Raw genomic sequence first — 57671 nt, 5'->3', positions numbered from 1 at the left:
CAACCTCCATCTTCTGCCCTCCGACGTTCTGCTGGATAACCGCGATATGTGGCTTGAACAGTGGAATGAAAAAGTCGGCCAGTAAGACTGGCTGAAACCGGCAGACCTTGTCCCATCCGGGTTTGCCTGTGCACGGCGGCGTTTGCGCCGCCGTGCTGTTCCAGAGCGTTTCCAGGAAAAGTGGATACCGGTTCTCCGTCCGGAAACGCTTAAAAAAGATAGAGCGCTTTCGCGATTCGGAGAAACGCGGAAGCGCGCTAGAAGAGAAAGTTACCTCATGTTTCAAAGCCGCGTTGAGGCCATGGCGCTTGTCCTGCCAGCCGCCCTTTTCGCCGGAGTGGTGTTTCTGGTTCCGGTCGTGGTGCTTTTGGCGCAGGGCGTGCATATCGACGGCCAGTGGACGCTTTCGGCCTATGCCGATTTCTTCTCGAAATCGCTGAACCGCACCGTCTTCTTCCGCACGCTGAGACTGGCCGCGCTGGTGACCGTCATTGCCGCCATCATCGGCTATGCCGCGGCCTATGCCACGGTCAGCCTGCCGGAGAGAAGCAAGGGCCGGATGATCGGGCTGATCGTGCTGCCGCTGATGATTTCGCCGGTGGCGCGCACCTATGCCTGGATCGTGCTTCTGGGGCGCACAGGCATCATCAACAAGGCGCTGGTCAGCATCGGGCTTTCGGACGAGCCGATCCGCTTTCTCTTTACCGAAACAGCCGTCACCATCGGCCTGCTGCAGCTTTTCCTGCCGCTGATGATCATTGCGCTGATTTCCGCGCTGGAAAACATGCCGCGCGATGCTGTACCCGCCGCTCGGGTTCTGGGCGCCAACTGGTTTCAGGTGTTCTGGAAGGTGATCCTGCCGCTCACCCGCGAAGGTCTGGTGATCGGCGGAACGCTGGTCTTCACCGGTTCCATGACCGCCTATATCACGCCGGCCATTCTCGGTGGCTCCAAGGTGCTGATGCTGGAAACGCTGCTTTATCAGCGCGTGACCGTCGCCAATGATCTGGTTTCGGCCAGTGTGATTGCGTTCATCCTGATGGCCATGGCCTTTTCCGCCAACTTCCTGCTCAAGAAAATCGCATCCGCACGAGGTGGCAAATGAGATCGAAATTCTTCATTTTCCTGCCGCTGGCCCTGACGCTCATTTTTCTGATCGGCCCGTTCATCGTCATCGTCATGGCGGGTCTTTCATCCGGCAACAATCTGGCCTTTCCGCCGCCGGGCCTTTCACTCAAATGGGTGATCAAGGTCTTCTCGGTCGAGAGCTTCCGCGACAGCTTCGCCATGTCGATGTTTCTGGCGATCTTCGGCACGCTGGCGGCGCTGATCCTCGGCATTCCGGCGTCCTATGCCATGTCGCGCTACAAGGTGCCGGGTGCGGAAACCGTGCGGCTGATCGTCTCCTCGCCGATCATCGTTCCCGGCATTATCGTGGGTCTGGCACTGTTGCGCTATTTCGTTGTTCCGCTGTCGCTGTCGATCACGCTGGCGCTGTTCGTCGCCCATACCGCGCTGATCCTGCCCTATGCGGTGCGTGTCGTTTCGGCGAGCCTCAACAATCTGCGTTCCGATATCGAAGAGGCCGCGATCCTGCTGGGCGCGAGCCGGGCAGGGGCGTTTTTCCGCGTCGTGCTGCCCAATATTCGCGGCGGCGTGCTCTCGGCCTTCATTCTCGGCTTCGTGACGAGTTTCAATCAGGTGCCGGTGTCGCTGTTCCTGTCGGGGCCGGGCGTTCGTACGCTGCCCATCGACATGATCGGCTATATGGAAACCACCTACGATCCATCCGTCGCCGCACTCGCCGCGCTTCTTGCTTTCCTCTCGATCGGCATTGTGTTTGTCGCCGAGCGTTTTCTGGGCTTTACCCGCTATGTCTGACCAAACTCTGCTTTCTCTCAACAACCTGACGCTGTCCTATGGCAAGAACACGGTCGTTGACCGTTTGAACCTTGAGATCGAAAAGGGCGAACTGATCGCGCTTCTCGGGCCTTCGGGTTGCGGCAAGACGACGACCATGCGCGCCATTGCCGGGCTGATGACGCCGTCCGGCGGCGAGATCGTTCTGGATGGCCGCGACGTCACCCGCGTTCCGCCGAACAAACGCGAGGTCGGGCTGATGTTTCAGTCCTATGCGCTTTTCCCCCATCTTTCGGTGTTTGAAAACGTTGCTTTCGGGCTGAAACTGAAGGGTATGCGCGGTTCGGATCTTTCCGCTCGCGTCGGTGAAGGTCTGAGCGCCGTCGGCCTTGGCGATTACGCCGACCGTCGGCCCGCCGATCTTTCCGGCGGTCAGCAGCAGCGCGTGGCCCTTGCCCGCTCGCTGGTGATGGATCCGAAAGTGCTGCTTCTCGATGAGCCGCTTTCCAACCTCGATGCGCGTCTCAGACTTGAAATGCGCACCGAGCTTCAGCGGGTGCAAAAGGCCAACGACCTGACCATGGTGTTCGTGACCCACGACCAGTCGGAGGCGCTGTCGCTGGCCGATCGGATCGTGGTGATGAAAGATGGCGCCATCGAACAGCTCGGAACGCCGGAGGATATCTATAACCGTCCCGAATCCGCCTTCGTTGCCGATTTCGTTGGCTTCGAAAACATTTTCACGGTTGAAACGGGCAAGCTCAAAGGCAAGGGCGAGGCCTTCACGCTTCCCGAGGCGCTTCCTGCGGGTGCAAAAGGTCTGGCATGGCGGCCGCGTTTCGTGCGCCTTGGCGAAGGGGCATTTTCGGGTACGGTGATCGGCGCTGCCTTTGTGGGCCAGATGCGTGAATATGTGCTGGAAACACCGCTTGGTCAGATCAAGGTGGATGTCGATGCCAGCGCACCGGCGCACAGTCTTGGCCAGCAACTCGCCTTCGATCTTCGGGTCGAAGACGCCGTTATCCTGAAGCGATAGGCGGCGATCATGGGCGTCTGGATCGACACGGATATGGGGTTTGACGACATCGCCGCCATCCTCACCGTTCAGGCAAGCGGTGAGAAGATCGATGGCCTGTCGCTGACCTTCGGCAACACGACACTGGCGAAGGTCTGCAGCAATGCCGCGGCCGCGGCAAAGGTTTTCGACTGGATCTTCCCGATCCATGCCGGGGCTGACCGCGCCGTTATGGGGGCGGTGGAAACCGCAGCCTCGATCCTCAGCGATGCCGGCATGCCGACGGCGGGTCTCAGTCTGCCGGAAGCGACCCTTCCGCCATCCGGTCCGACCTTCGTTGCCCTTTGCAACTGGCTTTCGAAGGATGACGGGCCGAAGCGCATTCTGGCACTTGGGCCTTTGACCAATCTTGCTACGCTTTGTCTGGCGCGGCCCGACCTTGCAGGCCGGATCAGCGAGATTTTATGGATGGGCGGTGGCGTGACCAGCGGCAACCACACCGCTTCCGCCGAGTTCAACGCGCTGGCTGACCCGGAAGCGGCTTCAATCGTGCTTTCGCGTGGCGTTCCCTTTGTCATGGCCGACCTCGATTTTTGCCGCAAGGTCACGATCAATGCCGACGATGTGGCCGCACTTCGGGCTCAGAAGGGGCAGAATGCGCCGCTTCTGGCCGACCTGACAGACGGTTTTCTAAATATTGCCGCTAGGCGCGGTCGCAACGAAATGGCGTTTTTTGATCCTGCGGCGGCAGTGGCTTTTTGTCACTCGTCGCTTGTTTCCTTGCAGCCGGTGCATCTGGCCTTTGAAACGGCCGGACACATCACACGCGGCCGCAGTGTTGTTGAAACCCGCGCCCACAAGCTGGCCCCGGAGGCGGGATTCAACGCCTCGATCATCACCGAGGTTGATGCCAATGCCGCGCATGACACGATCATGGGCGCATTGCTGGCGGAGGCACGGCGATGAAAAGCATTGACGATCCCGCCATGCGCGCAGCAGCGGTTGAGGCCGCCCGTGGTGGGCGGCCATTCGACCTTCTGATTTCCGGCGGTACGCTGGTGGATGTGGCAACCGGCGAGTTGCGAAGGGCCGATATCGGCATCATCGGACCACTGATCGCAGCCGTTTTGCCGCAGGGTGCCCGCAGCGATGCTGCGCAGCGGATCGACGCCAGCGGCATGTTCGTTTCACCGGGCCTCATCGACATGCACATGCATGTCGAAAGCTCGATGGTGACGCCTGCGACCTATGCCAGAGCCGTTCTGCCGCGCGGCGTGACGACCATTGTCTGGGATCCGCATGAACTGGCCAATGTCGCCGGTGTTCCTGCTGTCGATTGGGCGATTGATGCTGCCCGTGAGTTGCCGCTGGAGGCGATCATTCTGGCGCCATCCTGCGTGCCCTCAGCGCCGGGGCTGGAACGCGCTGGCGCGAATTTCGGACCGGAATCAATTGCTGCACTTCTTGAAAGACCGGAAATCGGCGGCATTGCCGAAGTGATGAATATGGAGGGGGTCATTTCCGGCAGTCCGCGCATGAGCGGCATCGTCAATGCCGGACTTGCAGCTAAAAAACCTGTTTTCGGCCACGCCCGCGGATTATCCGGCGACAGGCTTTCCGCCTTCATGAGTGCCGGGGTTTCATCCGATCATGAGCTGACCTCGGGCGATGATCTTCTGGAAAAACTGCGGGCCGGGCTGACAATCGAGCTGCGCGGTTCGCACCCATATCTGTTCGATGGCTTTATCGCGGCGCTGAAAACCCTTCCGGTCTGGCCGCAGACGCTGACGCTGTGCACCGACGACGTCTTCCCGGACGATCTTCTGGAACAGGGCGGGCTGGATGCCCTGATCCGCGCGTTGGTCGCAGGTGGCCTGTCACCGGTTCAGGTTTTGCAGGCGGCCACGCTGAACGCGGCGCGGCGTCTGAACCGAACCGATCTCGGGCTCATCGCCGCAGGACGGCGCGCCAATATCGCGATTTTCGAGGATCTTGAGACATTTTCAACGCGTCATGTCATCGTGGATGGCAAGGTCATCGCCTCTGACGGGCGCCTCAATGCTGCCGTTTCCGATCATCCTTCGGACATGCTCAAGGGCTCCATGAAGGTCGAGCCGCTTTCACCGGATGATTTCCGGGTGAAGGCCGAGGGGTCGCGCGTCGAGGTCGCCACCATCGACCAGCCGCGGTTTACCCGCTGGGGCAAGGCCGAAGCGGATGTGCAGAACGGATTTGTATGTCCGCCAGACGGTGCAACGCTGATCAGCGTCGTCCACCGTCACGGTCAAGCCGCAGAGAAGCCGAAAACCGGGTTTCTGCGTGGATGGGGAGAATGGCGGGGCGCATTCGCAACCACGGTTTCGCACGACAGCCATAACCTCACAGTGTTCGGCCAGAACCCGGAAGATATGGCGGTGGCGGCCAATGCGCTGATCGAGAGCGGTGGCGGCATGGTCGTTGTCGAAAACGGCAAGGTGAAAGCATTGCTTGCCCTGCCGCTGCTGGGCCTGATCTCCGATGCATCGCTTGAAGATGTTGCCCGCGATTTCGAGGCCGTGCGCAAGGCTGCCGGAACAATCGTTGACTGGGAGCCGCCCTATCTCAGCTTCAAGGCGCTGGTGGGCGCAACGCTTGCCTGCAATGCCGGACCGCATCAGACCGATATGGGCATCGCCGATGTTGAAACCGGCACTGTGCTGGAAAGCCCGGTCTTGCGGCAGCTCGTCTAAGCGGTTTTGACGGGCAGCTCGGTCTCTGTCAGCCGCACCCAGTAGGCCGCGCCGTAGCCGATGGCGTCATCGTTGAAGTCATAGGCCGTGTTGTGGTGCAGTGCGCCGTCCACGGCCGGGCCGTTGCCAAGCCAGACATAGCAGCCCGGCACTTCATGACCGAAAAAGGCAAAATCGTCGCCGGCCGTTGAGGGCGGAAAGGCCGTGCGCACTTTCTCACCGAAGACGGTTTCGGCCGCCTGCAGCGCCGTTTGCGTCGGCTCCGTCGCATTGACGACCGGCGGAATGCGGCGAATGAACCGATAATCCGCCTCAATGCCGAAAGAGGCCGCCATGCCGTGGGCCAGCCGTCCGATTTCCTCTTCCAACTGATCGCGTGTTTCGGGCGAATAGGCGCGCGCCGTGCCGCCAATCTTCACAATATCGGGAATCACGTTCAGCGCATTCGGATCACCGGCTTCGACCGAACAGGCCGAGACGACCGCAGGCTGAAGCGGATCGACCACCCGTCCGACAATCGTCTGCAGCGCCGCGATGAAATGGCCGGAAGCCGTCACCGGATCACGCCCGAGATGCGGCTTTGCGCCGTGGGTGCCGGTGCCCCTGAACGTAACGCGCCAGCTGTCGGAGGAGGCAAGTTGCGGGCCTTCCACCACGGCCATCTCATCGACCGCAAGACCCGGCATATTGTGCAACCCATAAACAGCATCGCAGGGAAACAGCTTGAAAAGCCCGTCCTCGACCATCTTCTTCGCACCGCCGCGGCCTTCTTCGGCGGGCTGAAAAATGAAATGAACCGTGCCGGAAAAGTCTTTCGTCCGTGCCAGATAGCGGGCCGCCGCCAGCAGCATCACCGTATGTCCGTCATGGCCGCAGGCATGCATCTTGCCTTCGACGGTGCTTTTATAGGGCCGGTCCGCCGTTTCCGGCATGGCGAGCGCGTCCATGTCCGCCCTCAGCCCGATCGCCCGGTTGCCGTCGCCAGCCTTCAGCGTGCCGACGACTCCCGTGCCGCCCAGCCCGCGATGAACTGCAATCCCGTCTTCGGCGAGCAACTTCGCCACAATCTCACTGGTCCGTGTCTCTTCGAATCCAAGCTCGGGATGAGCGTGCAGGTCCTGCCGCAGCGACCGCCAGAAGACGTGATCACTCATGATCTCGGAAAGCACCGATGTCGCGCGTTTGTCCTGTACAGTCATCCTCTTAAAAGCCTTTCGGAACGTTGCTTCAGATTGCGGAACATATGTACGGTCTAAAACGCTTTTTACGCGGTATCAATCCGCATTCATGAATCGTTTTGTTCGGCCAATCTTACATGAAACTGATCGCCGCTAAAGCGCAGCGTGCTGTCATAACGTGCCGTAAGCGCAAGCTTCTGACTATTAAGAAAATCAAATCCAAGTTCAGAAACTCAGCACGTATTCATAGTTAAAACATTGAATTTATATTCTAAATTAGGAGACTAGCGTTTGACCGGCCCCACTTCGTTATCGCAAAATGATTGTAATGCGCAGCAATATCCAGCCGACACGACACAGCCAAGGGTCGCTGTTCGGGATCTGATCGTGGCCTGGGAAACAGGATCGAACAGAAGGCGCGAGACAGGGGCTGACCGCTCGGTTCGTCAGGGTGGGGACAGGCAGGCCGCAGCACCTCCACTTTCAAGTATTCTCGTTCCCGCATCCGCGCCTTTAGTAAATGCGCGGCAAAGCGCTGCCGTTTCGGCCGAAAGATCGCAGTCTTCGGCTTTTCATCCATCCGCTGTCTCATCGGCTGATCATGCAAGTCAGAGACTTGTCGATGACCTGTTTGCCTGGGCGCAGCAGGGTGAACAATATGCGCAGGTTGCAGATCGATTGCTGGCCGATCATTTGCGGCCGTCATGCGATCCGGGTATCCGGTCGCTGGATGTTTCAGGGCTCGATAACCTGCCGCACTGCATCAATTCATTCGGCAGCATCCGCAGCATTACCACCGACAGGCTGCGCCTGCCCGATAATATTGATCGTATGCAACAGCTTGAAGAACTGAATATTGTCTGCTCGTCCAATGCGGCAGAGCAGAGATCTGACCGTTTCCCGTCATTGGTCAGCCTGCTTCCCGGTTTGCGTACGCTGAAAATTCAGAATTCGGCTCTGGAGGCCCTGCCTTCTGAAATCACGAGGCTGCCAAACCTTGAATCACTGACGCTCAACGGAAACCGCAATCTGCAGAGCCTGCCTGAAACTATCGGAAGCATGCAGTCGCTTTTGGCGCTCAATCTCAACAACAACAATATTCAGGCCTTGCCGGAAACGATCGGTCGCCTTTCACACCTGTCCTGGCTGGAAGCGGATGGGAACCGATTGCAATCACTGCCGCAAAGCATCACCGCATTGCAGCGTCTGCACTATATCTCGCTGAATGCCAACCGGCTGACAGCCCTTCCGGATGGGCTTTCCGCGATGCGCAGGCTTACGGATTTTTATGCTGAGGGAAACCAGCTTGACGAGCGAACGAGCCGATCTGCGGTAAGCGGTATCAGAAACGTTCGGATCGACTATGTTGAGCGTGAACCTTCTCCTCCGCCCCGTGTTATTCATCACAGAAGTCCAGCAACGGATTGGGGTCTAAACCGCAGGTCGGCAAGTGCACCACGCTGGTCATCTGGTCTGTCACAGGCTGTTACCGGCCAGGGGGAGGTTCGCCGCAATGGCAGAATCCCGACTGCATCTGCGGTGAGGCATATTCGCCCGTGGCTTGATGCGCTCGATCAGCCATTGTCATCCGAAGCGTCCCGTAAGCTTGAAGAAATGACGCTGACAAGCGCTTTCAAGATGCTCTTGTTCCGCCTTGGACACATTCCACATGACAGAACAAATACGCACCGTCCGATTCTGGCGCGACGGGTTGTTTCTCTTCTGGAAAAAATGGCCAACGACGCAGAACTCAAAAAACGTCTGGAGAACTACTGTGCGGAACTGAACCCGGCCAATGCGTGCACGGACTATGTTATTACGAACTTTGACAGCCTTCAACGCGCGGCCAAGCATCATATGCTTGCCAAGGATCACTCTCATCAGGGGATGTCTGATTTCGCTCAATATCTGGTGCGTTGTCATCGGCTTGCAAAGGTTGACAAGCTAGCGCACGAAGCCATTGCCAGTCTTCGCCGGGGGTACATGGGAGCCGGCGTCACATCGACGATGTTGAGGAGCTTCTTCAGATCCGGCTCGCTCTGCAGAGCAGGCTTGATTTGCAACTCGATTTTGACCGTGCTGATACCCGTTGGACGCAGCTCGCCCGCGTTAGCCAGAAAACGGTTCGTGAAATTGGCGACAAGGTTCTCAAAGAAACCAGCACGCCTGAGCAGCAACTCGCTTTACTTGCTTCTGATCCTGAGTGGCGGCGGGTTATTGACGAAATGGATGATGAAATGGGAGCGGGCGCAAAAGCGCGTCGTCAGGAGGCAAGCGCCGCGCTTATGGATCAATATGATAATCTTGAAGATCCTGGCTTCACGCTTGGAATTGAGGCGATCAATAACCGGTTTTACGAGGATGCGACGCGGGAATTCGTTCAGCAAAACGCATAAAGCGCAAGTAATCTGACAACCTCTCACAAAGCAGGGCGGTGGTGCGGTGCGGCGCGAATAGCGCCGCCGCCGTTCTTCACAAAAGGCATGTCTGAAAAATCGTCCGAAATGCAGAGAAGGTTAAAAATAAACCATTTATAATTGTGGAGTGGGCACGGTTTTTGGTCGCTCATTCCGGTCGGAATTTTACGATATAGTCTTGAATTAAAATGAATTTTAAGAGGGTTTTGTCTTGAACTCCGCTGTCGGCCCGGCGTTTTCCGCCTGATGCCTTCTGCACGGCCACATTGTATCCCCAAAACAGCCGGAATCATAACCTCAACTTCTGGCATAGCTCTGCCAGAGCGATTGATATGATCCCAAGGAGAGGCAATGAGATTGACCACGACACTCAGCGCATTGTCGGCGCTGACCCTGATGACCGGCATTTTTGCTCAACCCTATGCGGCCAGAGCCGAGGCAACACGAGAAGAAAACCGGTGGATACGACAGGAGGACCAGGCCGAAGACAGCATTCTGGCCATTTCAGACAAGATTGTTGAGGCACTGGAGCTTGATATCCCGGCAACCATGATGGAGTTGGATAACGGCCTCAGGCTTGTCGTGAATGAAGACCATTCACAGCCTCTGGTCGCGGTCAGTATCTGGTATCATGTTGGCTCGAAGAATGAACCGCCTGGCAAAACCGGCTTTGCGCACCTGTTTGAACACTTGATGTTCAATGGTTCGGAGAACTTCAATGACGATTTCTTCAAGGCAACCAGAAAAATCGGGGCGACAGATCTGAACGGAACAACATCCAACGATCGCACAAACTATTTTGAAACCGTCCCGAAAAATGCTCTGGATTCAATCTTGTGGCTTGAAAGCGACCGGATGGGGCACCTTCTTGAGGCGATCGATCAGGCCAAACTCGATGAGCAGCGCGCGGTTGTCAAAAATGAAATGCGACAAGGGGAGAATGAGCCCTATGGCAAAGCGTTCGATCTCACATTTACTGCCGGCGTGCCTTACGGTCATCCGTATCAACACCCGGTGATTGGTTCGGTAGAGGATCTGGATGCGGCGACGCTGGAGGATGTGAAGGCCTGGTTCAGGGACTATTATGGCCCGTCTAATGCGGTGATCGTCCTTTCAGGCGATATCACGCCCGAAGATGCGCGCCAGCGCGTCGAGAAGTATTTCGGCAATATTCCTGCCGGAAAGCCCGTTGCAGCGATCAAGCAATGGCCGGTGAAAATGAACGCTTCGATACGCGAAGTGATCGAGGATGAGGTGTCTCACCCGCGTCTGTTCGAGGTCTGGAATGCACCCGCCTACACAGATGAGGATGTCGCATACCTCAAAGTTCTGGCGCGAATTTTGGGGGAGGGCAAGAACAGCCGTCTTTACAAGCGCCTTGTTGTGGAAGACGCACTGGCCACCGATGTTTCCGCCTTTGTGTATGCGCGCGAACTGGGGAGCCAGTTTCAAATCGATGTGACCGTCAAGACAGACGCTGACCGCGACCGGGTTGAGGAAATCGTCGACGAAGAACTGACATTGCTGAACACATTCGGGCCAACCGATGAAGAGCTGGCCTATGTCCGTTCATCAGAACTTTCAACGCTGGCGCGCTATCTGGACGATCTGTGGTTCAAAGCCGATTTGCTGAATGAAAGTGTAACATTTTATGGCCATCCGGATGGCTGGCAACAGGAGGTTTCCGCATTTAAATCGGCAGACAGTGGTGATATCAAACGGGTTGGTCAGACTTGGCTAACAGGGCCAAACTATACACTTTGGGCACTGCCGTTCGGCGATCATTCTGTTTCGGGCAAAGAAGCGGACCGTTCTGCCATGCCGATGCCAGAGGGCATGGTGACAGCGCGTTTCCCGGAGATTGAGAGAGCAACGCTCGAAAATGGCCTGGAGCTGGTCGTCGCCCATCGCGATGGCGCGCCGATTGTCGATTTCACAATGCTGTTCGAGACCGGGCCGGAGGCATCCTGGAAGCAGACCCTCCCGGGAACGGGTCAGGCGGCGGTTAAGCTTCTGGCAAACGGCACAGACAATATGAGCCGGGAAGAGATCAATCAGACGCTGGGACTGCTCGGCGCAAACCTTGAAACCGATGGCAGTGACAGCCAAAGCCAGATTTCACTTTCAGCCATGAAGAGCGGCGTGGCTGAAAGTCTGGCGGTTTATGCCGATGTCATCATGCATCCGTCGTTCCCGCCAGACGAAATCGCCCGTATCAGAGCGCTGGCACTGGATGAACTGGCACAGGTAAAAGACGATCCGTTCGACGCAGTGAACAGGCTCACCCCGGCGGCTGTGCTGGGTCATGCGAACCCTTACGGACGGCTGGCGACTGAGGCTTCAATCGAAGGCACAGACCGGAGCGCAATTGAGCAGTTTCACGACACATGGTACCGCCCGAACAATGCCAAACTGATCGTTACGGGCGATACGAACCTGTCTGAAGTGCAACCGCTTGTCGAAGAGGCCTTCCGGACGTGGAGTAATCAGCCTGTCCCGGACATCATCGTGCCGGAGGAGGCAAACCCGGCCAAGGCGATGGTCTACCTCGTCGACAGGCCTGGCGCCGTTCAAAGCATGATCAGGGCCACTGTCACAGCGCCCGCCTTCTCAGAAAAGGATGAGGAGGCCCGCATCATCTTCAACAGCGTCATCGGCGGGGATTTTGTATCCCGCGTGAACATGAAGCTGCGCGAGGAGAAAGGGTGGTCATACGGGGCATGGAGCGGTTTCGGAGGGCCGGAGGGTGGCCGACTGTTTTCGACAACCGCGCCTGTTCAATCCGATAAAACGGCTGACGCCATGTCCGAGATGGCGGCAATTCTTCAGGGTGTTATTTCGGATCAGCCGGTTGCCGATAATGAAGTTAAGGAGGCCAGAGAACAGGAAATACTGAGCTTGCCGGGGCTCTGGTCAAGCAATCAGGGTATCTCCAATTATATTGCCTACCGGCTTCAAAATGACCTGCCCGATGACTTTTATGATGACTACGCGGAAAAACTCGCAGGCGTTGCTACTTCAGCGGTGAACAAGGCTGCACAGGCTATGCTGGGCGACAAACCGCTGACCTGGATCGTCATCGGCGACCGGGCAAAGATCGAAGATGATATCGAGGCGCTGGAACTGGGAGACCTTCATATCATTGATGCCGACGGCAACCCTGTCCAATAGACGATGCAAGAGCCTGCCTGCATCAATGAGGGATGCGGGCAGGCATGGTGTTTCAAAAGGCGTTCAGAACGATCAGGGTCAACACCAGATAACGGCCGAATTTGGCTATTGTGACGAGGAGCAGAAAAACCGGAAACGGCTCGCGCAATACGCCTGCAATCACTGTGATCGGATCGCCGATCACCGGCGCCCAGCTTAAGAGCAGCGACCATTTTCCATAGCGCCGGTACCACCGCTGTGCCCGGTCAAGGGCAGCAGGTGAGGCCGGGAACCAGCACCGATGTCGAAACCGCTCCAATCCGCGGCCCAGAAGCCAGTTTATGGCCGATCCCAGAACATTTCCGGCCCCGGCCACGAAAACAAGGATCCAGACCGGCTGATGGCCCGCAAGCAGAAGGCCGGTCAACGCTGCTTCCGATTGCATTGGCAGGATGGTTGCAGCAACGAGCGCTGAGAGAAAAAGGCCTGCATAGGCCGCCAGATCAATCATCAATCCGTCCGTTCAGATCACACCGGGCGCTTCAAGCGTTGCCGAACAGATCAGGTTAGTCATTCGCTGGCTTCTTCAAAAGGTCGACAGGTACGGGCTTATGAATGGCAAAGCCCTGCGCCAGGTCGATCTGCAAATCTTTCAGCTTCTCGAATATGCGGTCATCCGACACGAATTCCGCGACGGTTCTGGCCCCCAGTACCCGTGCCATATTGGCAAAGCATTCGATGGACGCTTCATCAATGGGATGGCCGTGAAGCAGACCCTGGGTGAACTGTCCGTCGATCTTGATATAATCGATGGCAAAGCGTTTCAGATAACTGAACGATGTTGTCCCGGCGCCAAAATCATCCAGCGCGACCGATATGCCATGCGTCCGCACCACATTGATGAAGTCCACGGCTTCGGTAATATTGGAAATGACGGCCGTTTCGGTGATTTCGAAGCAAAGATTGCGGCAAACCGCTTCACCGGCTTCTTCGAGCATTTTGTAGGCTGATTCATGGAAAGCCCTGTCACCAACAGACTGTCCCGACAGGTTGATGGCCACAACATCACCTTCGCCGATGCCGCTCTCTCTGATCCATCGAATGGCATTGGCAAGCACCCAGCGGTCGATCCTGGAAACCAGATTGAAGCGCTCCGCAGCTGGCAGAAAGGCATTCGGCGCGATGATATTGTCATCTTCATCCAGCATTCTGAGCAGCAGTTCGAGATGCTGTTTGTGCTTGCTATCTGTTTGCGAGGCGGAAAGCGGTTCGATTTTCTGCGCGTAGAGAACAAACCGGTCATTGTCCAGCGCCTGCTCGATGCGGGAGACCCAGCGCGTCTCGCCAAGGCGTGTCGCCATCGCTTCATCGCCTTCCTGCCACACATGAACGCGGTTGCGCCCTTCATCCTTGGCGGCATAACAGGACGAGTCCGCGGCCTGCAGAATTGAAGCAATGCTTGTGGCATCCTTGTTCACCGGTACGAGCCCGATGCTTGCGCCTACCCGAAACTGCTTCCCTTCATGGATAAACCGGAATTCGGCCATCTCATCGCACACGCGTTGTGCAATGCGGGTGGCATGTGCAAGCGGACAGTGTTCCAGGAGCATTGCGAATTCATCACCACCAAGCCGTGCAAGGGTGTCACCAGTTCGAATAACCCCCTGCATGAGCTGGCTGACCTTCTTCAACAGCTCATCGCCGACAGTGTGCCCGCAGGTGTCGTTGACGATCTTGAACTGATCAAGGTCGATGTAAAGCAGGGCATTTTCCGAGTATTTCGTCTTCGCACTTTCAAACAGGCGCTGCATTCGCCGCTCGAATTCGGCACGGTTGGTGAGGCCGGTCAGCTGATCGTGGCTGGCACGGTAAGACATCTCGCGTGTCATTCGGCGCTGCTCACTGACATCGTGGAAGACCAGCACGGCGCCGAGGACTTCGCCATCAGCGCTTAAAATCGGAGCCGCAGAATCTTCGACGGCAAATTCACGACCGTCTTTCGCCAGAAGTACGGTTCCCTCCGGCAGGTCTACAACCTTGCCGCGTTCCAGGCAAAGCTGGATCGGGTCGCGCGCTTCTGCGCGTGTTTCCTCGTTGACGATTTTGAACACGTCGCGGGATGGCACGCCGTGTGCGTCCTGCACCGACCAGCCTGTCATGTACTCGCCCACCGGGTTCAGCCATTCGACACGCCCTTGCGCGTCTGTTGTGATCACGGCATCGCCGATCGAGGTTAGCGTCACCCGCATCAGCTCGTGCTGGTCCGCCAGTTCCAGACTCATCTGCCGCTCTTCGGTGATATCCCATGCCGCACCGATCAGGCGGCGTGAGCTGTCATCTGCGCTGGTCACAAGGCGCGCAGAAACATGCAGGTGGTGCACAGATCCATCCGGCCAGACGATCCGATATTCCTCTTCCATCGGCAAGGCTTGCTCAGCGGCCAGACGTGCTGCAGCAGCGACTCTGTCCATATCTTCCGGATGAACAGCATTCTGCCAGATATCCTTGACAGGTTTCCGGACTTTGTCAGAAAGCCCGTATAACCTGAACATCCAGCTGTCCCATGTGACGTCTTCCGTCGTCAGGTCCACCTCCCAGATGCCAATGCCGGCGCTGTCGGCGGCAATCGCCATGCGCTCGCCCATCAGCAGGCGCTCTGCCTCCTCATGCTTCTGCCTTGTGATATCGGTATGTGTGCCGATCATGCGCAGCGGCGTTCCGTCGTCAGCGCGGGCGGTTACAACGCCGCGGTCGAGGATCCAGACCCAGTGGCCATCCTTGTGCCGCATGCGGAACTGCTCTTCGAAATAGGGGGCCTCACCGCGGATGTGGGCCGCATCGGCCTGAAGGGCGCGCTCCTTGTCATCCGGGTGAATAAACGCCAGCCACTGGTCGCTGTCATTCGAAATCTCGTCGGGTGTGTAGCCGATCAGTGCGCACCACATATCGGAGTATAGCGACTTACCCGCCGCCAGATCGGCATCCCAGAGCCCGACCCGGCCATTTTCGGTGGCAACCTGAAAACGCTCATTGATGGTTTCCAGCGCCTGTCTTTGCGCAACCTGTTCGGAAATATCCTGAAACGCGCCGACGAGCCTGATGGCCCGCCCGCTTTCAAACTCGGCTGCGCCGACGGCGCGCACCCAGATGCGCTGGCCCTCGGCGGTATCAAGCTGCAGCTGAAGGTCCCAGCCCTTGCCGGTATTCACGCATTGTTCAACGGCGGCTTTGATCACGGGCCGCGCTTCAGGCGCGTAGAAATTGATGGCTTCCTCGAAGCCGGGCTTGTAACCCGGGGCAAGCCCATGAATACGGCATGTTTCATTTGACCAGTAAATTGTCTGCTCAACGAGATCGACTTCCCATCCGCCAACGCCCGCGACACGGCCAGTGCGTTCTAAAGACTCGCGGCTTTTGCGGAGCGCTTCTTCCTTAAATTTGCGCTGGGTAATGTCCTGATGCGTGCCAAACATCCACTCCGGCTTGCCATCGTTTGTCCAGGTCAGAACCTGGCCTCGACTGACGACCCAAACCCAGTGACCATCCTTGTGCTGCACCCGCAATTCAGATTCATACGTATGGCTCTTACCCGCCAGATGGTCTTCCAGGCGCTCGCTCGTCAGCTTTTGATCGGCGGGGTGTATAAGGGCCCGGAAGGCTTCAACGCTGAGCGGCGTGATTTCCTCAAGCGTATAGCCGAGCATCTCCGCCCAACGCTCATTGATCCGGTTCTCGCCAGTATCAAGATTCCATTCCCATGTACCTGCGCCTGTTCCTTGAATAATCTGGGCAAGTCGCCTGCGTTCTTCCCTCAGTGCCTTTTCAACTTTCCGGCGGTAGGTGATGTTCTCAGCGATTCCCACGGTTCGCAGCGGCACCCCGTCTGGCGTTCGCTCAAGCACCGCGGACAGAAGCACATCGATTATTTCGCCGGAGCGCGTGATCAGCTGGTATGGGACGTTTTCACAATGACCCGTCTTCAGGAAGTCCGGCATCACCTCGTTGACTGCGCGGCGGGCAGAGGTTTCAGTCATAAAGGTCTGTAACGGACGCCCCAAAACCTCTTCGCGGCTATAGCCCATAACCTCAAGCCAGTGATCGCTGACGCTGAGCAATCGGCCCTTCGGGTCGACCGAATGCAGCATCGCCGGTGTTGACCGATAAAGCCGTTTGACGCGCTGTTCAGCCTCAGAAAGTTCACTGTAGGCGCGTTGGAGGTCCGAGATGTCGCGAATAATCTCTGTTGCGCCAACAATCTCTCCGTTGACCGAGATCACAGGGCCGATAGACACAGAAACGGGCAACCGGGTTCCGTCACTATGGAGTCGCTCGGTGCTGATAGGACGAAGGCTCTGATCATCGCCGAGCCGTGTTTCAAGGTCCAGCTCGGTTGCGCGCGCCTCTGGCGTCATCAGGCGTCCGACAGACTTTCCAAATATATCTTCGGCACTGTAGCCAAACATGCGCTCGGCCGCCCTGTTCCACTGACGGATCGCGCCGCTCCAGTCCACGGTCACGATGGCATCGTCGCTGTATTCCAGAATAGACTGTGACTGAGATGCAATCGTCAGAAGCTCGTTTTCATGCTTTGCCGCACGCCGCAGCTCAAGCGCCTTTGCCGCAGCTTGTGCCAGGTTTTGCAGGATTTCCCTTTGGGTGGGGGTGAGCGTCTTCGCCTTCCGGTCGATAACACAAAGGGTCCCCACCTTCTCCCCGCCTGAAAGCACAAGCGGGGCACCCGCATAAAAGCGAATATGGGGATCGGCAGTAACAAGCGGGTTTTCCGCAAAGCGGGCGTCAAGCGTGGCGTCTTCAACTTCCATCAGCCCGTCGCCTTCAATGGCATGCGTGCAAAAGGAAATCTTGCGCTCTGTCTCTTCTGTTCCTTCAAGGCCGATATTGGCTTTGAACCACTGCCGCTCGCTGGTTAAAAGCGTGATCAGGGATATCGGCGTTCCGCATACAAGAGACGCAGCCTTTGCAAGCGCATCGAACTCTTCCTCCGGTGCGGAATTGAGAACATCCAGCCGCTCAAGCGCATTCAGCCGTCTTTCTTCGAGTAAAGCATCACGGTTCTTGTTCAAAAAATGACCCTGTCCCGACTTTTTTCAGCCCAATAAACTTATCATATTCACAATGGAGCGTCACCGGCACATTACAAGTCCTTAAGGCGCGCGGCTCCCTGACGGAGTCCTCGCCTTATGGTTGATATCGGGATGTATGACGCTGAAAGGCCATGGTTCCGGGTGTAAGTTTAAACCGTTTTAAAATTTAAACGGATTTTTACTGTTCTACCGGTATCGCTATCAGTTAGAAAACGCCTAAATATATATATTTATTATATTTTGTGCCCCTTTATTCAGTTATATTCATTATAAAGAAGGCCGAATTTACCTTCAAAGAGCGCGATGCAAATTTTCGTCCTGCAGTCAGGAAGGCGAATCGCATTGCGCGCTCAAGCCCATTCGGGGTTGTAACCGTGACGACAGGAAACTGTTTTGTTTTTCGGTTCATGCCGATAGCCGCTTTTGCCTTCCAGCAATGAGACGAAGCCTGAAATGTCAGGCTGGATGCATGTCTGAAACGGCATGCTGGAATGGGGATTTCTATGTGCAAGTGCTACTATAGCGCGTATTCAAAAGCGCTGTCCGGCGTCGTTCAACGGGGCGGGAAGCCATCATTACCGGGTCTTTCGGTGGGCAGGGACACAGCGGAGCGCATAACCTTTTTCCATCTGATCTCCGATCAGAAAGCAGATGCTTACGCCGAAAAACAAGCATCTGTGGCGAACTCACAGCGATATCGCCACTAACCATAAACGGCTAATGCCAGCCTGACGGGCGGCCAGATCCGGCACTCAAATTTCAAGCAGCAGAATCAATCAGCGGTTGCTCACACGGGCAAGCGAGCGGGTTCGTGCGTCCTCGTGGATCGAAAAGGGGATTGTTACCTATGAGATATACTCAGGCTCTGAGCTTCAGGGCAAGCAAGCAAGGGCCGGTCCCGCGAAAGCGGAACGCGTCCAGAATGTCGTCTTCGTGGCTGGCACCGTCCATATCGGACATTGCCGGCCCGTTGCTGTTTATCGCGATGGTCATAGCGGCCTTCGTCATGATGGCCATGATGCCCGCGCATCAGGCGCATGCCCAGTCCATCCCGACGATTTCATGCTCAACTGACGCCAACCTTTTCAATACGGGTTTTAATCCCTCGACGGGCGGAAACTTGACAACCGGGCAGGACCGGAATTGGGAAGTATCGACGCTTCAGCCGGCATATTATGAAGGGCGGCTTCCACCAGCGCTTTCGTACCGGCCGGCAACGGTGGTGGATTCCCCTTCCAATCAGTGGACGTCAAAACGGAATGCCAGCTGGATTTCGCTGAGCAATACGGGGCATCAAGGTCCACCGAATGAGAGCAATAAGCGCACGACCTATCGGGATCTGTTCTTCCGCTATCAGTTCAAGCTCGATCCGCAGGTCGATCTGAACTCCATCCGCCTCGATATGGATTTTTATGCCGATGACGGCATTTATCAGGTCTGGGTCAACAAAACCCCGCAAGGTGTTCGTTCCCAGCATATCACCCCTGATTATGCACGTCCTTCTATGTACACCGATCCCAGTGACGACTATTACTGGGCAAACAGTTACAAACCCGGGAACCAGGAAGCCGGTGCTCTGTCGTCCGGCTTTCAGTCCGGGCTGAACGAAATTGTCGTTCAGATCAAATCGCAGGCCGAGCATGTCGGTCTTCAGGCCCACTTTACGGGTACGCTTGGCATCTGCCATCCCGAACTCACGGTCAAGCAGAAGTCATCTCTGGTCAATACCGGCCGCGATGCAAAGCCCGGCGATGAGATCAGCATTAAAGCCGATATCACGAATACGGGCCGTCTCGATTTCAGCCGCGTCGAAGCGTCTGACTCCATCAGGTCCGTCACGCTGAGCCCCAACAATTTTGCCCTCGCAAAGTCAAAATTGACGTCTGTATCGGGCCGTTACTCCATTACACAGGATGATATCGACCGGGGTTCCGTTGACAACACGGTCAGCGCCAAGGGTACGGCGTCCAACGGGACTTCCTCGCCAAACGTTTCAGATCCGCAGACGATCCAGATTCCGCGCAATGCCGATATGTCTGTCAGTAAGACATCGTCGGGTGATGGTGATGCCTTTACAGGCACGCTTTCCTACAAGGTTGAGGTGACCAATACCGGTAACGTCACACTGACAAATATCCGCCCGGCCGACCCGCATCTCGATGCACCATTGCAGGTTCAAAGCGGTTCCAAAGACAAGCTTTTACCCGGCCAGAAGGTGGTTTTTACCGGAAAATACACGCCGAAACCCGCTGAGATCGATGCGGGCAGCTTCACCAACACTGTCAAGGTCACGGCAAACACACCGCCGGGAGCCGGCACAGGCGGCGGCTCGACCATCGAGAAGCAGGACAGTGACACGGCGGATCTGCGAAAGCCGGAAATTCAGGTTGAGCAAAGCACACCACGGCTCGAGAATTCCTCCGCTCTTCCCAAAGCCAAAGACAAGGTTCGGATCGAGGCAAAGGTTTCAAACAAGGGTACGCTCGACTTTACCAAGGTCGATATTGCCAACACGCTGAAGCCTTTAACCGTTGACCCCTCGTCTTTTTCTCTTGCCAGAAACGGGGAAAGGACAGTCTCAGGCAGCTATGTCCTGACGCAGGAAGACATCAACCGCGGGGCTATCGAAAACACCCTGAAAGCCGTCGGTACGGCGAGAAATGGCGCGACGGTTCAAGACGATGATCGGCGAAGCCTCAATCTTTCGCGTAACGCCGATATGTCCGTTGAGAAAACCTCTTCGGGCGGCGGCGATGCCTTTACCGGCAAGCTCTCCTACACGGTCAAGGTCACCAATACGGGTAACGTCACACTGACGAATATCCGGCCGGAAGACCCCCATCTTGATGCCCCTTTGCAGGTTAAAAGCGGTTCAAGCGCAAAGCTCGAGCCCGGCGAACAGGTGGTGTTCACCGGACAATACACACCGCAACAGGCCGAAATTGACACAGGCTCCTTCACCAACACCGTCAAGGTGACAGCAACCACGCCGCCCGGCGCTGGTGCCGGCGGTGGCTCGACCATCGAAAAACAGGACAGCAACAAGGCGGGCCTTCCGGAAAAGCCGGGCCTGACGGTTACGAAAGAGGCTGCAACTCCGGTTGATGCCAACGGCAATGGCTTCATCGATGCCGGTGATACGATTGCCTACACGATTACGGCAACCAACACAGGCAACGTTTCCCTGACAGACTTCACTGTTGAGGATCCGCTTCTGGATGCCGGTTCCGTTTCAGGCAATGGCAACAGGCAGGTGGAGCCGCAGGGACAGGCTGTCTTCACTGGCAAGCACACCATCAAACAGTCGGAAATCGACGCCGGCAAACTGAAGAACGTGGCCACTGTTCATGCCCGCACCAAAGCCGGAACGCCGGTTCAGAACAAGGATGAAGCAACTGTAACCTTCGCTGATAACAGCGATATCGGTGCTGTCAAAACCGCCGAGTTCTTGGCGCCTGCCAGTCAGTCGAATTTCAAGCTCGGAGACAAGATCCGCTACACGGTCAAGGTCACCAACAAGGGAAACCGGACCCTCAGCAATATCAGGATCGAAGAGGCTCTCGATGGTGTGGACCTTGTGCCGTCAGACCCTAATCTGACGCAGCTCAAGCCAGCACAGCAGGCGTTTTATACGGGGCTTTATACGCCGAAACAATCCGAGATCGATCAGGGTAAACTGATCAACAAGGTCACGGTTTCTGCTGTCAGCTCCGGCGGCAAGACGGTCAGCGTTCCTGCCGAAGTCGAAACCAAGATTGAATCCGTTGCCAAAATGGCGCTTACGAAAACCGCGCATCCACGCAAAAGCGACGGTCGTTTCTCACCGGGCGATGTCATCGACTATGACGTTGTCGTCAGCAATGAAGGCAATGTCACCTTAAGCAGTATCCGTGCTGAAGATGCCATTCCGGGCCTGACGCTTTCGCCCGTCGGCAACTTCAACGGCACGCTTTTGCCGCGTGAAGAGGTCACCTTCAAGACCAGCTACACGCTGAAAGCCTCCGATATCGACAGCGGCGCACTGGTCAACACAGCAACAGCAAATGCCAAAAGCCCCAGCGGCGCGCCGGTTAAAGCGTCGGATGAAGCGAGGACAGAATTCGCAGCATTTCCGGCCATCGAGATCGAAAAGAAAGGATCGCTGAACGATACCAACGGCAACGACGCCTATGATGTCGGTGAGACAATCGACTACACCATCACCGTCTGGAACCGCGGTAACGTCACACTGACGGACGTCCTGCCCAAGGACACGGTTGTTCTCGACAACGGCAAAACCAAGTCGCTGGCACTTGAGCCGAGCACACCGCAAACGATCAGGGCGGGTGAAAGTATAGTCTTCAAGGCGACTTACACGGTCGTGCAGGAAGACGTTGACGCCGGTGGCATGAAAAACACGGCAACCGTGAGCGGAAAACCGCCGCGGCCGGATGAGAAACCGCCGGAAGATGGCGATGAAGTCCGCGTGGCCGATGCCAATGCCAAGCCTGCAATCAATGCAACGCGCAAGGCAAATCTTGAAGACGAAAACCGCAATGAGCTTGGTGATGAAGGTGAGAAGATCGCCGTTTCAACGCTGATCACCAACACCGGGACGGTCACGCTCTACAACGTCACGCTTGAAGAAAAGCGTGCAGGTGCTGAGGCACGGGACGTTTCTATCAAGACCCTGGCACCGGGCGAGGACTATGAGGTTAAGGACAGCTATGCGCTGACGGCGGACGATGTTCAGGCCGGACGCTCGAAGACCGAGGCAACGCCTGTCGGGCAGACGGCGAACAAGGAGGAAGTCCGGGGTGATCCGGTTTCTGCCGAGGTTACCTGGGCTAAGCCATCCACTCTTGTTGTCGAGAAGAAAGGAACCTTTGTCGACGTCAACAATGATGGCTTTGCCAGCACCGATGACGTCATCGAATACGCCATCACGGTGACCAATGATGGTGGCCAGAACATCAAGGGCGTTTCGCCGCAGGATGAGGGCATCGTGCTGCCCGACAAGACACGCGGGACCGGTACGCTTACCGACTTTGAGCCGAAGGTTACCGATCTTGGCCCCGGAGAAGCGGTTACCTTCAAAACCCGCTATGTGCTGACGAAAAGCGACCTCGACAAGGCCGCAGGGCTTGATCAGGGCATCGTCAACACGGCAACGGCGACCGGTAAGGCCGGCACGCAGGATATCCCCGCCAAACCGGGTTCTGCAACGACCGTCCTGCCGATGGCCACGCCAAGCGATATCACGCTGATCAAGGAAAGTCTGGTTTCGCAGATCCGCCGCGGTGAAAAGGCACCGTTCGTGATCACGGTCATCAATAATACGCAGGACCGCATCACCGATCTTGCGATCGTCGATAAAATGCCGGGCGGCTTCCGCTTCGATGAGGGCAGTGGATCTGTCAACGGCGAGAAGGTGAAGCCTGTCGTTTCCGGCCGCAATGTTCGCTTTGAAAACATAACGGTGGAACCGGGTGGCAAGGCCTATGTCAGGCTGAACATGACGGCACTCAGCACGCTTTCTCCCGGAAAGTATGAAAACGAGGCCACAGCAATCGATCACTTCAACCGGCCGCTTTCACCCAAGGCGACAGCCAGCATCACGATCAAGGTCGATCCCGTCTTCGATTGTGGTGACATCATCGGGCGGGTGTTCGATGACGCCAACGGCGACGGCTATGCCGATGACGGTGAAACGGGGCTTCCCGGTGTGCGTGTTGCCACGGCTTATGGCCTGCTGGTCACAACAGATGAGTATGGCCGTTTCCACGTTGCCTGTGCGGACCTGCCGGACAAGAACATCGGCTCCAACTTCATCATGAAGCTCGATGAGCGGACGCTTCCGTCCGGCTATCGGGTCACCTCGGAAAACCCGCGTGTTGTTCGTCTGACTGCCGGTAAGACAGTCAAGCTCAACTTCGGTGCTTCCGCCGGTCACATGGTGGATGTCGATCTGGCCGCAGCCGCTTTCGTGCCCGACACAATCGTTCTGAAAGACGACTGGCAAAGCGGCCTCGATCAGCTCGTTTCAATCCTCGCCAGCCATCAATCCCGTCTGCGTCTCAACTACCTCATTCAGGGTTCGGATCCCCTTGCGGATCAGCGCCTGAAGGCCGTTGCGCAGCAGATTGAAGGTCTTTGGAAAGCGCGGAGGCTCCCCGGCAAGCCGGACATCTCCATGCGCATCGAAATTTCCGAATAAGGGGAAGCATCATGAAATTTTCAAACGCCGCGGTCCTCAGGACCGCACACACCACTCTGAGAAAATCACTGCTCCTGTTCGGATTTTGTGCGGCAGCGGTCTCCTGGTCCGATGCAGGTGTTGCATTCGCGGAGGATGATATTCTGCCCTTTTCCATCTCCGTTGACGGGCAACCGCTCGTCACACGGGGCAGGAAGAGGTGCTGACAAAATCGTCACGCAGGCCGGCAAGAAGCCAGAACCAGGCGGCCAATGTGGATATCGAGGTCAAATATGACGGCCTCGATGCCAAACCGGTGCTGAATGTGGAGATGATCAATAGTGATCGTCTCTACCGGATGGGTGAGAATGTCGAGTTTGTGACCAGCTCGAACTATCCGGCTTTCATTTCGAAAGCAGAAGTCCGGATTTTTGCCGACGACAAGCCGGTAACACCGGACACAATGCCGGTAACGACGATTCCGGTCCGGCTGAATGGCGGTACAGTCTGGCAACTGCCGCCTTTGCCGGAGGCTGACAAAGAGCTGACCTATGTTCTGCGTGTTTACGGCAAGAACGGCCTTTATGACGAAACCGGGCCGCGCCGGATCTTTTTGTCAAACGACAACGGGCTGCTCGTCGGAGCCGATGCCTCGTCTGCGGAAAATCGCAAGCGCCTGGCAGAGGCCCGCAACCAGATGCAGGGCGAGCTCGATCTGTCGCGTGACTATACGAAGACCCGCAATATCGCGATCAATGGCGGCAAGGTGACGATTTACGGCAGTAATGTTCCCGATGGTTACTCCGTCGAGGCATTTAATGACAATGTACCGATTGAAGACGGACGCTTCGTGATGCAGCGCATTCTGCCCGCCGGTGACCGGGATGTGGGCGTCAAGGTTCTCGACCCGCAAGGCAAGGAGGCGCTTCAGTTTTCCCGGGATGTCGATATCCCTCAAAGCGAGTGGTTCTATGTCGGGATGGCCGATCTGACGATCGGCCAGAACACCGGTTCGGACGATATCGAGGATGTCAGGCCCGGCGAATATGACGAGGTCTACACCAAGGGGCGGCTGACCTATTACCTGAAGGGTAAAATCAAGGGCAAATACCTTCTGACCAGCTCGGTGGATACCGGGGAGGGGGACCTGAAGGATATTTTCTCGGATCTGGGCGAGAAAAATGCCCGAGATGCTTTGAAGAACCTCGATCCGAACGACTACTACCCCGTCTACGGTGACGATTCCACGGCTGTGGAGGATGCACCCACGCGCGGTAAATTCTTCGTTCGCCTGCAACATAACAACAGCCAAGTGATGTGGGGGGACTACAAGGTCAAGATCGACGGGACTGAATTGCAGCGCAGCGACCGCGCCCTTTACGGTGCGCAGGCGGTGTATCAGCCTGACAAATCGACATCTTTCGGCGTTCCGCAAACCAAAGTGCAGGTTTACGGTGCCCAGCCTGATACGCTGACGGCCACCGACCAGTTCCTTGGAACCGGGGGTTCGGTCTACTTCCTGAACCATGATGACCTGGTTGCCAATTCCGAAACACTGACGGTCGAAATCCGGGATGGTGATACCGGCGTTGTGCGTGACACCAAGACCCTGATTTACGGTCAGGATTATACCATCGATTACATTGATGGCCGGGTTCTGCTAAACGACCCGCTGAACTCCAGAACAGGCTCCTCCAGTGCGGTAAGCGATGGCGCTGTTGGTGGCAATGACGTCTACCTCGTCGTTCAGTATGACTATGATCCTGCGACTGAAGATGTTGACGGCTATGTTTATGGTGGACGCGCTGAACAATGGCTGGGCGATCACGTACGCGTCGGGGTCACAGGGTCTTCTGACAGCACTGGCGATGTCTCAAGCTCTGCCTATGGCGGTGATGTGCGGCTTCGATACACCGACAGAACCTATATCGACGGAGAGATTGCCAACACCGACGGACCGGCTTCGGGCCAGTCGATTTCCACAGACGGCGGTCTGACCTTCAGCGAGATGAACACGCGCAGCATCGACAAGGGTGCGCTTGGCTGGCGACTGGCCGGACAGGCGGACCTTTCGGATTTCAATGAAGCGGCCGAAGGTTTGCTGAAGGGATATTTCGAGCACAAGGATGCGGGCTTTACCTCGCTGACGGATGATCTCGACGCCCCCGAAACCAAATGGGGCGCCAGCATCAGTGAGCTTGCAGTCACTGATTATCTCGATCTGTCGCTCTCCTACGACTATTACGACCGCGACAGCTACTTCAATAAGGAGTCCAACAGCGTGGTTGCCGGACGCCAGAAGCAGCAGGGTGACCTGACGCTGAAGCAGCAGATCAATGCTGACTGGGCGCTGTCTTACGGGCTGGGCTACACGTTGCAGCGCGATCCTTCCGAGACCAATGCCGGCGACTACGGGGCCGACGGGCAACGCCTTGATGGTGGCCTGAGGCTGACCCGCACGCTTGATGACGACATCAGCACGATCTATGCCTTCGGTCAGGCGACCGCCTATCGCGAAGGCAATATTGACCGCAATGACCGTCTTGGTGTGGGGACCAGCTATCAGCTGACGGAGCGCGTTGCCGTCAATGGTGAAGTCTCCTACGGCACATCGGGTATCGGTGGGCTGGCCGGAATATCCTACCGGCCAAACAATGATGACCGCTACTATGTGAACTATGTTGTCGATCCCAATCGCTCCTCGGACTGGTCGCGCAGTTACGATCTCTACGGAACCGATCTCGGTACTGTCGTTGTCGGGGCCGAAAAACGCGTCGATGACATGTGGAGCGTTTATGCTGAAAACAATTATGACTTCTATGGAGACCGTTTAAGTACGACAAGAGGCTATGGTATCAAGTTTGCGCCGGATACCGTTGTAACCGTTGACGCGCAGTATCAGGGCGGTCTGGTCAACGACAATACCATCGATGAGACCACCGGCCTGAAAAATCCCGATTTCAATCGTGATGCATTCTCGCTGGCATTTGACTACGACGACGAAGAGCAGGGACTGAGTGCCCGCCTGAAAGGAGAAACACGCTTTCAGAGCTCTTCGGATGGCAAGCGCAATGTCGACAGTTATCTGACGAGCGGCTTCCTCAACTACAAGACCAATGAAAACTGGCGTCTTTTGACCAGTCTCGATGCGGTCTGGAACAATGTCGGTGAAAACGCTACGAGTTCGTTCGCCGATTATGTCGAGGCGACCGTCGGTTATGCTTATCGCCCCATCGACAATGATCGCTTTAACGCGCTTTTCCGGTATACCTTCCTTTATGATATGCCGACGATCAGCAATGCGGCGGTTTATGGCGACCGGGACGGACCGGCGCAGCGTGCCCATATCCTGAACGCCGATTTGTCCTATGACCTGACAAAGCAGCTGACGCTTGGCGCGAAATACGGTTTCCGCATCGGTGAAAGCCGTCAGCGGCTCTCAGATCCCGTCTACGGAGACTTCTACTCCGACTGGGAAAACTCGAACCAGCACCTGGCAATCCTGCGGGCGGATTTCCACGTGGTCAACAACTGGGACTTCCTTGCAGAAGGCAGGGCGCTTTACTCCCAGTCGTCGAATACGACCGATCTTGGTGCTTTGACTGCGCTTTACCGCCACTTCGGCGAGAATGTCAAAGTCGGCCTCGGATACAACTTTGCAGACTTCAGTGATGATCTTCGCGATCAGACTTTCAACAATCGCGGCTGGTTCATCAACATCGTTGGCAAGATCTAGAGACCAGTCCCCGGCGCGAAAGCGCCGGGGATCTATTGCGAATTCATCACACTCTTCAATGCAATCCAAAATGGTACCGGTATCATAGTCTTATCTTCGGATTGTGTGAACAGCTGTCATGTTTATGACACATTTCCAAACGTTAAGATTGCACGACTGCTGATATTATCTGTCTTAAAAGAGAATATATAGGTTATATATTTCTATTATTGCAGACCTGTCGCCCTCGTCAATTCAGGTAATATTGGTCAAGAATTTAACAGTTTGTGACGTCTGTTGCGCATCATTCGGAACCGTTTCGAGGACTTGCCATGCGTCGCATCTGAATTGCTTCGGAACTGATCAATGTGCGCTGAACAACTCTATCGCTGCGAAACTGCTCCGGCATCCGATATCCTGACGATGTCGGTTCTCAATCTGTCTGAGCTTGGCTATTGCGGGGCAGCGCTGACAACGCCGGTGCGGCTTTGGAGCAGACCCTTTATTGTTTCCGGTTATCCCGAGGCCTGGCAATTGCGTTATGCCCGAAAGCATCTGGAGCAATCCGATCCTGTCCATCTGGAACGGCTGCCCAATTTACGTCTTATCGCCTGGGAGCACTTCGACCGCACCCGGCATAAACGATACCTGCACCAGCAACGCGAACATGGCGTTATGAGCGGCTTTTCGATGAAGCTGATGTTCTCGAATGCACTGACGTTATACCTCAGCGTGTTCCGGGAAAATGAGGTTTATGTCAGCGCTGCAGAGTTTGCCTATCTTGAGCAGCATGTGCGTGAAACGCTGCTGAACCTCGGGCGGCTTACTCTTCAACGATTCTCGGATCACCTGTGAAATCAATCTCATACTTCTCGATAAACTGCCTCACATAATGGATATCAGGATGCGTATGTCGGCTTTCAGTCTCGATTTCATTGACGATCATATCGTGCATGTTCAGCGCTGTGGTGATCACATTGATCATATGCTGAGGCACGCCGAATTCAGTCGTGGACGCAGATAGTATTGTATTGATCAGACTTCGCGAATAGGGGCGCGCATCGGGCAAATTCGCGAATTTGTCGGACGTCTCTTTTTCGGATTCGGGCTCGTAGCTGTAGATCATACTGCGTAGCGCATGAATGCTGTTCAAGATCGCGTTCAGCTCTTTCTCAGAGTGGGTGCGAAACGCATCAAAGTCGGATACTTCGCCATCGGGCGCGAGGATTTCCTCCTCCGGTACGCCAAGCAGTATCGAAAGTTGTTTGGAGCGTTTTTTTGAAGGCCTTTTACCACTGCCGCTTTCCCAGTTTGCCACGGTGGCCTGCGAAACGCCGAGCCGCTCAGCGAGCTGCGCCTGGGTCAGCCTCGCTTTCTGTCGTGCATTTTTGAGTTTTTCAGCCAAATTGCCAATCCTTCCGAGAAAACGTAATTAACCCGCTTTGAACGGCTTTTCAATAAGCGATAAATAGGCTATATATAACCACGCAATTCCTTGCTATGATTAGAAATGTTAGTCGTAATAATCAGAAAAGGCCAGAAGGTATCAAAATGCTCAGCATCGTGTTGCTATGCTGCAAAAAGCCTATCGCTTCGGCAGCGTGTTTTTCGCCTTGGCTATACTCGCCAAACGGCCTGCGGTCTGTTTTTTCAACCTCTGAATATCCTCAAACAGAGGCGGTGGTACAAGACGCGGCATGGCTGCCTGCTGGCCTGGATTAGAAGCAGCTGGTCCCATGCTTCCGTTCAACTCCGTTTTTTTGAAATCACCCTCCGTTCGCCTCCGGCTAACCGTGCCCGCCGAGGCTATGAAAGTGCGGGCGGGCAAACCCGTTTTCGAAACAGCAATCGTCGCAAAGTGCGCATCCGGAGTGAACCGGATGCCGATGTTACACAAGGCATGAAGAAGGACAGGCCATGGGCTCTGACAAGACCTGCGCAGACAAAGCTTACGACTACATTCGAGACAGTATTCTCACCGGGCGCTATCGTGCCGGTACGCCACTCAATCCCAATATGATGGCGCGCGAGCTTTCCTGCAGTGTTGTGCCGGTTCGAGAGGCGCTGATCCGCCTGAAATCGCGGGGGGTTCTGTCGCAAAGCCGCCGCTCGGAATGCTATGTGGCCTCGCTGGAGCCACGTGAAGCGGCTACGATTTATCGTGCAATTGCGGCGATCTACAGCAGTGCCATGGAGCGCTATATCACGACCAGGAGCCTGACGCTGAGGGCGCTGCCCATTCCGGAAGACCTTTCATCGCTGGGTCTTGTGGCTTGCCGCGAGTTCTTCCAGAACGTAAGCCAGTCTATACTGACGCGAAACGAGTACGAAGTCGTCTATATGCTCGTTGACCGGCTTTGCCTGATCAATGCACTGATCTTTGAGAATCCGGATTACATGGAAAAACTGATGCGTGGTTTCGGCGATATCGTTGTTCTCATGTCCGAATTCGACAATGCCGCAGTTGAGCGGTACCAGCAATTGATCAGCTACCTGATTTATGAGATTGAGACCGAAATTAAACGGAAAATGGTCTGAGGCGATTACTGCCTGTCACAGTTTTGATGGCGCTGGCGGCTGGCGTGCAAGTCATGTTTCACCAGCCCCAGTCTTGCGTTTGACGATCACCAGGCAGGCAGCTTTCTCCTCGCTATCTGACATATATCTGAGACCGCAGGTTATCAGCGATGCGCGTGGCTAAGCGTCACGGATGTGTTTTAGTTCCATAATGTGGATTATGTGCTTAAATTTCGGCTCAGCGGATAAGCTGGATAAGGGCATTTTCCCGATCCTCCTGCGCAAGATCTATGCCGACAAGAACCGGCAGAAAGACATTGTCCGGGCAAGCGGCCTTGACTGGACCATCGTCCGCCCGACCATCCTCACCAACAAGCCGGGAACCCAGTTCGTTCGCGCCCTGACCGACCCAATTTCGACATGACGGCTCCGCGCCAGGCGGAGCCGAAATCGTCTGGAGTGCGGCTGCGGATAGAGGCCCTTATCGCGTTCCGGCCTGCCGGGTGATCACCTCTCCAAGCGAGGGTGCGGACTGTTGAAGCGCTGCGCGGCTCTTCGCCCAGGCCTCTGGATCGGCGCCAAGGGCCGTCTTAAGCCACGCAAGAGACAAGCGTTTCAGCGCTTCAAGCACATCGGGCGCCTCGGTTTCCGTCTCCTTCGCGTCCAGTCCGGCAATGCCGCCAAGGCCGTGACCGACGCCGTGGAGTGTCAGCAGATCGCGATCCGTTGCCGTTGCATTATGAAAGGCATCGGCGTGCCATTCCGGGCCGCGCGGGGTGAAGTGCGGATTGTCCTCATCGCCGCAAACGACGAGATTTGGTGCCGAAATCGTCGAGAAGTCGAGATCGAAAAACGGGAACCGCGCCGCGTTTTCCTCTGTCAGATCGTCACCGCCGCGCCCGGGTGCTGCCAGCAGAATGCCGGCCGAAATGCGCGGTTCGGAGAAATCCTCACCATGCAATGTCGCGCCCAGCAGCAGTGAAACCGTGTGCCCGCCAAAGGAATGGCCGACCGCCGCAATGCGTTTTCTGTCCAGCCTTCCGGTAACGCCGCCTGCCTGTTGCTCGATTTCGTCCGGACGGTCGAGAATAGCGTTAAGCTCTTCCACCCGCTCGCGCCAGAAGAACGGCGCGCCTTTTCTTTCCGCGGGCAGGCCGCCGACGCGGGAGCTGGCATGGGTCGGCTGGATCACCGCAAAGCCGCGTTCCGCCCAGAACTGGGCGAGATGCGCATAGCCATCCTTGGAAGGAATATAGTTCGATGGGCCGAAGCCATGGGACAAAAGCACGATGGGAAGATTGTCTCCGCTTGCGGGCATCGTCAGCCGCAATTCCAGTGGCTGGCGGCCCGCCATTGCGAGGCGGATCGGCGTGTAAGCGACGGTCAGCGCCGCCTCAGGCGCGGGGATGTGCCGCGCCAGATCGATCAGATTATTCATGGATCAAACTCCTGAAATGAAGGTGTGAAAAATGGCATCAAGCGGTGGCGTGATCTTGTTCGTCGAACAAAGCCCACGCATCTGCGCCAGCGGGGATCATCATCGGCGCGTTGTCATCCGTCACGGCCTGCCAGACGGCCTCGGCGACATCTTCCGGCGTCGTGAACAGGGTGCCGGAGCGAAGCGTGGCCAGATAGTCGTGAACGAAGGCGGTATAGGGCGCGGGGATCTCCATCCCCATACGCGCGACGGCGTTCTTGCCGAAGCCTGTGGCAGGTGCGGAGCCCGGCAAAACCAGACGCGCACGCACGCCGAAGAGACCCGCCTCAAGGGCAAGACTTTCGGTAAAGGCATTCAGCGCCGCCTTGCTGGCGCTATAGACCGACAGGGCCGGAAGCGGCTTCAGGGTCACGCTGGAGCTGACATTGACGATAACGCCCGCCTCTCGAATCCGCATGTCCGGCAGGACCACCCTGGTCATCGCCATTGCGCCGAGAACATTGGTCTCGAACAATTCGCGCACCTTCTCCATGTCCGCGCCCTCAAGCACGTTCAGCATGCCGACGCCCGCATTGTTGACAAGGGCGTCGAGCGGCCCGGCCGCGGCAACGGCGCTCTCGATGCTTTTTTCGTCTGTGACGTCGAGGGGCAGCACCGTGAGCCTGTCGGAAGCGGGCAATGGGTTGCTGTTCGGATCGCGCATGGTCGCCACCACGTCCCAGCCCTTGGCAAGAAAGGTCCGGGCGATGGCGAGGCCAAATCCGGAAGAGGCGCCGGTTACAAGCATCCTGGGCATGTTCATATCTCCTGTTGGTGAACTTGCACCAATATGAACTTGCGATCTCGGACATTCTATAATTATATATCCGTAATTATTTATCGAAAGTCCGAAACCATGATCGATCCGGTCGCAGAAGTCGTTTCACTGCTGAAACCAAAGCCCTCCATCGCCAAGCAGGTGACGGGCGGTGGGCCGTGGCTGGTGGAGCGCACCGAGCTTGGCAGTCCGTTCTATTGCGCAGTCGTCGAGGGCGAGTGCCTTCTGACAATCGCGGGCAGGAAGCCCATACTGCTTAAGGCCGGTGACTTTATCCTCATTCCGGAGGCCTACTCCTTCACCATGAGCAGCCTTCAGCCGCCGCCACGCGGCGCGCTGGCCCGGCGGCTGGAAACCAGCCCCGGCGTCTTCAGGCTCGGCGATCCCGCAACGCCTGTCGAAATCCGGGCAATGGTCGGCCATTGCGCCTTCGGTTCGAACGACAAGGCGCTCCTCGTCTCGCTGCTGCCGGACCTCATTCATGTGCGCGGCGCAAAACGGCTGATGCTGCTGGTGCAAATGATCAACGAGGAAACCGGCGCCAGACGGACCGCGCGCGAGATCGTGCTGGCGCATCTTCTGGAGGTTCTGTTCATCGAGGCGCTGCGCTCAACAGGCGGCGCCGATGCCACGCCGGGCCTTCTGCGCGGCGTGGCCGATCCGCAGCTTGCCCCGACGCTGAGGCGCATCCATGAGAATCCGGCCGGTGGTATCAGTGTCGAAAGTCTGGCAAGGGAAGCCGCAATGTCGCGCTCCACATTCTATGCCCGTTTTCGGCGCGAGATCGGCGTCACGCCGATGGATTATGTCACGGGCTGGCGCATGGCGCTGGCAAAGGAGCTTTTGCGGAAGAAGGTCGCGACAGCAGAGATCGCTGCGCGGGTGGGCTATGGTTCGGTCAGCGCCTTCGCCACAGCCTTCAGCCGCTATTCAGGCATGTCACCCGGCGCGTATTCACGCGGCGATGCGCCCAATTGATGCGACCGTCAGGCAATCTATTGTGCGGACGATAAACCTGCCCGATTTTCGCGATCCGCATTTCAATAAATTTCGTTTTTCTGAACAGAGGTCTGCCATTAAGCTGCATTCAGGCAAGAGGGAGATGCGCTCATGACGCAACAGCAACCGACGGGCTTCATTGGCCTGGGCACCATGGGAACACCTATGGCGCTGAACCTTGTTTATGCTGGCCAGCGGGTTGTCGTCTGGAACCGGACGCCGGAACGCTGCGCGCCGCTGGCTGAGGCCGGTGCTGACGTCGCGCCGACGGCGGACGACCTTTTTACCCGATGCGAAACGGTGCTCCTGATGCTCGAAAACGAGCGCGCCACGGATGCCGTTCTCGGACGCGGCACAGACCGCTTTGCCAAGCGGGTCGGCGGGCATTGCATTGTCTCGATGGGCACTGTCTCGGCAGACTATTCCCGAAAACTTTCGGAAGAGATTGCCGCCGCCGGAGGCCGCTATGTTGAAGCGCCGGTATCCGGGTCGCGCAAACCGGCCGAGGCCGGACAGCTTGTCGGGATGCTTGCAGGGGCGCCGGAAGACCTCGCCCCCTTGCACGATCTTCTCGCTCCGGTCTGCAAACAGGTCTTCGATTGTGGGCCGGTGCCAGCCGCACTTCAGATGAAACTCGCGGTCAATACCTTCCTGATCACAATGGTCACGGGGCTGGCAGAAGCTGGGCATTTCGCAGCGCGACACGGCCTCGACATGGAGCGTTTCGCCGAAATCCTGAACGCCGGACCGATGGCCAGCGATGTTTCGAAGATCAAGATCGAAAAGCTCTGCCATCGCGACTTCACCCGACAGGCCGGCATTTCCGACGTTTTGAAGAACAGCAAGCTGGTGGCCGATGCCGCGCGGGCGGCTGGAACCGCCTTTCCGCTGATGGAGGCCTGCGTGGCGCTTTACGCGGAAGCGGAAGCGCTTGGAACGCCCGAGGACGACATGATCTCCGTGATCCGGGCATTTGAGGCCCGCGCTGACCGCGCCCGTCCTTGATCCGCCTGTCGCATCGCGGCCATCAAAGCGGCAAACAGCCCAACCGCCCCTTCGCGAATGACTGTCCAATCACCAGCATGACGCCCGGCCTGGCTATAGCGGTCAGCTCCGCACAGGCCAACGGATAGGCACGCCAGCTTTCCCACGACATGTCTATTCCCGTTTCGGACCCTTCCCCGCGCCAACCGGTGCGAGCGATGCAAGAAAAGCTCCGCCACCAATCAGGGCGATACCGGCCAGATCAGGCATCCCCGGACGATCGCCGAAAAGCAGAAGGCCCCAAACCAGCGCGAACACAAGATATCCGTTGTCGAACAGTCCGATGACCGGCGCAGGCGCCAGTTGATAGGCAAGCGCCACCGCTGCGGTGATCACGGCCAGAAGGACGCCGAGGCCCGTCAGGAGTTGCCACTCCGGCCACTCGAGTGGCGGCCAGACCGCCAGCAGGAACACCGCATCGTCTCCCGCGCCGGAAAGAACAAGAGCTGCCACATAAGCCGATCCGGCGGCCGCAAGCACGACGTTGAGATTTATCGCCATTGACAATGGCGACACATCCCGGCATCGGCCATAGGTGATGACGGCTGCAAGCGCGTAAAAAAAGCCTGCCATAAGCGGCAGTGCCATCACCGGCGACAACGCCTCCGGCCCGGGCCTGAGAAGCACCAGCACGCCGGCAAACCCAAGAGCAATGGCCAGCACACCACGCCTGCCGATATACGCCTTGCACAAGATGGCCGACAGAACCGTCATCCATATCGGCGACGTATAATAGCAGGCCGCCGCGAGCGAAAAGGAGATGAATGGCAGGGCTGCGTAGTAGCTCCCCCACATCAAGGCCAGGCTGAAGCTGCGCGTCCAGACCCATGGATTTGCCGAAAAGAAGCGGCCGCCTCGCCCCCCGGTCAGCCGGAAAACGATGGCGAGAATGACGGCCGCAACGGCAGAACGCAGCACGAGAACCTGCCCCAGCGAAACCGCGTCGCTGAACAGCTTGACCAGCGCATCGGAGAGCGACAACAGAAAAACCGCGCCGCTGATGGCAAGGATGCCTGCCAGGCGCGCTTGCCGTATGTTCACGATTATGGGTACCATATACGCATGGAACCACACCAGGAAAGCGATGAAAAATGAGAAGTCTTCAAAAATACATAACCAGAACGCATGCAAAGCGATGAGCTGCAACTGGCCCGGTTGCGCCCCTTCGAAGCCGCCGCCCGCCTCGAAAGCTTCACCCGCGCCGCAGACGAACTGGGCCTCACGCAGACCGCCATCAGCCGTCAGATCGCGCAGCTCGAAGCGGAACTGGGCGTGCGCCTGTTCGAACGCCGTAACCGTGCGGTATTTCTGACCGATGAGGGACGCCGCCTTGGCCGGGTCGTCGCAGAGGCGCTCACGTCGATCCGGACGGAGATTGCGTCCATCAGAGGCAGTCGCGATCCGGATACTGTTGTGCTGCGCTGTCAGCTTTGTGAAGCCTTCTACTGGCTGATGCCGCGGCTGGCGGAGTTTCACGCCGCACATCCCGAGATCCAGCTGCAGCTTGTCAGTGCGCTGGATCCGTTGACAGAGGCATTAGAACCCTTTGACATTGCCATTCAGACCACCGGCCGGGCTTGCGGCGCGGCGCGGCTGCTGTTCACGGCCCCGGACGAAATCTTTCCCGTCTGCGCGCCGTCGTTTCTGGATAGTCCCGACCCGCTGCCACCGGAGGCAGTTGCGCATCTGCCGCTGCTGTTCCATCGGGTAACGCCGCAGGACTGGTTCGATTGGCCGGACTGGTTTGCAGCTGCCGGTCTTGCCCGTCCGGCCAGTTTGAGAATGACCGCCTTCGACAGCTATCCCCTCGTGCTGCAGGCAGCCGTTTCCGGCCAGGGTGTCGCGCTCGGCTGGAAACGAACCGTCAGCGGTATGATCGACGAGGGCAAATTACGGCCTGTCTGCAACCTGTCCATCGAAAGACCGGGCGAACTATCGGTCTTTCGCGGTTCCCGCCGCTCCAACCATGCCTCGGTCGAGCGGCTGGCCGCATGGCTGAGAGCCGAACTTGTCTGAATAGCCGTTATTCGTGTTCGGCATAAAACCGGCGACCGGCCCATCATATCCGTCCGGACCGAAGGCCTCGGAAATGTGGCAAGGGCGAACCGCTGGCCGCTGCCCTGCACTTGCCTCTTGCGCGCCGGACCGGGCAGTGTGGCCGTTCGTAGATGAGCCATCATTCTTAAGGGGAGAGAAAAATGCAGGCTGCACCGTGGCAAACACAGGGAAACCATACCGCTGGTATTGTCCTGATGTGCGTCGGCGTGGCCTGTCTGAGCGCCAACGATGCCGTGGCAAAGGCCCTGACAGCGCATTATTCGCCGCTTCAGATCCTGTTTCTTCGCAACGTGATCGCCCTGCCCTTTACTGTGCTTATTGCCCTCATCATGGGTGGACGACCGGCGCTGAAGACGCACCGGCCTTTGGCGCACCTGCTGCGCGGGGTGCTCTGGGTGGCGGCAACAATGCTGTTTTTCACCAGTTTCATATATCTCGGCCTTGCCGAGGCGACCGCGCTGATTTTCGTGGCGCCAGTCTTCATTACCGTCATTTCGGCGCTGTTTTTGGGCGAGAGGGTCCATATACGGCGCTGGCTGGCCGTTTTCTTCGGTTTCCTCGGCGTTCTCGTGGTCATCCGCCCGGGCGGGGCAACGTTTCAGGCGGCGTCGCTGCTGCCCGTCGCCACCGCTCTCGTCTACGCACTGCTGATGTTGAGCGCACGCTGGGTCGATGCGCGCGAAAGTGTCTGGACGCTGCTGGTATACCTGACAGGCACGGCAGCGCTGATCAGCGCATTGATCGTACCGTTCGTCTGGGTGCCGGTGCGCATTGAAGACCTCTGGCTTTTTGCGGCCATTGCCATTTTCGGAACGGCGGGCATGACAATGATGACACAGGCCTTCCGGCTGGCGCCTGCCGTCATCGTCGCACCGCTGGATTATACCGGTCTTATCTGGGCGACACTGTTCGGCTGGCTGATCTGGCGGGAAAACCCGGATGTCACGACCTTTGTCGGTGCGGCGATCATCATCGCCAGCGGCGCGTTCACGATCTTCCGGCAAAAAGCCAAAGCCGCATGAGCGCAATGAGACGCGGCCGATCATGCGAAAACAGTTGAGGAATGAAGGAGGGAATAGAGATGATCAAAGGCCGATGTGAATGCGGCGCAGTCGCTTTTGAGGTGGACGCGGTGCGTGACACCGTAACCGTCTGCCATTGCAGCCAGTGCAGACGAACGAGCGGTCACCTCTGGGCATCGACCCACGCGCCATTCGACAAGCTGACCTTCCTGAATGACGAGGGCCTGCGATGGTACGCATCCTCCGATACGGCCAAACGGGGCTTTTGCGCGCAATGCGGGTCCAGCCTGTTTTATCGGATGAATGACGAAACCGGCATCGGCATCGCCGCAGGCTGCCTTGACGACACATCCGCGTTGCGCATCGGCAAGCACATCTTCGTCGCCGACAAGGGCGACTATTATTCATTGCCCGACGATGCCGAGATTTTAAAGGGCGGTTGAAGCCCGACCATATGTCATGGAAGTGGCCACCCTGGCCTGCCGGAACTGCACCAGCGCGGAGTAAGGAGCGGACGGCGTCGGGAAAGGGTTGTCAGAGAATATGTGGGCATCGTCAGCAACGCGCTCACGATCTACCTCAAAGGCGGGCGATCATCTGCCTTGTCCCAAGAGCCGCGCCCTGTCAGCCAGGCTGCAGATCGTTCCAGCCCTCCGAATGGAAACACGTGGATTTGAGCGATGCCGTTATGGCGGCCCGCTGCTTGCTCTGCCTCCACCGGCTCAACAAGATTGTCCGGTGAATAGCCGGCACCAAGCCCCATCAGACGTTTTGGCTGATGCGCGAGCAATGATGCGGATTTGCCGATCCCGCACATTTTCGCATACTTGATCAGTGTCAGCAGCCCGGCCGGTCCCGCAACGCCCATATGAACCGGGATATCGACTCCGATCTCCCGTATATGCGTTTCCCAGTCCAGAATCGCCTGCGCATCGAAGGCAAACTGGGTGACAATCCGCAGGCTGATGCCGTGACGTGCCGCAAACGCCTGTTTTTCCAGAAGCGCCGCATCGGCCACCGTATCGGAAAAATCCGGGCTGCCTTCCGGATGACCGGCAATCGCCAGATCGGTTATCCCGTTTCTCTCGAAAACGCCGGTTTCAAGCAGCGCCATCACGCTCTCGAAGGGACCGATAGGCCGCTCCAGTCCACCGCCGATGAGAAGCATGCTGGAAACACCAGCTTTGTTCGCCAGTGCAGAAACCCGCCGCTCAAGCAGGTCCTCGGATGCGATCCGGCGTGCGGCGATGTGCGGCACGGGCTGATGGCCAAGCGCTGAAAGCTCCCGTGCCGCATCCAGCATCTTGGCCTCGGTTTCCGGGGCGCCGATATCCGTCAGGTAAACACGCGTGCCACGAGGAAAGAGAAAGCCGTCCGCCGCTTTGAACCGGCTGGGCAGAACTTCAATTGAAGCGGGAAGCGTTCGTGTGTCGGTCATCGGCTTTTCATTTTCAAAGATGGGAAGCATCGGCAGAGGCAAGCGAATTAGCAGCCTATACCATCATCGCCCTTATGAAACGAAACGGCTATGATGGAAAGCCGGAGCTGTCAAAGTCGCGGTAAACCTTTGAAACGAAGCCGCCCCAAGCGTTCCGGTCTTTTCCTATCCGCCACAGGAATCAACCTTCCGAATGTGCGGCAAGGCTGCCGAACTGCCCTGCGTGATAGACAAGCGGCTGTGCTGTCGGATCGCGATCCAGATGCCGGACGTGGCCGATGAGAAGGACATGGTCACCGGCCTCAACCTGCTTGACCACATCGGCAACGATCACGGCTGCGGCCCCCCGCAGAACCGGCAGATCATGATGATGCTCGACGAACAGGTCTGTCAGCGTTTCGTCCGGTCGTCCGGCAAAATGCAAAGCGTGCGTGCGCATGGTTTCGGTCAGGATGTTCACCGCAAAGCGGCGCGCGGCCAGAACCCGGCCCAGCATCTTCGACCGGCGATCGAGAGAGATCGAGATCAGCGGCGGGTCGAGCGAGACCGACATGAAGGCGCTCGCCGTCATACCATGATCGCCCTCGTCAGAACGCGTGGTGATGACCGTGACGCCGGTGGCAAACCTGCCGCAACAATCGCGCAGATCACGCGGATCGATCCTGTCGATAATAGCGGTGTCATTCATCGGCGTCTTTCCTGTTCAAGCATCTCATGCCCTCTCGGCACGGCGCCCGCCCTGCAGGACCAGCCTTGCAAGGCGGGCCGGTTTCCGGACAATATTATGCGGCTGAAAGCTCTTGCCGGACGATTGCCGCGCCCGCACTCAGCGCCTCAAGCTTGCCGCGGGCCACGCTGCGCGCAAGCGGCGTCATGCCGCAATTGGTGCAGGGATAGAGCTTGTCGGCATCGACGAACCGAAGCGCCTTGCGCAGGGTCGCGGCAACTTCTTCCGGCGTTTCGATGGTGTCGGTCGCCACGTCGATGGCCCCGACCATCACCTTCTTGCCACGCAGAAGCTCGATCAGCTCCATCGGCACATGGGAATTCTGGCATTCCAGCGAAACCATATCGATGTTGGAGGCCTGAAGCTTGGGGAAGGTTTCCTCATATTGCCGCCATTCCGAACCCAGCGTCTTCTTCCAGTCGGTATTGGCCTTGATGCCGTAGCCATAGCAGATATGGACGGCGGTCTCGCATTTGAGCCCTTCGACCGCCCTTTCCAGCGTGGCGATGCCCCAGTCATTCACCTCCTCGAAGAACACGTTGAAGGCGGGTTCGTCGAACTGGATAATGTCCACGCCGGCGGCTTCCAGCTCGCGGGCTTCCTGATTGAGGATTTTGGCGAACTCCCAGGCAAGCTTCTCGCGGCTCCGGTAATGGGCATCATAAAGCGTGTCGATCATCGTCATCGGGCCGGGCAGCGCCCATTTGATCGGACCGTCGGTCAGGCTGCGCAGGAATTTCGCATCCTCGACGAAAACCGGCGTTTCGCGCGAGACGGCGCCGACAACGGTCGGGACGCTGGCGTCATAGCGGTTCCTGATCCTGACGGTCTCGCGTTTTTCGAAATCGACGCCATCGAGGTGTTCGATAAAGGTCGTGACGAAATGCTGACGCGTCTGCTCGCCATCGCTGACAATATCGATGCCCGCGAGTTGCTGCTCGGCGAGCGTCACGCGCAGTGCATCCTGTTTACCCTCGGCAAGTTCCGCGCCTTCAAGTTTCCATGGGGACCAGAGCTTTTCCGGTTCTGCAATCCAGCCGGGCTTGGGCAGGCTGCCGGCTGTCGATGTTGGGAGAAGTTTTGTCATGAACGGCAATCCTGTTCGTGTGTCGGTGTTCAAAGCGCGTATTGCGCGGACCATTCATTGAGAATGGCGCGATACGGCTTGATGAAATGTTCCTCGGCAAACCTGCCCTGCTCGCTTGCCAGTCGCGTCCGCTCTTCCCGGTCATAGACAATCCGCGTCAGCGAATGATCGTCATTCTTCAGGCTCGGATGAAAGCATTCGCCCGCAGCCGAATTGGCGTTGTAGATCTCGGGCCGGTAAATCTTCTGGAAGGTCTCCATCGTGGCGATGGTGCCAATCAGCTCGAGATCGGTGTAATCCAGAAGCAGATCGCCGAAGAAATAGAAGGCGAAGGGGGCGACACTGCCCGGCGGCATGAAATAGCGCACGCCCAACCCCATTTTGCGGAAATACTGCTCGGTCAGCGATGTTTCGTTTGGCTGATATTCAAAACCGAGGACAGGATGCTGGTTGGTCGTGCGGTGATAGACCTTCCTGTCCGACACGCTGAGGCAGATCACCGGCAGTTTGCGGAAGCGCGCCTTATAGGCATCCGAATCCACAAAGCACTTGAACAGCTTGCCGTGTAGATCGCCGAAATCATCGGGAATACTGAAGCCGACCCGCTCCCTATTATGCTCGGAAAGCACGACGCTGAAATCATAGTCACGCACATAAGATGAAAAATTATTGCCGACAATGCCTTCAAGCCGCGCATCGGTCTTGCGGTCGAGGATCGTCGTTTGCAGCATTTCGATGGCCGGGAAACTGTCTCCCTTGCCTTCTATATCCAGCTCCACCGAAATGATATCGAGTTCGACGGCGTAGCGGTCACTCTCCGGATTATCCCACTGCGCCAGGCTGTTGCAGCGATTGTCGATCATCCGCAAGGCGTTGCGCAGGTTCTCACGACGGCTTTCGCCGCGGGCGAGATTGGCAAAATTCGTGGTGATCCGCGTCCCGTCGGATGGCGTGTAGTCTTCGTCGAAACGAATGCTCTTGATCGTGAAATTGAAATCTTTGGTCATCGTCTCCGGTGTCCATGCTTCCTGGCGCGCCGCCTATCCATTCGGACGCAACCGGCGCTGCAAATTATTCAGTCAACGCATCGCGCCTTCGGTGCCACGCGATCTTCATCGCAATCGGCTCGACAAGCGGCTCTCATCTGCCGCGGCTTCAGGCGACAGGTGCTCTATGCCCGAGCCGAAACATGAATAAAAATGATTTTATTTCAAGAAAACATGACATGATGTCATGGTAAGACCGATCAGACTTGATCTTCGCCAAAACCACGGGGCTTTTCGGCCCCTTGGAAGCAGCTCATATCCTGACGGTCTCGGCCAGCGCCATGAAGCCATCCAGATAGTCCGGCCTGTCGCCCTTGCGGTGGCCGAGATGGATGGATTTTGCGATCCCCTCGCCGATCCGCACGCCCGTCACCCCCTTGGCCTCGCGCAACAACCAGTCGGGCGTGGCGCTGACGGCGCGGCCGGAGGCTACCAGCCTCAGCATCAGGTCGGTCGTCTCCACCGTGCGGTGACGGCGCGGCAGGGCATGGGCGGGCACGAGGAAGCGGGTAAAGATATCGAGCCTTTCGCGCGAAACCGGATAGGTGATCAGGGTTTCGCCCGCCAGATCCTCCGGCTCGATCCGTTGTTTTTGCGCAAGGGGATGGTTCTCGGCCACCGCCAGAACCAGTTCGTAGTCGAAGACGGGCCTGTATTCGAGACCCGCGCGTTCGATGGGGTCGGGGGTGACGAGTATGTCGATCTCGTGGCTCAAAAGGGCTGCGAGACCGCCAAACTGAAAGGCCGTGGTCACGTCCAGCTCGACATCCGGCCATTCCGCCAGGAACGGGTCGACCACACGCATCAGCCAGTCCTGACAGGGGTGGCACTCCATCCCCACCCGGATCGCGCCGCGCCGCCCGCGCGCATAATCCTCGATCACCGAGGCGCCATGCTCAAGCTGCGGCAGCACCCGCTGCGCAAGGCTTAAGAGATACTCACCGGCAAGCGTCAGCCGCAGCTTGTGCCCCTCGCGCTCCCACAGCTTGACGCCGTAGCGGTCCTCGAACCGGCGGATCGCATGACTGACGGCCGATTGCGTCAGGTTCAGCTGCTCGGCCGCCTGGGTCAGGCTGCCCGTCCGGTCAATCTCGCGCAGGATGGCCAGGGGCTGGATGTCGATCATTGGGCATGAGCTCCCGTCATGAACGTGAATATTTTGTCGAACTCACGTCATGATAGACAATCGAGCTCCTCGCACCAAGAGCCCATTGCAGCTGTGCTCAGCCAATCCGTTGAAGGAAGATGATATTGTCCTTCACCAGCGCTGTCTGGCCGCCCGGCCCGTTGGCCGCGCGCTCGATCTGGCAGACGCAGTTCCTCTGCCAGTCATCGGCGACAAGAGCCGTCGCGCGGAACGTCTCCTCGGCGGTGGGCAGCGGCGTCTCGTTCGACGACCATGACCACGGCGCGTATGAGCCATGCTCGACGATCAGCAGATGCCCGCCCGGCCTGACCACACTGGCGGCGCGCGCCAGAACCCGGGTGCGCGGCCAGTTGTGCGGGGAATGCAGAAAGCTCGCCGTCACCAGATCGTAAGTGCCCTCGGGGAAGGAAGCGGCGAGATCGTGCGCCTCGAAGCGCATGCGCTCCGCAACGCCGGCGCGCCGCGCATTTTCTGCGGCATATTCCAGCACGACGGAGGATATATCGACGGCCGTCACCTGAAAGCCGCGCCCTGCCAGCCAGACGGCATCGTCCCCCTTGGCGCAGCCAAGCTCCAACGCCGCGCCGGGAGACAGCGGACCGGCAAACTGGGCCAACGCTATTCCGGGCTTTCCGGATGAGGTCGGCGAGGCCCTGGAGTAGAGATCGTTCCAGAATTTGTCCTGTGCGGCCATCTGCATCACGATGCCATCCCATTCTGCGGTCTCAGATCGGGGTCGAAGATCAGCGAACGGTGGGCAGCGCTGCCGGCCATCACGCCCGCCGCTGCGGCAACCGTCGCGTTCGCCATCGGGCTTGCCAGATCGCCGGCGGCAAAGACGCCGGCAACCGTGGTCGCCTGCATCTGGTCGACGGCAACGTAGGGCCCGGTCGGCCCGTCCTTCATGTCGCAGCCCAGTTGCGCTGCGATGTCGCTGGAGGGTGCCGTCTGCGGCGCGAGGAACAGGCCCGCAAGCGGAACCGTCCGTCCGTCTTCAAGCCGCACCGCTTCAAGCGCCGGACTGGTTCCGATGAGTTCCGCCACCGGCGTTTCCTCGATCTGAACGTCGCGGCTTTTCAACGATTGAACCTGCTCGTCTGTCGGTTGGAATGCTCTCCCCGTAAACAAAGTCGTCTGCCCCCAGTCGGGCAACAACATCGCCTGATGGAAGGCCATCTCGTCGCGCGCCAGCACGCCCACGGGCTGCCGGTCGAGCTCATAGCCGTGGCAATAGGGGCAATGCAGCACGCTTGCGCCCCAGCGCTCGGCAAGGCCGGGCAGATCCGGCAGGCTGTCGCGCACGCCATGGGCAAGGACGATCCGCCACGCGGTGACGGCGCCGCCGTCGGCCAGAGACACGCGGAAACCATTGCCCTCACGCCGAGCTGACACGGCCGCCTCGTCGCGAAAACGAACGGTCGGATAGGCGCTCAGCTCTTCGCGCAACCGCGCCTTGATCGCGGCCGGGCTTTGCCCGTCCTGTCCCGGAAACCCGTGCGATGCCTCAGCAAAACGGTTTCTGGGCATGCCGGTATCCAGCACCAGCACCGCCTTTCGCGCCCGCGCCAGCTGCATGGCGGCGGACATGCCGGCAAAACTGCCGCCGATTATCAGAACATCATGATCCATAGCCTGCTCCTGTATTCAGCCTTTATGTATTTTTATGAGTTACATGAAACTTCGGATCATGACAAGATACGAAACTTTCATTGTTGCGTGATGGATGCTAGACAGAGACCAGCGAAAAGTCAGGAGCCCATTTCATGCCGCGCGATCTCCGCCTCTCCCGCATGCTGCACGTGCTGATTCATCTCGACCGGCATGTCGAGCGCGCGACGTCGGATCAGATCGCCGGGATGATTTCGACCAACCCTGTCGTGGTGCGCCGCATGATGGCGGGCCTCAGGGACAAGGAAATCCTGATCTCGGAAAAGGGCCATGGCGGCGGCTGGCAACTGGCGCGGCCCTTGAGCGCGATATCGCTGCTCGATGTCTACGAGGCGATCGGCAGCCCGCCTTTGTTCAACATCGGCCCCGGCGCGGAACCTGCCGACTGTCTGGTGGAAAAGGCCGTCGACGCGCGGCTTGATCTTGCGCTACAGGAGGCCGAACGCCGGCTGTTGCAGCAATTCGCCGAAATCTCGGTGGAAGACCTAGCGCAGGATTTCGAGCAGCGTTTTGCCGCGCTTCAGGTCGAGGCCGGCGAGTGTTCAAAAAACGCTTTCTCACACTAGTCACCCGAATCTGAAGTTCGTCTCATTGTTCCGCTTGCTCTGAACGAACGTCAGATTCAACGAGGGTGACTAGCAAGTTTATGTTTCTAGTGTGGTTTTCGAATTTGGAATTCGCAATCAAGGTTGCTGCAATAATGAGGCGAATTTCAAATTCACCACACTAGAGCGCCGTGCATCCATTCGGAGCAGACCGAGGAGACTGGAGTTACCACGCTTCAGCACTCACCGGAGGCTCCGAATTCACATTCACAAGAATGCCCGACTGACCCCGCTGCGTCGAGAGGAGATGGCTGTTGCTGTTCTGTCTGGCGCGCTCACGAAAGCGCAAGCGGCTTTAGTCTATACCGTTTCCCACAAGATCGTGTCTCGTTGGGTCGAGCGCTTCAGAAAGGGTGGACGCGCTGCAATGGCTGACCAGTCGTCGAGGTTTTCACATCAAACCCAGTCGTCTTGTTAGCTCGCTGCCCGGTAACGCATGACCGTCGCGCGCACACCGGGCGGCTGAAAACCAAAATGCGCCGCTGCCCGCACGCAAAGGCACCTTAACGCGAATGGCGCCAGCCACGACCCGAAAGCTGTCTTGCAAACTCGGTCTTAAACTATTCGAACATTGCGTTATCCTCGGCGAACAAGGCCCGATAATGTCCCCGGCAAAAGCGCAAGGACGAGGGAAAACGATGCAAAAACCGGACCGTATCAGACCGCGCGCGGTCGGGATCGCATTCGGGCGCTACGAGCCCGGGCCGCTCAATGCCATCACGGATGTGGATGGGGTGCTGGTGGGGCAGGCAACGCTGATCGAAGGAGCGCGGACCCGCACCGGCGCTACGGCGATCCTGCCGCATGGCGACAATCTTTTCCACAACAAGGTCCCCGCTGGTATCAAGGTGCTTAATGGCTACGGCAAGTTTGCCGGCAGCACGCAGATCGCCGAGCTTGGCGAGATCGAAACACCGATCCTTCTGACCAATACGCTCGCTGTTGGCCGCGCGATTGAAGCCATCAACGGCTGGACGCTGGAGCAGCCGGGCAATGAGCGTGTCACCTCGATCAACGCGGTCGTCGGCGAAACGAACGATTCACGGCTGAACGATATCCGCGCCATGCGGCCAAGCGTCAGCGAGATGATCTGCGCCATCAGGACCGCCCGCAGCGGCGCTGTGGAAGAAGGGGCTGTCGGCGCAGGCACGGGGACGGTGGCTTTCGGCCTGAAAGGCGGTATCGGAACCGCCTCGCGGCGGCTTGCGGTCGCCGGCGAAACCCTCACCCTCGGTGTTCTGGTTCAGGCCAATTTCGGCGGCAGCCTGCGGATCAATGGCCGGGCCTACGAGAACAGCGCCGTTGCCGACAAGGATGGTTCCATTGTCATGGTCCTTGCAACCGATGCGCCGCTGCAATCGCGTAATCTGACGCGCCTTGCCGAGCGCTGCTTCGGCGGCCTCGCACTTACGGGCGCCGCGCTTTCCAACGGGTCCGGCGATTACGCCCTGGCCTTTTCCACGCATCCGGCGCTCAGGCGCACGCCCGTGCGGCGCAGCGAAGTGTGTGACACGCCGGAGCTTCCCAACGAAAAGATGTCTCCGCTTTTCGAGGCGGCCATCGAGGCCAGTGAGGAAGCCATCATCAATGCGCTTGCGATGGCGGTCCCGATGGAAGGCTATGACACCGCCAAGGCCCGCCCCTCCTTCTACGATGCCCTCAGGCTTTCCGCCGACGGCTGACCCCTCCCTTCAATCTTTACCGAAAGGAACTCCCATGTCCGGTGAACGGACCCGTATTGTCTATCTCAACGGCGCCTTTCTGCCTGAAAACGAAGCGCATATCTCGATTTTCGACCGCGGCTTCCTGTTTGGCGACGGGATCTACGAGGTCACCGCCGTACTTGACGGCAAGCTTGTCGACAGCGACCTGCATATGACCCGCCTCAAGCGCAGCGTTCGCGAGATCGGCGGAGAGCTTCCGATCTCCACCGATGAGATCGTGGCGATTGAAAGGAAGCTGATCGCCGAAAACGCGCTGAACGAAGGGGTTGTCTATCTCCAATATACGCGCGGCGCCGAGGATCGCGATTTTCTGTATTCCGAGGACCTGCCCCCCACGCTTCTGCTGTTTACCCAGCAAAAGACCATCGCGCACGCCGCGAGCGCAGAAAAAGGCATTCGGGTGAAGACGGTTCCCGACCAGCGCTGGGCGCGCCGCGACATCAAATCCATCTGTCTGTTGCCGCAGGTCATGGCCAAGCGTACCGCCAAGGCCGAAGGATGCGGCGAAGCCTGGATGCTGGACGGCGACTATGTCACCGAGGGAGCATCCTCGACGGCTTATGTGATGACGCGCGACGGCAGGATCATAACCCGCGGCAACAGTCAGGTAACGCTTCCCGGTTGCACGCGTCTTGCCATTCTCGATCTGGCCCGTGAGGCGGATCTGAAAATCGAGGAGCGTCCCTTCACACTCGAAGAGGCCATGGATGCGCAAGAGATCTTCCTGACCAGCGCCTCCAACTTCATCGCCCCGATTGTCGAGGTCGACGGACAGGCGATTGGCACCGGAGAGCCTGGTCCGGTCTATCGCCGGTTGCGTCAGCTCTATATTGAGCACGCCCGCAAGACCGCGATCTGAGCTGAAAGCGAGCGTCTTCAGGCATCCGGCCCGTCGAGGTCGTCCCAGATCCTGTCGATGATCGGACGGCGGTTCTGCCGGGCGCGGTAAAGACGGATCGCCACCTCGATACGCCAGCCCCCGTCGCCGGTTTCCACCAGTGTTCCGGCGGCGATCTCGTCTCTGACAAGGCTTTCGGGCACCCAGACGACACCCCAACCCGCGGCGGCCATGGCTTTCAGGCCGACCGACATACTGCCGACATGAACACGGTTTTCCTCGGGCAACCGGTCCGCCAGGGCTCCGGATACGAGTTGGCCGAAGAACGAGACCTTCTGGTAGGCGACCGAGTGGCAGCCGTCCTCAATGACGTGCTGCGGCGTTCCATCTCCGGCAGGTGCGCTGACGGGCAAAATGGTCTCGCTGCCGAGCTGGCGGTATTCGAACTCCTGCGGGTCGAGCAGCATCGGCACCACCGGGTGCTGATAGGTCAGCAGGAAATCGGAACGGCCATCGACCAGCGAGATGACATTTTCCTCAAGCGAGCCCGAATCCGGCACCACCTGCGAGGTCAGCGGCCCGATCCTTCGGTTCAGCGCGCTGAGCCACGCCGGAAGAAAGGTAAAGGAGAGCGTATGCAACGCCGTCAGCGTGACCTGCCGCGCAGCCGCCACCTCTTCGGCCTGAAAACTTTTCCGGACATCGTAGATTTCCTGCAGCATGGTGGTTGCGACCGGCAGGAAACGGATACCGGCCTCGGTCAGGCGTGATGGGTAGGTGGCACGGTCGATCAATGTGGTGCCGAGCCAGGTTTCCAGCTGCCGGATGCGGCGGCTGAAAGCTGATTGTGTGACGTGCCGCTCCTCCGCCGCGCGCGAGAAGTTGAGTGTTGTCGCCAGCGCGACAAAATCCTCAAGCCATTTTACTTCCATGATGCGTCTCCTGAGAGGCTGCCCGCTTTTGGGGGCCGGAGCCGTTCTTCTCTATGACGCTTGACACGTTTTGGCAATGGAAGGCTGTTTATCCGGGATCAGCCGAAGCGCCGATACTCCATCATCCGGGCGCGGCTCAGGACTAACTCCAGCCGGTCATTGCTCATGCGATGCAGAAGGATGCGCTTGGTCCATGGGCCATCGACGAGTGTGAACAGAAAACGCCCGTTTCCAAGTGACGTCAACGGCATGCGTTGGCGAACGGGACCGATCCCCATGACAACGGCATCGCCATCCACCTCCAGCATCGCACCTTCCGGGGACAACCACAGTCCGGAAAGATCAGCCGGAACGGTTTCCGCGGCGACCGGGCGGAAACGACGCTCGGCATGGCCAATACGGCCGACAATGTCGTTGCCGTCCTGCTTCAGAAAAGCCGGCGAGGTCGGCGAGCGCGACGACACGATATCGCCGTCATGTTCATAGAGCGTATCTTCGTTATCAAGGTAGTTGAGCGCCGAGCCCGTGATTTCGAGCCACCATGGACCGGTTTCGGTCACATAGAGTCCATCCGGCAAGGCGCTGCTGGCCACCGGAAGCGGCGCGCCGGTGAGCGCAGCCATGGTTTCCAGCGCAATCTTGTAAGCGTTGACGTCCTCGCGATTGGCGACAACGACAATGCCGGTTCCAGTCTCGCGATCAACCAGAAAATGGCTCTTGTATCCAGGGTGGGAGCCGCCATGTCCATAGAGCGTGCGTCCACCAAGCTTCACCTGCCGGATGCCGAGACCGTATCCGGTCTCGGACCCGTCAGCGAAGGTCCGTGACCGGGAAATCCGGTCGAAGATGCCGCCCAGAGCGCCCTCGCCCTTCAGCAGTGCGCCGACCCAACGGGCAAGCGCCGTGGCGCTGCCGGTCATGCTGCCGGAAGCGGAAATATGGAGGCCCGCAGCAGAAAGCTGCCAGTTCTTGCCATCATGCCAGTATCCGGGCGCAAGACCGTCCACCGGATCGTTCCAGACATCCGGCGCATCGAGCGCAATGCCGAGCGCGTCACCCTGCGCGCGAATATAGTCGCGGAAGAACAGACCCTTGCGCTCCAGAGCCGCCTCAACCAGACGATAGCCGGTGTTGGAATAGGAGATTTCCGAACCGGCTTCGAAGTTGAGCCGGGTCATCCGAGACAGAAAATCGAGCAATGGACCTGATTTGGTTTCGGTAAAAACCGAAAGGCCGAGCAGGGTCAGGCATTCGCGCACATCGGGCAGACCGCCGGTCATATCGAGTGCCTGCCCGACCGTCACATCGGCCAGCGGCGCCTGCAATTCCGGCAGATGACGTGACAGCGAGTCATCAAGAACAATCACATCGCTGTTGGCAAGCACCATTGCAGCGAAGGCATGTTTGGTGACCGAGGCATAACGAACCACACTATCCTGTGTGAATGCTGCCTTTGTCGAAAGGCTTTCGAGGCCGCCGGATGTCACGATCTGCGGGCCGGAAGCATCAAAAACGATGATCGCCCCGCCCGGCTCGTCATTGCCCCAAGTGGCTGAAAAGCCTTTGGCTGCTTTTTCCGCCGCATCCCAGTTCACAACTGTCATTTTCCTCATTCCTGCTGATATGTCAGGCGCTGACCGGCTTTTCTTCCGGCTCTTCAAGCTCGACGCTGAGTGTGCGCAATTCCTGTGTGTGCGGATGCGACACCTCGCCGAGACGGAGCCTATCTGTGCTCACCTGCTCTACCATTTCGCCATTTTGCATGACACCGACGTCAGAGCACATATGCGAGACCACAGCCAGATCGTGGCTGACCATGATATAGGTGAGGTTGTGCTCGCGCCGGAGCGCCACGAGAAGATTGAGGATTTCCGCCTGCACTGAAACATCGAGCGCCGAAGTCGGTTCATCCAGCAGCAACACTTGCGGTTCGGCGATCAGGGCGCGGGCAATGGCAACACGCTGCCGCTGGCCGCCGGAGAGCTGGTGCGGAAAGCGGAATCGCACCGACTGTGGCAAGGCCACATCGTCGAGCGCGCGGGCGATCCGGTCATCAATCCGATCCATGCCGTGCACCAGCGGCAGTTCGCTCAAAATGCGGTCGACCGTTTGCCTTGGGTGCAGCGAGCCGTAGGGGTCCTGAAAGACCATCTGCGCCTGACGGAAAAAGGCGCGGTCGCGCTTTGCCCCGACAGGTTCTCCGCCAAAGGAAATCTGTCCTTCCCAGTGCTGGTTGAGACCGGCGAGCGCCCGCAGCACCGTTGATTTGCCTGAACCGGATTCGCCGACAATGCCGAAGCTGCCGCCGGCTGGAACATGGAAGGAAACGGCCTTCACCGCCGCGCGGCCGGAGAAGGCGATGCTCAGATTTTCAACATCGATGTCGATCATGATTTCAGCCACTCCGGATCGCGCTTAAGGACAGGCAGCTCATCGCGCGGATGTATCAGCGACGGCATGCAGTTCAAAAGCCCGCGCGTATAGGGGTGTTCGGCACGGGCAAGTTCGGAGGCCTGAAGCTCCTCGACGATATGGCCGGCATACATCACCGCCACACGGTCGCAGAAATGGGAGACCAGGGGCAGATCGTGGCTGATCATGATCAGACCCATGCCGCGCTCGGACACGAGTTCGTCGATCAGCCGCATGATTTCGGCCTGAACCGTGGCATCGAGGGCGGAGGTCGGCTCGTCAGCAATCAGCAGTTCCGGATCGGGGGCCAGCATCATCGCAATCATCACGCGCTGGCCCATGCCGCCAGACACCTCGTGCGGATAGGATTTGGCAACCTCACGCGGGTTGCGGATCTGCACCTTGTCGAGCAGGTCGATGGCGGCCTCGCGGGCTTCATGCCGGCTTCCGCCCTTATGGAAGCGCCAGCTTTCGGCCACTTGCGAGCCGATGGTCTTCACCGGGTTGAGCGAATATTTCGGGTCCTGCAGAATAAAGCCGGCCCGCTTGCCGCGGATCTGCCGCATGCCGCGTTCGGACGCCTTGAGGATGTCGATCCCGTCGAAACTGATCGCATCGGCCGTAACATTCGCCTGCGGCGGCAAAAGCTTCAGAAGCGCGCGGGCCGTCAGGCTCTTGCCAGAGCCGGATTCTCCGACAATGCCGAGCTTTTCCTGCCCGAGATGCAGCGAAACGCCCTTGACCGCCTCGGACATGCCGCCTGAACGGGTTGGAAAACCGATCCTCAGATTTTCAATATTCACCAGCATGGGTCAGTCTCCCTTCGGATCAAGAACGTCATGAAGGGCGTCGCCAAGGAAGTTGAAGGCGAGCGAGACGATGAAGATCGCCGCACCGGGGGCCGCAGCCACCCACCACTGATCGAAAATGAAACGCTTGGCGGTGGCAATCATCGCGCCCCATTCCGGCGACGGCGGCTGCGCGCCCATGCCGAGAAAGCCGAGGCTGGCCGCCGTGATGATGATCGAGCTCATATCGAGCGTTACACGCACGATCATATTCGGCATGCACAGCGGCGCGATATGGCGGAAGACGATGCGCCAGTTTGAACCGCCCGTCAGCCGGTAGGCGGCGATAAAATCCGAATTGCGCACAGTAAGAGTATCAGCACGGGCGAGCCGCGCATAAGGCGGCCAGGCGGTCAGCGCGATGGCTAGAATGGCGCTCTCGACACCCGGCGTCAGCGCGGCGACGAAGGCGAGCGCCAGAATAAGCCGCGGAAAGGCGAGAAAGACGTCGGTAACCCGCATCAGCGCCTTGTCAACAATCCCGCCGAAAAAGCCGGCGATCGCACCAATGGCGAGCCCGATTGGCGCAACGATGATGACCACGGAGACCACCATGCCGAGCGTGACGCGGCTGCCATAGACAATGCGCGAATAGATATCGCGGCCAAGCTCATCCGTCCCCAGCCAGTATTCGGCCGAGGGCGGCGCCAGACGCAGATCGAGGTTCTGAGCAGCCGGATTGTGGGTTGCCAAAAGCGGTGCGAAAAGCGCCATGAAGAAGAAAAGGAGCACGATCACAAGGCCCATCATGCCAAGCGGATTATGCTTCAGCGCGAGCCAGATACGATAGCGATTGGCCCAGTTCGCCTGTCGACGCGACGAGGGTGCTTCGTCGAGCAACCAGTTATTGAGTTTAGCAAACATGTCAGCGGACCCGTGGATCGAGCAGGCGATAAAGGAGATCGGCAAAGAGGTTCAGGCCGACATAGATGACACCGATCAGGAGCGTCGCGCCCACAACCGGATTCATATCGGCGTTCAGAAGCGCCGTGGTCAGATACTGGCCGAGACCGGGCCAGGCAAACACTGTCTCGGTAACGACAGCACCTTCCAGAAGACCGGCATAGGTCAGCGCCAGAACGGTGACCAGCTGCACAGCCACAGTCGGAAAGGCGTGCGACCAGATAACCGAGCGCAACGGCAGCCCCTTGGCCCGTGCGGTGATGACGAATTCGCCCTTCAGCGCATCGATCATGAAGGCGCGGGTCATGCGGGCGACATAGGCCATCGAGAAATAGGCGAGGATGCAGACCGGCTGCGTCAGATGCGCGACCGCGTCCCAGAAGGCGCCTGTATCGCCGGCCAAAAGAGAATCGATCGTCAGAAGACCGGTTTTAACCGGAACCATGCCATCATAGATGATGCCCTGACGCCCCGGCCCCGGCGCGATGCCCAGTGCCTTGTAAAAAACGATCAGCGAGATCAGCGCCAGAAGAAACACCGGGATCGAATGCCCTGCAAAGCAGACGATGCGTATGACCTGATCAGTGACGCTGCCCTGGCGCACGGCGGCCCAGACGCCAAGCGGAACCCCTATGAGCATCGACAGGATGAGCGCGTATGTGGCCAGCTCGAAAGTTGCCGGAAAATAGTGGGCGATGTCATGCGTGACCGGGTTCTTGGTCAGGATCGACATGCCCAGATTGCCATGCAGCAGCTGCCACAGATAGTCGGCAAATTGCACAGGCAGAGGCTTGTCCAGCCCCATGGCGATCCGGGTCTGCTCGACGACGGATTGCGGTGCGTTGTCGCCAACAGCGGCAATGACCGGATCGACCGGCATAACCCGGCCGATCAGGAAGGTAACGACCGTCAGTCCGAACAGCGTCACGATGACGCTGCCCAGAGTGCCGGAAAAGCCCTTCAGAAAACCTCTCACGACTTCGTGGTCTCCTGGTAGGTGTTCGACGAGGAGAAGACCTGAAGGCGGAAGCCATGCACATCCGTGCGGCAGACAGCCGTATCGGTCTTCTGGAACATGAAGGCGAAGGGGCTGTTTTCCATGTAATCCTTCTGCAGGGATTCATAGAGTTCCAGCCGCTTTGCCGGATCCTTCTCGTCGCGGGCGGCCTTGGCGCGAGCGGCGAAATCGTCGTTCTGGAAATGCGAACGCCAGATGAAGGGACGATCTTTGGCATCGTCGGAATTGTCTTCGTTGATGCAGAAAACTTCGGCGTTCGAGTTCGGATCGAAGTAGTCCGTACCCCAGGACGACATGGCCATCTGGTGCTGACGGGCGCGCATCTTGGTCAGCACCTGACGGTTTTCGCCAGCGAGCAGGTTGACCTTGATGCCGATCTCGCCAAGGCTCGCCTGAACCGCCTGAGCAATATCCGGATAGGGCTGGTTGGAATAATGGTCCATGGTGATCTCGAAACCGTCGCCAAGACCGGCCTTTTCCATCAGCGCCTTGGCCTTGTCGATATCCTGACGGAACGGGTTTTCGGTAACAGCGCCCGGAATGCCCGATGGCTCGAAGCTCTGATGCACGGCATAGGTCATCGGGACGATGTTCTTCTGCATGCCCTCATAATCGAGCGCCCATTTGATGGCCTGCCAGACTTCCGGTTTCGACAGATATTCATTGTCCTGATTAAGCGAAATCAGCATCAGCGCGGCAACTTCCTGACGGATCATATTGAAACCGTCGACGCCTTCGACCTGCTTCAGCTGTTCACTCGTCAGATTGCGGGCAATGTCGACATCGCCCTTCTGCAGCATCAGGAGCTGCGAGGACGGATCGGCAACGTGGCGCACCAGGATGCGCGTGATGTTGCCCTTATAGGGGCCGTATTCATTGACCGTGAGCGAAATCGCTTCACTTGGCTTCCAGGCCTGCAGGACAAACGGGCCGGAACCGGCGCTGTTCTTGTTCAGCCAGCCCTTGCCCATGTCATCGCCTTCGACATGCGCTTCGACAACGGCCTTTTCGACAATCGCACCGACACTGGCCGACAGGCAATAAAGCAGGAACGAAATCGCGGTCGGTTCTGCTGTCGTCAGGGTCACGGTCTTGTCATCGACGGCAACGATGGTCTGTTCGACATTTTCCGGTGTAAAGCCGAACTGGCCGATAATGAACGCCGCGCCGCCATTGATCTTGATGGCACGCTGCAGCGAATAGGCCACATCTTCAGCCGTTACAGGGTTGCCGGTCGAAAAGGTTGTATCAGCCAGCTTGAAAGTGAAAACCTTGCCGCTGTCATCGACACTCCAGCTTTCTGCAATGACCGGCTCGATCTTGGACGAGTCCTCTGGATCCGGAACGATCAGATTCTGGTAGAGATTGGTGCAGATTTCGCCTGCCAGAGACTCATAATTGGCATGCGGATCCAGCGTGGTGATGTTGTCGAGTTGCTGGGCAACAACCAGAATATCCTTGGGCGTGTCGGCAAAGGCCTGTGTCAGGTCGAGGTAGGAGAGGACAGGCACGACGGCGCTGCCGATCAGGAGTTGTCGTCTGGAAATCATCTGAATTGTTCCCTTTCAATGTGGTGCCAGCGAGCTGGATGTCGCTAAAGCCAATTGGTTGCTTATTTTTTTAGCAGACAGTCAATATTGCTGTTATCAGGGCATCGTCGGCCTGACCAATTCCGTTTTTTGCAGGTCCTATGCAGGCTTTGCATTTGTTCTTCGGCAGAGAGGCGTCATAAAATGCCGGCTTTCCGCTGGAAAGCCTGTTTCCACCCCTTCCGACCGTTTTCCCAGGACAAGATTGATGCCCCCTTTTTCAGACACGCCTGTTTTCGACGGGCACAATGACGTACTTCTGCGCTTGCGCCGTTCGAAGAAGGAGGATCCGGCGAAAGCGTTTCTGAACGGGGATGACGAAGGTCACATCGATCTGCCGCGTGCGCGTGAGGCTGGCTTCGCCGGTGGCCTCTGCGCGCTGTATATCCCCTCACCCAGCCGGGAAAAGGACGCCGACGGAAACTTTCCGACCCCGGCGCAGCCCGAGGCGCTCAATGAAACCATGGCCATGGCACATCTGCTGTTCGACATCGAGCGCCGGTCCGGCGGTGACGTGACAGTCTGTCGCACGGGCGCGGATCTTCGCCGCGCCATCGCAGAAGGTTCATTCGCTGCCGTCTTTCATATTGAGGGCGCCGAGGCCATCGACAATGATCTTGACGCGCTTTACGTTTTGCATCAGGCGGGTCTGCGCACGCTTGGCCCCGTCTGGAGCCGGCCCAACGCCTTCGCCTTCGGCGTTCCGTTCCGGTTTCCCTCCGGCCCGGATATCGGTCCGGGACTGACGGATGCCGGCAAAGCGCTCATTCGCGCCTGCAATGAGCTGAAGATCATGGTCGATCTGTCGCACATGAACGAGAAGGGCTTCTGGGACATTGCGGCCATTTCCGATGCGCCCCTGGTCGCCTCCCATTCGAACGCCCATGCCCTGTGCCATCATTCCCGCAACGCCACGGATCGTCAGCTCGATGCCATCGGCGAAACCGGCGGCCTGATCGGCATCAATTTCGGCGTCCTGTTTCTGAACAGGGATGGCATCAAGGACACGTCGGTCGGCGTCGGGCCCATGCTCGATCATATCGACTATGTCGCCAACCGCATCGGTATCGACCACATCGCCCTCGGTTCTGATTTCGACGGCACCACAATCCCCGCTGTCATGAAGGATTGCCGCGGCGTTCGCCTGATCATCGACGGGCTGAAGGCCCGCGGTTATGACGATGAAGCCATTGCAAAGGTCACGCACGAGAACTGGCTCCGGGTCCTCGGAACCAGCTGGGGAGAATAGGTATCCCGGCGGCTTCCGTTTCGCCAGCCACCGGCGCTGATGCAAGCGTTCTTGACGCCATCAGGAACGCGGAGTTGCTATTGCGACAAGGTCCGGTTGTCATTGTGGTTTTTGTTGCCAGCGTGAGACCGGATCCAATAACCATCTACTCACCCTGTTCATAATTTCCCGAACCATTTCGTGTTTGAGCGGACGATTGTGATCCGACACGATCGCTTCCAGTTGAAGGCGATTGGCAGGGTTCAGAAGAATCCACACGATTTGAGATATGAAGCCATGTTCTTGCATCTGATCAAGATGCGAACGCATGATCGCATCAGTGCACTATGTATTTCGAATTGACCGATTTTGTGTGGTGTCGCAATCGGCCTTGATGGGCGCAAAGAACACGACCCGGACAATGCCGGGCCGTGTTCTTTTTTTATCATTTTTCGGGTGATCAGCTTGATCAGAACCGGATGTCCAACCGGGCCGTTGCACTGTTCTGCGTATAGCCGTCACCGAACTGGCCTTCATATCCAAGTCCGATTGAGGTCATTTCGTTGACATTGAAATCCATTCCGACACCGATGACTGCCGTGTCCCTGGCCACCGGAACGCCGTTTACGGTAAACGGTGACGAACCTGTCAGTGCGGCCGTTGATGTCGGATCAATGTCGCCATAGGCATGACGCCAACCTGCATCGAGATAGGCTTCTGCCTTGGTCGTTGCGATGTCAAAACCTGTCGAAGCACGCATACCCAAGGTGCTGAAATACGTATTCATCGTATCCGATTGAACGCCTAATGCAGCGGCCGTTGCGCCGCTTTCGCTGAAGCTGCTGGTGTTGAGATTGACGTAGGACAGGTTTGCGTAAGGCTCAAGCTGCACCTGATCCGCAGGCTGATACTGGAAAGCAACCTCACCGAAAGCCTGGAACGTATTGGCGTCGTAGCTGCCGTTCAATTGATCGTAGAAACTGCCAAAACTGATTGTTCTGTCGACCTCGGGTGTATTCCAGGTGTAGGCAAGGCCAGAACGTAACGCCCAGCCCGTACTGCCTGAAAGATCCCACTGACCGCCTGCATAGGCGCCGAGCATATAGGCGTTGGCGTTGCCCGAGGCATTCTGATCGTTGTCGAACGAAGTGTAGCCATAGCCCGCCAGAGCGCCGACCCGCCAGTTTTCGCTCAAAGCACCGTCAAAACCGGCAATAAAGCC

General features: G+C 58.0%; 45 protein-coding genes and 2 pseudogenes (1 of these 47 running past the window's edge). 24 read left to right on the top strand and 23 right to left on the bottom strand.

The genetic code is table 11. The annotated features are described in order from the left end of the window. From EDC90_RS14115 to EDC90_RS14090, 6 genes are all read left to right on the top strand, one after another. Positions 1-85 carry the end of an ABC transporter substrate-binding protein gene (locus EDC90_RS14115; protein ID WP_132312749.1) on the top strand. Its footprint begins 941 nt before the window's first position, so 85 of the gene's 1026 nt are visible here — the last part of the coding sequence; the start codon falls outside the window, past its left edge; it ends in the stop codon at positions 83-85. 192 nt (positions 86-277) lie between these two features. Then, positions 278-1105, top strand: coding sequence for an ABC transporter permease (locus EDC90_RS14110; RefSeq protein WP_132312747.1), 828 nt, complete (start codon positions 278-280; stop codon positions 1103-1105). Further along, positions 1102-1881: an ABC transporter permease gene (locus EDC90_RS14105; protein WP_132312745.1), complete on the top strand. Its 780-nt coding sequence runs from the start codon at positions 1102-1104 to the stop codon at positions 1879-1881. The genes EDC90_RS14110 and EDC90_RS14105 overlap by 4 nt, the downstream gene beginning before the upstream one ends. Further along, positions 1874-2896 carry an ABC transporter ATP-binding protein gene (locus EDC90_RS14100; protein WP_132312743.1) on the top strand — a complete coding sequence of 341 codons (1023 nt, stop codon included), beginning with the start codon at positions 1874-1876 and terminating at the stop codon, positions 2894-2896. The genes EDC90_RS14105 and EDC90_RS14100 overlap by 8 nt, the downstream gene beginning before the upstream one ends. Positions 2897-2905: 9 nt before the next feature. Next, positions 2906-3841 (top strand): nucleoside hydrolase, encoded by a 936-nt coding sequence (locus EDC90_RS14095; RefSeq protein WP_132312741.1) that lies wholly within the window; start codon positions 2906-2908, stop codon positions 3839-3841. Next, positions 3838-5604 (top strand): adenine deaminase, encoded by a 1767-nt coding sequence (locus EDC90_RS14090; protein ID WP_132312739.1) that lies wholly within the window; start codon positions 3838-3840, stop codon positions 5602-5604. The genes EDC90_RS14095 and EDC90_RS14090 overlap by 4 nt, the downstream gene beginning before the upstream one ends. On the opposite strand, the gene EDC90_RS14085 is transcribed toward EDC90_RS14090, so the two are convergent. Beyond that, positions 5601-6758 (bottom strand): M20 aminoacylase family protein, encoded by a 1158-nt coding sequence (locus EDC90_RS14085; protein WP_132312763.1) that lies wholly within the window; start codon positions 6756-6758, stop codon positions 5601-5603. The two genes, EDC90_RS14090 and EDC90_RS14085, sit on opposite strands and share 4 nt — an antisense overlap. Before the next feature lie 855 nt (positions 6759-7613). Between EDC90_RS14085 and EDC90_RS21560 the strand changes: the two are divergent. Next, positions 7614-8768: pseudogene (locus EDC90_RS21560) on the top strand (leucine-rich repeat domain-containing protein); the annotation flags it as partial. A 71-nt stretch (positions 8769-8839) separates the two neighbouring features. After that, a complete protein-coding gene (locus EDC90_RS21555) occupies positions 8840-9178 on the top strand; it encodes a hypothetical protein (protein WP_432420011.1) in 339 nt (112 codons plus the stop codon). Between the two features lie 23 nt (positions 9179-9201). On the opposite strand, the gene EDC90_RS14075 is transcribed toward EDC90_RS21555, so the two are convergent. Further along, entirely contained in the window at positions 9202-9510 is a 309-nt protein-coding gene (locus EDC90_RS14075) for a hypothetical protein (RefSeq protein WP_132312735.1), read from the bottom strand. Positions 9511-9550: 40 nt separating this feature from the next. On the opposite strand from EDC90_RS14075, the gene EDC90_RS14070 reads away from it, so the two are divergent. Next, the gene (locus EDC90_RS14070; RefSeq protein ID WP_132312733.1) at positions 9551-12370 is read left to right on the top strand and encodes a M16 family metallopeptidase; all 2820 of its coding nucleotides are present in this window, start codon (positions 9551-9553) and stop codon (positions 12368-12370) included. Between the two features lie 52 nt (positions 12371-12422). Here EDC90_RS14070 and EDC90_RS14065 read toward each other — a convergent pair whose 3' ends face one another. Both EDC90_RS14065 and EDC90_RS14060 read right to left on the bottom strand, forming a co-directional pair. After that, entirely contained in the window at positions 12423-12860 is a 438-nt protein-coding gene (locus tag EDC90_RS14065) for a YqaA family protein (protein WP_132312731.1), read from the bottom strand. Between the two features lie 55 nt (positions 12861-12915). Beyond that, positions 12916-17433, bottom strand: coding sequence for a PAS domain S-box protein (locus tag EDC90_RS14060; RefSeq protein WP_132312729.1), 4518 nt, complete (start codon positions 17431-17433; stop codon positions 12916-12918). A 943-nt stretch (positions 17434-18376) separates the two neighbouring features. Here EDC90_RS14060 and EDC90_RS14055 point away from each other — a divergent pair. The 3 genes from EDC90_RS14055 to EDC90_RS14045 all read left to right on the top strand — a co-directional run bounded on the left by EDC90_RS14055 (position 18377) and on the right by EDC90_RS14045 (position 28199). Further along, positions 18377-23650: a DUF7507 domain-containing protein gene (locus EDC90_RS14055; protein ID WP_165972843.1), complete on the top strand. Its 5274-nt coding sequence runs from the start codon at positions 18377-18379 to the stop codon at positions 23648-23650. A 199-nt stretch (positions 23651-23849) separates the two neighbouring features. Then, positions 23850-27365: a TonB-dependent receptor gene (locus EDC90_RS14050; protein WP_132312725.1), complete on the top strand. Its 3516-nt coding sequence runs from the start codon at positions 23850-23852 to the stop codon at positions 27363-27365. Between the two features lie 345 nt (positions 27366-27710). Beyond that, positions 27711-28199, top strand: coding sequence for an autoinducer binding domain-containing protein (locus tag EDC90_RS14045; RefSeq protein ID WP_132312723.1), 489 nt, complete (start codon positions 27711-27713; stop codon positions 28197-28199). Here EDC90_RS14045 and EDC90_RS14040 read toward each other — a convergent pair. Continuing rightward, positions 28168-28749, bottom strand: coding sequence for a helix-turn-helix transcriptional regulator (locus tag EDC90_RS14040; RefSeq protein ID WP_207903917.1), 582 nt, complete (start codon positions 28747-28749; stop codon positions 28168-28170). The two genes, EDC90_RS14045 and EDC90_RS14040, sit on opposite strands and share 32 nt — an antisense overlap. A 512-nt stretch (positions 28750-29261) precedes the next feature. Here EDC90_RS14040 and EDC90_RS14035 point away from each other — a divergent pair. Together EDC90_RS14035 and EDC90_RS21240 are read left to right on the top strand one after the other, a co-directional pair. Beyond that, positions 29262-29882 (top strand): GntR family transcriptional regulator, encoded by a 621-nt coding sequence (locus EDC90_RS14035; protein WP_132312719.1) that lies wholly within the window; start codon positions 29262-29264, stop codon positions 29880-29882. A 172-nt stretch (positions 29883-30054) separates the two neighbouring features. Beyond that, positions 30055-30270, top strand: a pseudogene (locus EDC90_RS21240) (NAD(P)H-binding protein); the annotation flags it as partial. A 72-nt stretch (positions 30271-30342) separates the two neighbouring features. Here the strand turns inward: EDC90_RS21240 and EDC90_RS14025 are convergent. Both EDC90_RS14025 and EDC90_RS14020 read right to left on the bottom strand, forming a co-directional pair. Then, on the bottom strand, positions 30343-31299 hold the full coding sequence (locus EDC90_RS14025) for an alpha/beta hydrolase family protein (RefSeq protein WP_132312715.1): 957 nt from the start codon (positions 31297-31299) through the stop codon (positions 30343-30345). Positions 31300-31336: 37 nt separating this feature from the next. After that, a complete protein-coding gene (locus EDC90_RS14020) occupies positions 31337-32095 on the bottom strand; it encodes an SDR family oxidoreductase (protein WP_132312713.1) in 759 nt (252 codons plus the stop codon). Between the two features lie 99 nt (positions 32096-32194). On the opposite strand from EDC90_RS14020, the gene EDC90_RS14015 reads away from it, so the two are divergent. Beyond that, positions 32195-33094, top strand: coding sequence for an AraC family transcriptional regulator (locus EDC90_RS14015; RefSeq protein ID WP_132312711.1), 900 nt, complete (start codon positions 32195-32197; stop codon positions 33092-33094). 132 nt (positions 33095-33226) lie between these two features. Next, entirely contained in the window at positions 33227-34120 is an 894-nt protein-coding gene (locus EDC90_RS14010; protein ID WP_132312709.1) for an NAD(P)-dependent oxidoreductase, read from the top strand. A 153-nt stretch (positions 34121-34273) separates the two neighbouring features. Here EDC90_RS14010 and EDC90_RS14005 read toward each other — a convergent pair whose 3' ends face one another. After that, positions 34274-35200 carry a DMT family transporter gene (locus EDC90_RS14005; RefSeq protein WP_207903916.1) on the bottom strand — a complete coding sequence of 309 codons (927 nt, stop codon included), beginning with the start codon at positions 35198-35200 and terminating at the stop codon, positions 34274-34276. Between the two features lie 84 nt (positions 35201-35284). On the opposite strand from EDC90_RS14005, the gene EDC90_RS14000 reads away from it, so the two are divergent. The 3 genes from EDC90_RS14000 (at position 35285) to EDC90_RS13990 (ending at position 37682) form a co-directional block, all read left to right on the top strand. Next, entirely contained in the window at positions 35285-36175 is an 891-nt protein-coding gene (locus EDC90_RS14000; protein WP_132312705.1) for a LysR family transcriptional regulator, read from the top strand. 182 nt (positions 36176-36357) lie between these two features. Then, positions 36358-37239: a DMT family transporter gene (locus tag EDC90_RS13995; protein WP_132312703.1), complete on the top strand. Its 882-nt coding sequence runs from the start codon at positions 36358-36360 to the stop codon at positions 37237-37239. 59 nt (positions 37240-37298) lie between these two features. Continuing rightward, positions 37299-37682 carry a GFA family protein gene (locus EDC90_RS13990; protein ID WP_132312701.1) on the top strand — a complete coding sequence of 128 codons (384 nt, stop codon included), beginning with the start codon at positions 37299-37301 and terminating at the stop codon, positions 37680-37682. 131 nt (positions 37683-37813) lie between these two features. Here EDC90_RS13990 and EDC90_RS13985 read toward each other — a convergent pair whose 3' ends face one another. The 7 genes from EDC90_RS13985 to EDC90_RS13955 all read right to left on the bottom strand — a co-directional run bounded on the left by EDC90_RS13985 (position 37814) and on the right by EDC90_RS13955 (position 44313). Further along, positions 37814-38677 (bottom strand): methylenetetrahydrofolate reductase, encoded by an 864-nt coding sequence (locus tag EDC90_RS13985; protein ID WP_245511059.1) that lies wholly within the window; start codon positions 38675-38677, stop codon positions 37814-37816. 181 nt (positions 38678-38858) lie between these two features. Beyond that, entirely contained in the window at positions 38859-39365 is a 507-nt protein-coding gene (locus tag EDC90_RS13980; protein WP_132312697.1) for a flavin reductase family protein, read from the bottom strand. A 94-nt stretch (positions 39366-39459) separates the two neighbouring features. Further along, on the bottom strand, positions 39460-40491 hold the full coding sequence (locus tag EDC90_RS13975; RefSeq protein ID WP_132312695.1) for a methionine synthase: 1032 nt from the start codon (positions 40489-40491) through the stop codon (positions 39460-39462). Positions 40492-40520: 29 nt separating this feature from the next. Beyond that, complete coding sequence (locus EDC90_RS13970; protein ID WP_132312693.1) at positions 40521-41498, bottom strand: DUF1852 domain-containing protein; 978 nt, start codon at positions 41496-41498, stop codon at positions 40521-40523. 292 nt (positions 41499-41790) lie between these two features. Continuing rightward, positions 41791-42663 (bottom strand): LysR family transcriptional regulator, encoded by an 873-nt coding sequence (locus EDC90_RS13965; RefSeq protein WP_132312691.1) that lies wholly within the window; start codon positions 42661-42663, stop codon positions 41791-41793. 97 nt (positions 42664-42760) lie between these two features. Then, complete coding sequence (locus tag EDC90_RS13960) at positions 42761-43384, bottom strand: class I SAM-dependent methyltransferase (RefSeq protein ID WP_132312689.1); 624 nt, start codon at positions 43382-43384, stop codon at positions 42761-42763. Continuing rightward, positions 43384-44313, bottom strand: a complete 930-nt coding sequence (locus EDC90_RS13955) for an NAD(P)/FAD-dependent oxidoreductase (RefSeq protein ID WP_132312687.1) — start codon at positions 44311-44313, stop codon at positions 43384-43386. Before EDC90_RS13955 ends, EDC90_RS13960 begins: the two co-directional genes overlap by 1 nt. Before the next feature lie 134 nt (positions 44314-44447). On the opposite strand from EDC90_RS13955, the gene EDC90_RS13950 reads away from it, so the two are divergent. The 4 genes from EDC90_RS13950 (at position 44448) to EDC90_RS13935 (ending at position 47540) form a co-directional block, all read left to right on the top strand. Then, complete coding sequence (locus EDC90_RS13950) at positions 44448-44918, top strand: RrF2 family transcriptional regulator (RefSeq protein ID WP_132312685.1); 471 nt, start codon at positions 44448-44450, stop codon at positions 44916-44918. A 238-nt stretch (positions 44919-45156) separates the two neighbouring features. Continuing rightward, positions 45157-45375 (top strand): leucine zipper domain-containing protein, encoded by a 219-nt coding sequence (locus tag EDC90_RS13945; RefSeq protein WP_432420010.1) that lies wholly within the window; start codon positions 45157-45159, stop codon positions 45373-45375. 220 nt (positions 45376-45595) lie between these two features. Then, entirely contained in the window at positions 45596-46639 is a 1044-nt protein-coding gene (locus tag EDC90_RS13940; RefSeq protein ID WP_132312683.1) for a P1 family peptidase, read from the top strand. Positions 46640-46673: 34 nt separating this feature from the next. Beyond that, positions 46674-47540, top strand: a complete 867-nt coding sequence (locus EDC90_RS13935; protein WP_132312681.1) for a D-amino-acid transaminase — start codon at positions 46674-46676, stop codon at positions 47538-47540. Between the two features lie 17 nt (positions 47541-47557). Here EDC90_RS13935 and EDC90_RS13930 read toward each other — a convergent pair whose 3' ends face one another. The 7 genes from EDC90_RS13930 to EDC90_RS13900 form a co-directional block, all read right to left on the bottom strand. Next, positions 47558-48451: a LysR family transcriptional regulator gene (locus EDC90_RS13930; RefSeq protein ID WP_132312679.1), complete on the bottom strand. Its 894-nt coding sequence runs from the start codon at positions 48449-48451 to the stop codon at positions 47558-47560. Positions 48452-48549: 98 nt separating this feature from the next. Further along, positions 48550-50055, bottom strand: a complete 1506-nt coding sequence (locus EDC90_RS13925) for a serine hydrolase domain-containing protein (RefSeq protein ID WP_132312677.1) — start codon at positions 50053-50055, stop codon at positions 48550-48552. Positions 50056-50077: 22 nt separating this feature from the next. Continuing rightward, the gene (locus tag EDC90_RS13920; RefSeq protein WP_132312675.1) at positions 50078-50842 is read right to left on the bottom strand and encodes an ABC transporter ATP-binding protein; all 765 of its coding nucleotides are present in this window, start codon (positions 50840-50842) and stop codon (positions 50078-50080) included. Continuing rightward, positions 50839-51672 carry an ABC transporter ATP-binding protein gene (locus EDC90_RS13915; RefSeq protein WP_132312673.1) on the bottom strand — a complete coding sequence of 278 codons (834 nt, stop codon included), beginning with the start codon at positions 51670-51672 and terminating at the stop codon, positions 50839-50841. Before EDC90_RS13915 ends, EDC90_RS13920 begins: the two co-directional genes overlap by 4 nt. A gap of 3 nt (positions 51673-51675) precedes the next feature. Then, positions 51676-52575, bottom strand: a complete 900-nt coding sequence (locus EDC90_RS13910) for an ABC transporter permease (RefSeq protein ID WP_132312671.1) — start codon at positions 52573-52575, stop codon at positions 51676-51678. Position 52576: 1 nt separating this feature from the next. Continuing rightward, positions 52577-53590, bottom strand: coding sequence for an ABC transporter permease (locus tag EDC90_RS13905; RefSeq protein WP_245511058.1), 1014 nt, complete (start codon positions 53588-53590; stop codon positions 52577-52579). Further along, a complete protein-coding gene (locus EDC90_RS13900) occupies positions 53587-55182 on the bottom strand; it encodes an ABC transporter substrate-binding protein (RefSeq protein WP_132312669.1) in 1596 nt (531 codons plus the stop codon). Before EDC90_RS13900 ends, EDC90_RS13905 begins: the two co-directional genes overlap by 4 nt. 247 nt (positions 55183-55429) lie before the next feature. On the opposite strand from EDC90_RS13900, the gene EDC90_RS13895 reads away from it, so the two are divergent. Then, positions 55430-56470 carry a dipeptidase gene (locus tag EDC90_RS13895; RefSeq protein WP_132312667.1) on the top strand — a complete coding sequence of 347 codons (1041 nt, stop codon included), beginning with the start codon at positions 55430-55432 and terminating at the stop codon, positions 56468-56470. A 448-nt stretch (positions 56471-56918) separates the two neighbouring features. Here the strand turns inward: EDC90_RS13895 and EDC90_RS13890 are convergent. Beyond that, positions 56919-57671, bottom strand: a 753-nt coding sequence (locus tag EDC90_RS13890) for an autotransporter outer membrane beta-barrel domain-containing protein (protein WP_132312665.1), incomplete at its 5' end; no start/stop codon positions are given.

It is taken from the genome of Martelella mediterranea (assembly GCF_004342225.1).
GTDB classification, from domain to species: domain Bacteria; phylum Pseudomonadota; class Alphaproteobacteria; order Rhizobiales; family Rhizobiaceae; genus Martelella; species Martelella mediterranea_B.
Note: the sequence above shows the minus strand (reverse complement) of the source record. Positions and strands in the feature narration are given on the sequence as shown.

Coding starts and splice junctions, on each gene's coding strand:
- EDC90_RS14065 (WP_132312731.1), bottom strand. CDS start 12,860: ATGATTGATCTGGCGGCCTATGCAGGCCTTTTTCTCTCAGCGCTCGTT.
- EDC90_RS13925 (WP_132312677.1), bottom strand. CDS start 50,055: ATGACAGTTGTGAACTGGGATGCGGCGGAAAAAGCAGCCAAAGGCTTT.
- EDC90_RS14100 (WP_132312743.1), top strand. CDS start 1,874: ATGTCTGACCAAACTCTGCTTTCTCTCAACAACCTGACGCTGTCCTAT.
- EDC90_RS14010 (WP_132312709.1), top strand. CDS start 33,227: ATGACGCAACAGCAACCGACGGGCTTCATTGGCCTGGGCACCATGGGA.
- EDC90_RS13940 (WP_132312683.1), top strand. CDS start 45,596: ATGCAAAAACCGGACCGTATCAGACCGCGCGCGGTCGGGATCGCATTC.
- EDC90_RS13910 (WP_132312671.1), bottom strand. CDS start 52,575: ATGTTTGCTAAACTCAATAACTGGTTGCTCGACGAAGCACCCTCGTCG.
- EDC90_RS13955 (WP_132312687.1), bottom strand. CDS start 44,313: ATGGATCATGATGTTCTGATAATCGGCGGCAGTTTTGCCGGCATGTCC.
- EDC90_RS13895 (WP_132312667.1), top strand. CDS start 55,430: ATGCCCCCTTTTTCAGACACGCCTGTTTTCGACGGGCACAATGACGTA.
- EDC90_RS14025 (WP_132312715.1), bottom strand. CDS start 31,299: ATGAATAATCTGATCGATCTGGCGCGGCACATCCCCGCGCCTGAGGCG.
- EDC90_RS14055 (WP_165972843.1), top strand. CDS start 18,377: ATGTCGTCTTCGTGGCTGGCACCGTCCATATCGGACATTGCCGGCCCG.
- EDC90_RS14045 (WP_132312723.1), top strand. CDS start 27,711: ATGTGCGCTGAACAACTCTATCGCTGCGAAACTGCTCCGGCATCCGAT.
- EDC90_RS14070 (WP_132312733.1), top strand. CDS start 9,551: ATGAGATTGACCACGACACTCAGCGCATTGTCGGCGCTGACCCTGATG.
- EDC90_RS14095 (WP_132312741.1), top strand. CDS start 2,906: ATGGGCGTCTGGATCGACACGGATATGGGGTTTGACGACATCGCCGCC.
- EDC90_RS14000 (WP_132312705.1), top strand. CDS start 35,285: ATGCAAAGCGATGAGCTGCAACTGGCCCGGTTGCGCCCCTTCGAAGCC.
- EDC90_RS13970 (WP_132312693.1), bottom strand. CDS start 41,498: ATGACCAAAGATTTCAATTTCACGATCAAGAGCATTCGTTTCGACGAA.
- EDC90_RS13975 (WP_132312695.1), bottom strand. CDS start 40,491: ATGACAAAACTTCTCCCAACATCGACAGCCGGCAGCCTGCCCAAGCCC.
- EDC90_RS13995 (WP_132312703.1), top strand. CDS start 36,358: ATGCAGGCTGCACCGTGGCAAACACAGGGAAACCATACCGCTGGTATT.
- EDC90_RS13965 (WP_132312691.1), bottom strand. CDS start 42,663: ATGATCGACATCCAGCCCCTGGCCATCCTGCGCGAGATTGACCGGACG.
- EDC90_RS13935 (WP_132312681.1), top strand. CDS start 46,674: ATGTCCGGTGAACGGACCCGTATTGTCTATCTCAACGGCGCCTTTCTG.
- EDC90_RS14015 (WP_132312711.1), top strand. CDS start 32,195: ATGATCGATCCGGTCGCAGAAGTCGTTTCACTGCTGAAACCAAAGCCC.
- EDC90_RS13960 (WP_132312689.1), bottom strand. CDS start 43,384: ATGCAGATGGCCGCACAGGACAAATTCTGGAACGATCTCTACTCCAGG.
- EDC90_RS13920 (WP_132312675.1), bottom strand. CDS start 50,842: ATGATCGACATCGATGTTGAAAATCTGAGCATCGCCTTCTCCGGCCGC.
- EDC90_RS13930 (WP_132312679.1), bottom strand. CDS start 48,451: ATGGAAGTAAAATGGCTTGAGGATTTTGTCGCGCTGGCGACAACACTC.
- EDC90_RS13980 (WP_132312697.1), bottom strand. CDS start 39,365: ATGAATGACACCGCTATTATCGACAGGATCGATCCGCGTGATCTGCGC.
- EDC90_RS14110 (WP_132312747.1), top strand. CDS start 278: ATGTTTCAAAGCCGCGTTGAGGCCATGGCGCTTGTCCTGCCAGCCGCC.
- EDC90_RS13985 (WP_245511059.1), bottom strand. CDS start 38,677: ATGACCGACACACGAACGCTTCCCGCTTCAATTGAAGTTCTGCCCAGC.
- EDC90_RS13915 (WP_132312673.1), bottom strand. CDS start 51,672: ATGCTGGTGAATATTGAAAATCTGAGGATCGGTTTTCCAACCCGTTCA.
- EDC90_RS13950 (WP_132312685.1), top strand. CDS start 44,448: ATGCCGCGCGATCTCCGCCTCTCCCGCATGCTGCACGTGCTGATTCAT.
- EDC90_RS14105 (WP_132312745.1), top strand. CDS start 1,102: ATGAGATCGAAATTCTTCATTTTCCTGCCGCTGGCCCTGACGCTCATT.
- EDC90_RS14035 (WP_132312719.1), top strand. CDS start 29,262: ATGGGCTCTGACAAGACCTGCGCAGACAAAGCTTACGACTACATTCGA.
- EDC90_RS14020 (WP_132312713.1), bottom strand. CDS start 32,095: ATGCCCAGGATGCTTGTAACCGGCGCCTCTTCCGGATTTGGCCTCGCC.
- EDC90_RS13990 (WP_132312701.1), top strand. CDS start 37,299: ATGATCAAAGGCCGATGTGAATGCGGCGCAGTCGCTTTTGAGGTGGAC.
- EDC90_RS14090 (WP_132312739.1), top strand. CDS start 3,838: ATGAAAAGCATTGACGATCCCGCCATGCGCGCAGCAGCGGTTGAGGCC.
- EDC90_RS13900 (WP_132312669.1), bottom strand. CDS start 55,182: ATGATTTCCAGACGACAACTCCTGATCGGCAGCGCCGTCGTGCCTGTC.
- EDC90_RS14085 (WP_132312763.1), bottom strand. CDS start 6,758: ATGAGTGATCACGTCTTCTGGCGGTCGCTGCGGCAGGACCTGCACGCT.
- EDC90_RS14075 (WP_132312735.1), bottom strand. CDS start 9,510: ATGCCAGAAGTTGAGGTTATGATTCCGGCTGTTTTGGGGATACAATGT.